Source organism: Dactylosporangium darangshiense (assembly GCF_039537565.1).
Classification (GTDB): domain Bacteria; phylum Actinomycetota; class Actinomycetes; order Mycobacteriales; family Micromonosporaceae; genus Dactylosporangium; species Dactylosporangium darangshiense.
Genome location: NZ_BAABAT010000043.1, coordinates 55,417 through 96,912 on the forward strand (window position 1 = coordinate 55,417; position 41,496 = coordinate 96,912).

At 71.8% G+C, this 41,496-nt stretch carries 36 protein-coding genes and 1 pseudogene (1 of these 37 only partly in view); 26 read left to right on the forward strand and 11 right to left on the reverse strand.

Annotation, left to right across the window (positions count from 1 at the left end):
• Positions 1-216: the beginning of a zinc-binding dehydrogenase gene (locus tag ABD901_RS45775; protein WP_345137897.1), read on the reverse strand. 765 nt of this gene lie to the left of the window's left edge; the window shows 216 of its 981 coding nt (coding positions 1-216); it begins with the start codon at positions 214-216; its stop codon lies beyond the left edge, outside the window.
• Between the two features lie 101 nt (positions 217-317).
• On the opposite strand from ABD901_RS45775, the gene ABD901_RS45780 reads away from it, so the two are divergent.
• A complete protein-coding gene (locus tag ABD901_RS45780) occupies positions 318-956 on the forward strand; it encodes a TetR/AcrR family transcriptional regulator (RefSeq protein WP_345137899.1) in 639 nt (212 codons plus the stop codon).
• Positions 957-1,072: 116 nt separating this feature from the next.
• Here ABD901_RS45780 and ABD901_RS45785 read toward each other — a convergent pair whose 3' ends face one another.
• The 3 genes from ABD901_RS45785 to ABD901_RS45795 are packed head-to-tail and all read right to left on the reverse strand — an operon-like array spanning position 1,073 to position 2,142.
• Positions 1,073-1,495, reverse strand: coding sequence for an SHOCT-like domain-containing protein (locus tag ABD901_RS45785; RefSeq protein WP_345137902.1), 423 nt, complete (start codon positions 1,493-1,495; stop codon positions 1,073-1,075).
• A gap of 12 nt (positions 1,496-1,507) precedes the next feature.
• On the reverse strand, positions 1,508-1,765 hold the full coding sequence (locus ABD901_RS45790) for a hypothetical protein (RefSeq protein ID WP_345137969.1): 258 nt from the start codon (positions 1,763-1,765) through the stop codon (positions 1,508-1,510).
• The gene (locus ABD901_RS45795) at positions 1,765-2,142 is read right to left on the reverse strand and encodes a DUF2089 domain-containing protein (RefSeq protein ID WP_345137903.1); all 378 of its coding nucleotides are present in this window, start codon (positions 2,140-2,142) and stop codon (positions 1,765-1,767) included. The genes ABD901_RS45790 and ABD901_RS45795 overlap by 1 nt, the downstream gene beginning before the upstream one ends.
• 170 nt (positions 2,143-2,312) lie before the next feature.
• On the opposite strand from ABD901_RS45795, the gene ABD901_RS45800 reads away from it, so the two are divergent.
• The 9 genes from ABD901_RS45800 (at position 2,313) to ABD901_RS45840 (ending at position 17,410) form a co-directional block, all read left to right on the forward strand.
• Entirely contained in the window at positions 2,313-4,844 is a 2,532-nt protein-coding gene (locus ABD901_RS45800; RefSeq protein ID WP_345137905.1) for an AAA family ATPase, read from the forward strand.
• 4 nt (positions 4,845-4,848) lie between these two features.
• On the forward strand, positions 4,849-7,602 hold the full coding sequence (locus ABD901_RS45805; RefSeq protein WP_345137907.1) for a helix-turn-helix transcriptional regulator: 2,754 nt from the start codon (positions 4,849-4,851) through the stop codon (positions 7,600-7,602).
• Positions 7,603-7,694: 92 nt separating this feature from the next.
• A complete protein-coding gene (locus ABD901_RS45810; protein WP_345137908.1) occupies positions 7,695-7,829 on the forward strand; it encodes a hypothetical protein in 135 nt (44 codons plus the stop codon).
• A gap of 27 nt (positions 7,830-7,856) precedes the next feature.
• Positions 7,857-8,879, forward strand: coding sequence for a DUF4331 family protein (locus tag ABD901_RS45815; protein ID WP_345137910.1), 1,023 nt, complete (start codon positions 7,857-7,859; stop codon positions 8,877-8,879).
• Between the two features lie 36 nt (positions 8,880-8,915).
• On the forward strand, positions 8,916-10,460 hold the full coding sequence (locus ABD901_RS45820) for a SulP family inorganic anion transporter (protein ID WP_345137912.1): 1,545 nt from the start codon (positions 8,916-8,918) through the stop codon (positions 10,458-10,460).
• Positions 10,461-10,507: 47 nt separating this feature from the next.
• The gene (locus tag ABD901_RS45825) at positions 10,508-13,018 is read left to right on the forward strand and encodes a cation-translocating P-type ATPase (RefSeq protein ID WP_345137914.1); all 2,511 of its coding nucleotides are present in this window, start codon (positions 10,508-10,510) and stop codon (positions 13,016-13,018) included.
• 342 nt (positions 13,019-13,360) lie between these two features.
• Complete coding sequence (locus ABD901_RS45830) at positions 13,361-13,579, forward strand: hypothetical protein (protein ID WP_345137916.1); 219 nt, start codon at positions 13,361-13,363, stop codon at positions 13,577-13,579.
• A 263-nt stretch (positions 13,580-13,842) separates the two neighbouring features.
• Complete coding sequence (locus tag ABD901_RS45835; protein ID WP_345137918.1) at positions 13,843-15,918, forward strand: family 43 glycosylhydrolase; 2,076 nt, start codon at positions 13,843-13,845, stop codon at positions 15,916-15,918.
• 16 nt (positions 15,919-15,934) lie between these two features.
• Positions 15,935-17,410, forward strand: coding sequence for a non-reducing end alpha-L-arabinofuranosidase family hydrolase (locus tag ABD901_RS45840; protein ID WP_425556808.1), 1,476 nt, complete (start codon positions 15,935-15,937; stop codon positions 17,408-17,410).
• Between the two features lie 65 nt (positions 17,411-17,475).
• Here the strand turns inward: ABD901_RS45840 and ABD901_RS45845 are convergent, their stop codons facing one another.
• A complete protein-coding gene (locus ABD901_RS45845) occupies positions 17,476-17,955 on the reverse strand; it encodes a YcxB family protein (RefSeq protein WP_345137922.1) in 480 nt (159 codons plus the stop codon).
• Between the two features lie 87 nt (positions 17,956-18,042).
• Between ABD901_RS45845 and yidD the strand changes: the two genes are divergently transcribed.
• From yidD to ABD901_RS45860, 3 genes are all read left to right on the forward strand, one after another.
• Entirely contained in the window at positions 18,043-18,438 is a 396-nt protein-coding gene (gene yidD, locus ABD901_RS45850; RefSeq protein WP_345137924.1) for a membrane protein insertion efficiency factor YidD, read from the forward strand.
• Positions 18,439-18,600: 162 nt separating this feature from the next.
• Positions 18,601-19,365, forward strand: coding sequence for a tryptophan 2,3-dioxygenase family protein (locus ABD901_RS45855; protein ID WP_345137925.1), 765 nt, complete (start codon positions 18,601-18,603; stop codon positions 19,363-19,365).
• Positions 19,358-20,389 carry a methyltransferase gene (locus ABD901_RS45860; protein ID WP_345137927.1) on the forward strand — a complete coding sequence of 344 codons (1,032 nt, stop codon included), beginning with the start codon at positions 19,358-19,360 and terminating at the stop codon, positions 20,387-20,389. The genes ABD901_RS45855 and ABD901_RS45860 overlap by 8 nt, the downstream gene beginning before the upstream one ends.
• A 4-nt stretch (positions 20,390-20,393) precedes the next feature.
• On the opposite strand, the gene ABD901_RS45865 is transcribed toward ABD901_RS45860, so the two are convergent.
• Both ABD901_RS45865 and ABD901_RS45870 read right to left on the reverse strand, forming a co-directional pair.
• Positions 20,394-21,716 carry a pyridoxal phosphate-dependent aminotransferase gene (locus ABD901_RS45865; RefSeq protein WP_345137929.1) on the reverse strand — a complete coding sequence of 441 codons (1,323 nt, stop codon included), beginning with the start codon at positions 21,714-21,716 and terminating at the stop codon, positions 20,394-20,396.
• 46 nt (positions 21,717-21,762) lie between these two features.
• Positions 21,763-22,593, reverse strand: coding sequence for an SAM-dependent methyltransferase (locus ABD901_RS45870; protein ID WP_345137931.1), 831 nt, complete (start codon positions 22,591-22,593; stop codon positions 21,763-21,765).
• 208 nt (positions 22,594-22,801) lie between these two features.
• On the opposite strand from ABD901_RS45870, the gene ABD901_RS45875 reads away from it, so the two are divergent.
• Entirely contained in the window at positions 22,802-23,377 is a 576-nt protein-coding gene (locus ABD901_RS45875) for a GNAT family N-acetyltransferase (protein ID WP_345137933.1), read from the forward strand.
• 76 nt (positions 23,378-23,453) lie between these two features.
• Here ABD901_RS45875 and ABD901_RS45880 read toward each other — a convergent pair whose 3' ends face one another.
• Together ABD901_RS45880 and ABD901_RS45885 are read right to left on the reverse strand one after the other, a co-directional pair.
• A complete protein-coding gene (locus ABD901_RS45880; RefSeq protein WP_345137935.1) occupies positions 23,454-24,860 on the reverse strand; it encodes a carbohydrate-binding protein in 1,407 nt (468 codons plus the stop codon).
• A 301-nt stretch (positions 24,861-25,161) separates the two neighbouring features.
• Positions 25,162-25,419 carry a hypothetical protein gene (locus ABD901_RS45885; protein ID WP_345137937.1) on the reverse strand — a complete coding sequence of 86 codons (258 nt, stop codon included), beginning with the start codon at positions 25,417-25,419 and terminating at the stop codon, positions 25,162-25,164.
• Between the two features lie 719 nt (positions 25,420-26,138).
• On the opposite strand from ABD901_RS45885, the gene ABD901_RS45890 reads away from it, so the two are divergent.
• From ABD901_RS45890 to ABD901_RS45900, 3 genes are all read left to right on the forward strand, one after another.
• Complete coding sequence (locus ABD901_RS45890; RefSeq protein ID WP_345137938.1) at positions 26,139-27,758, forward strand: Na+/H+ antiporter; 1,620 nt, start codon at positions 26,139-26,141, stop codon at positions 27,756-27,758.
• A 238-nt stretch (positions 27,759-27,996) separates the two neighbouring features.
• On the forward strand, positions 27,997-29,184 hold the full coding sequence (locus ABD901_RS45895) for a molybdopterin-dependent oxidoreductase (RefSeq protein WP_345137940.1): 1,188 nt from the start codon (positions 27,997-27,999) through the stop codon (positions 29,182-29,184).
• A 2-nt stretch (positions 29,185-29,186) separates the two neighbouring features.
• The gene (locus tag ABD901_RS45900) at positions 29,187-29,669 is read left to right on the forward strand and encodes a hypothetical protein (protein WP_345137942.1); all 483 of its coding nucleotides are present in this window, start codon (positions 29,187-29,189) and stop codon (positions 29,667-29,669) included.
• 33 nt (positions 29,670-29,702) lie between these two features.
• Here ABD901_RS45900 and ABD901_RS45905 read toward each other — a convergent pair whose 3' ends face one another.
• Positions 29,703-30,746, reverse strand: coding sequence for an NAD-dependent epimerase/dehydratase family protein (locus ABD901_RS45905; protein ID WP_345137944.1), 1,044 nt, complete (start codon positions 30,744-30,746; stop codon positions 29,703-29,705).
• 110 nt (positions 30,747-30,856) lie between these two features.
• Between ABD901_RS45905 and ABD901_RS45910 the strand changes: the two genes are divergently transcribed.
• From ABD901_RS45910 to polX, 9 genes and pseudogenes are all read left to right on the forward strand, one after another.
• A complete protein-coding gene (locus ABD901_RS45910) occupies positions 30,857-31,510 on the forward strand; it encodes a glycosyltransferase family 2 protein (protein ID WP_345137946.1) in 654 nt (217 codons plus the stop codon).
• Positions 31,507-32,196 (forward strand): TIGR04282 family arsenosugar biosynthesis glycosyltransferase, encoded by a 690-nt coding sequence (locus ABD901_RS45915; RefSeq protein ID WP_345137948.1) that lies wholly within the window; start codon positions 31,507-31,509, stop codon positions 32,194-32,196. The genes ABD901_RS45910 and ABD901_RS45915 overlap by 4 nt, the downstream gene beginning before the upstream one ends.
• A gap of 58 nt (positions 32,197-32,254) precedes the next feature.
• On the forward strand, positions 32,255-33,544 hold the full coding sequence (locus ABD901_RS45920) for a glycosyltransferase 87 family protein (protein ID WP_345137950.1): 1,290 nt from the start codon (positions 32,255-32,257) through the stop codon (positions 33,542-33,544).
• Positions 33,545-33,723: 179 nt separating this feature from the next.
• Positions 33,724-34,854, forward strand: a complete 1,131-nt coding sequence (locus ABD901_RS45925; RefSeq protein ID WP_345137952.1) for an MFS transporter — start codon at positions 33,724-33,726, stop codon at positions 34,852-34,854.
• 253 nt (positions 34,855-35,107) lie between these two features.
• A complete protein-coding gene (locus tag ABD901_RS45930) occupies positions 35,108-35,404 on the forward strand; it encodes a DUF1540 domain-containing protein (RefSeq protein WP_345137954.1) in 297 nt (98 codons plus the stop codon).
• Between the two features lie 139 nt (positions 35,405-35,543).
• Positions 35,544-36,041, forward strand: coding sequence for an adenosine-specific kinase (locus ABD901_RS45935; RefSeq protein ID WP_345137955.1), 498 nt, complete (start codon positions 35,544-35,546; stop codon positions 36,039-36,041).
• 57 nt (positions 36,042-36,098) lie between these two features.
• Positions 36,099-37,164: pseudogene (locus ABD901_RS45940) on the forward strand (CapA family protein).
• Between the two features lie 53 nt (positions 37,165-37,217).
• On the forward strand, positions 37,218-39,044 hold the full coding sequence (locus ABD901_RS45945; protein WP_345137956.1) for a glycoside hydrolase family 15 protein: 1,827 nt from the start codon (positions 37,218-37,220) through the stop codon (positions 39,042-39,044).
• A gap of 15 nt (positions 39,045-39,059) precedes the next feature.
• Complete coding sequence (polX, locus tag ABD901_RS45950; RefSeq protein ID WP_345137958.1) at positions 39,060-40,787, forward strand: DNA polymerase/3'-5' exonuclease PolX; 1,728 nt, start codon at positions 39,060-39,062, stop codon at positions 40,785-40,787.
• A gap of 143 nt (positions 40,788-40,930) precedes the next feature.
• Here polX and ABD901_RS45955 read toward each other — a convergent pair.
• A partial coding sequence (locus ABD901_RS45955; protein WP_345137959.1) for an RICIN domain-containing protein occupies positions 40,931-41,496 on the reverse strand: 566 nt, incomplete at its 5' end.

A 41,496-nucleotide genomic window follows, 5' to 3' on the forward strand; every position in this document is an offset into this window, starting at 1 on the left:
GGCGGTGATCTCGCCGGCGGCCTCGAAGCCGGCCAGGTACGGAGGCTGCGGGCCGCCCGGGAACTCGCCGCGGGACTGCAGGACGTCGCCGAAGTTGACGCCCGCCGCGGTGACCCGGATCAGGATCTCGCCCGCGCCCGGGCTGGGCACCGGCGCGTCGGTGATCAGGCGGAGGTCCTGTGGGCCGTTCGACGACGTCTGCTGCAGGGCACGCATGGCGGCTTCCTTCCGTCCTATTATTTATCGAACGACCAATAAAGTCCCACGCGGGGAAGGCGGCGGTCAAGGTAAACTTGATCGAACGACAAAGAAAAGCGATGGGTGACGAGATGGCTACTCGCGGCCGGCCGCGCGCGTTCGACCCGGACGTCGCCCTGCGCCACGCGCTGGACCTGTTCTGGGAGCGCGGCTACGAGGGGACCTCGCTCAACGACCTGGCCGCGGCGATGGGCATCGCCTCGGCCAGCATCTATGCGTGTTTCGGCAGCAAGGAACAGCTGTTCCGGCAGACCATGGCGCTCTACGGCGCCACCGCGGGGGAGCCGCCCCGGCGGGCGCTGCGCGAGGAGCCGACGGCCCGCGCGGCCATCCACGCCATGCTCCGCGCCACCGCCGACCAGATCACCCTGCCGGACGCGCCGCACTACTGCATGCTGATCCTCGCCGCACCGACCGGCGCCGTGGAGAACCACCCGGTGCGGGAGTTCCTCGCCGACCTGCGCCGCGACATGTTCGCCACGATCAGGGACCGGCTCGCCCGCGGCGTCGCCGACGGCGACCTCGCGGTGCCGGCGCCCGGCCTCGACGGGATCGCCCGCTACTACACGACCGTGGTGCAGGGGCTGTCCATCCAGGCCCGCGACGGCGCCGACCGGGCCGAGCTGGAGACCGTCATCGCCTGCGCGATGGCCGCCTGGGACACGCTCGCGCGCCCCGCTCGGGACGGCACGCGGTAGGTCGCGCGCCGCGCGCCGTCGCCGAGCATGAGTGGCTAGAATCCAAATTCGCAGTTCAACAGCGCTTCGCAGTAGCGGGCGCGGACCCGGGAGGGTGTTCCAGCACCCTCTCGGGTCTACTCGCAGAAGACCCGCAGCTTGGCGTCGGGCTGGTCGATGTCCACGGTCATCTCGTCGAGGTGCTCCACGAGCGCCTCGAGCTGTTCGGGCTTGAGCTGCGTCAGGTCGATCGGCACGCCGGATTCGGTCAGCTTGGTGTTGGCCGCGGTCAGTGCCTTCGGCGGGATCAGGGCCGCCAGCTGCACCCCGGCCCGCAGCAGCTGCAGCGGCACGCGGATGTTGATGTGTCCGGTCTCGTCGTTCTCGACCGTGTTCATCATGACCCGCAGGTACTTCGGCTTGCCCTTGGGCCGGACGTCGAGACTCGCCGCCGGCGCCGGCAGGTCCCGCTCGAGCGCGGCGAGGAGCCGCTCCGCCTCATCGGCGGTGATCTTGCCCTCGGCGAGCATGTCGAGGATGTCCTTGCGCTGTTCGTTCATCGGACCCTTCTCCTATCGGAAAGCTACGAGCACGCCCATGCGGTCGTACTCCATGTCGAACCGGGTGCCGGACAACGCCCAGACGATGCGCCATCCGGTGCCGAACGCCCGCGCCACGCTGACGCGGAAGATGAGACAGGCCACGACCGCCCCCAGGGCGGCCAGGACCACGAGCGGCGAGAACACGAGCAGCACGGGAAGCACCGGCACCCAGATCCGGATGGCCCGGCGCTGCGGCCGCTTGAACCGCAGAGTGACCAGCTGTGGCATCACGACCGCCCCTCCAGCTCGGACAGCGCCTCCTGCGCGGTGATCTCGCCGCGGCGCAGCCGATCGATGACGTCGGCCTGCGGCGGCGCCGGGTCGGTCTCGACGAAGTCGAGCATCTGGGCGACCCGGTTCAGCCGCGATTTGATCGTCGGGTAGCTCACCCCGAAGATCCGCTCCATCTGCTTGATGGACCCATGGCTGCGCACGAACGCCGTGACGAAGATCTGATCCTCGACGCTGAGCTGCGCCAGCTGCGGCAGCTCGAACTCGCCTTCGATCGCAACGCCGTTGCTCGCAAGCCGCACCCGCTCGACGACGAACGGCTGCCCCCGCGTCAGGTTCGTGAGCTCCTGCCAGTCCATCGTTTGTTCCGTCATATCTCAGTTGTACTCGTATCAGAGTTCAATTTTCAAGATGTTGATCTTAATTTTCTTAATCTCGGGACGCGGGGATGGCATGCGGTGGCGCGGCGGCTGCAGTCGGTTGACGCTAGGCGGGTTCCGCGGCGCGTCGCTACGGTCCGCAGGACGCGCGAAGGGAGTGGCGGATGGGTGGCGGGGCGCCGGTAGCGGCCGGTTTGTTCGGTCGGGACCGGGAGCTGGCAGAGCTCGCCGCGCGCGTGGCGGCCGCCGCCGGAGGCCATGGCGACGCCGTGGTGGTGCTCGGCGAGCCGGGGATCGGCAAGACCGCCCTGCTGGCGGCGGTGCGCCGCGATGCCCGCGACCGGGGGCTGCTGGTCCTGAGCGCCACCGGCGTCGAGTCGGAGGCGGCGCTGCCCTTCGCCGCGCTGCACCAGCTGCTGCGGCCGGTCCTGGCCGACGCGCCGCTGCTGCCCGCGGTGCAGCGTGAGGCGCTGTTGTCGGCGTTCGGGCTGCTGGAGGCCCGGCGGCCGGAGCCGGTCCTGATCTCGCTGGCCGCGGTCAACCTCGTCGCGCGGCTGGCGCAGCGCCGCGCGGTGGTCGTGCTGGCCGACGACGCGCAGTGGCTGGACCCGCAGTCCCACGACGTGCTCGCCGTCCTGGCCCGCCGCGCAGGCGAGGCGGCCGTCGCCGTCGTCGCCGCGATGCGCACCGGCTACGACCGTCCGCTGCTGGCCGCCGGGCTGCCCGCCCTGAGGGTGGAACGGGTCGACGACGAGGCCGCGTCGGCCATCCTCGACCGGCACGGCGGCGGGCTCAGCGCCGCCGATCGGCGGCGGGTGCAGGAGGAGGCGCTCGGCAACCCGCTGGCGCTGCTGGAGCTGCCGGCCGCGATCCGCGCCGAGGCCGAAGCGCACCGGCCGGCCGGCGGGGATCGCCCGGTCGGGCTCACCGTCCGGCTGGAGCGGGCCTTCGCCGGCCGGCTCGCCGACCTGCCGTCGCCGACCCGCGACGCGGTGCTGGTCGCCGCCTGCGACTCCGGCGACACCGTCGAGGAGGTCGTGGCGGCCGCGGCCGTGCTGGCCCGATTGCCACTGGACCGGCAGGTCCTCGCACCGGCCGTCGACGCCGGCCTGATCGTCGCCGACGCCGTGCGGGTCGAGTTCCGCCACCCGCTCGTACGGTCGGGCGTGCTGCAGGCCGAGCCCGTCCAGCGGCGGCTGGCCGCGCATGCCGCGCTGGCCGACGTGGTCGCCGACGCGTTCCGCCGGATCTGGCACCGGGCGCAGTCGATCGCCGGCCGGGACGACGCCGTCGCCGACGCGCTGGAGGCCGCCGCCGCAGCCGCCGTGGATCGCGGCGCGCGGGCCTCGGCGGTGCAGTGGCTGGAGCGGGCCGCGCAGCTGACCGTCGGCGCGGGCCGGCGGGGGCACCGGCTGCTGGTGGCGGCCGAGCACGCCTTCGGCCTGGGCCGCACCGACGATGTGGGGCGGCTGGTCCGGGCGGCGTCGCAGCTGGAGCTCGGTGCCCTGGACGTGGCCCGGCTGGAGTGGCTGCGCGAGATCTTCAGCGACGGCACGCCCGGCGATGCCGCCAGGGTGGTGCAGCTGTGCGAGCTGGCGCAGGGGCCGGCGGCCGGGGAGGACGCCGACCTCGCGCTGAACCTGCTGCTGGGGGCCGCGTTGCGCTGCTGGTGGGCGGACACCGGCCCGGCGGCCCGGGCGACGGTCGTCGCCGCCGCCGAGGCCCTCCCGCAGCTGCGCGCCGACCCGCGGCACCTCGCCGCCGTGGCCGTCGCCGAGCCCGTGCTGCAGTGCCGGGAGGTCTTGCGGCGGCTGGACCGGGTGGCGGCCGACCACGCCGGCGCGGAGGCCCTGCGACTGTACGGGATGGCCGCGCACGCCGTCGGCGACGAGACCCGCGCCGCCGACTTCCTCGCAGCGGCCGAGACCGAGCTGCGCGAGCAGGGCCGTCTCGGCCTGCTGCCGCAGGTGCTGAGCATGACGGTGCAGGTGTGCCTCGAGCTCGGCGACTGGCCCCGGGCCAGGGCCGCCGCCGCGGAGGGCCGCCGGCTGGCCGAGCAGACCGGGCAGCCGGTGTGGTCGACCGGCACCATCGCCTGCGACGCCCGGGCGGACGCGCTGCGCGGCGACGTCGACGCCGCGCTGCGGCTGGCCACTCGGGCCGAGCTGGCCGCCTCGCCCGGCCGGCTCAACGACATCCTCGCCGTAGTGCAGCTGGCCCGAGGGGCGATGTGGTTCAGCGAGGACCGTTTCGACGACGCCTTCGCCGAGCTGCGCCGCCTGTTCGACCCGCTCGACCCGGCGTTCCACCGCCGCGAACGCTTCGCCGGGGTGATGTTCCTGGCCGAGGCGGCCGTGCACGCGGGGCGCGCGGAGGAGGCGCTCGCCGTCGTCGAGGAGCTCGAGCAGGTCGCGGCCGCGCAGACGCCGTCGCCGCTGCTGGCCGTGCACCTGCTCTACGCTCGGGCGGTGCTGGCCGCGGACGCGCAGGCAGAGGCGCTGTACCTCGTCGGCCTGGGCGCGGACCTGACCCGGTGGCCGTGGGTGCGGGCCCGGCTGCAGCTGGAGTACGGCCGCTGGCTGTGCGGGCACGGCCGGGCGAGGGCGGCCGCGCCGCTGCTGGCCGCGGCGCTGGCCACGTTCGAGAAGATGGAGGCGGCCGCGTGGGTACGCCAGACCCGTGCGCTGATGGAATGACCTCATGACGGGGGCGCACCTGTTCGGCCGGGACGACGAGTTGCGGGTCCTCACCGGCCTCATCGAGGCGGCATCCGACGGCGGCGGTGCCGTCCTCGTGCGCGGCGAGGCGGGCATCGGCAAGTCGTCGCTGCTGCGCGCCGCCTGCACCTACGGCCGCTCGACCGGCGCCGAGGTGCTGCACACCACCGGCGTCGAGGCGGAGGCCCAGTTGCCCTTCGCCTGCCTGCACCAGCTGCTGCGCCCGTTGCTCGGCCGGGCCGGCACGCTGCCCGCGCGGCAGCGTGCGGCCCTGCTCGCCGCGTTCGGCATGGACGACGGCGCCGCACCGGAGCCGTTCATGATCGCGCTGGCCACCCTGAGCCTGCTCGCCGACGCCGCCGCGAACCGGCCCGTGGTGGTCGCCGTCGACGACGTGCAGTGGCTGGACCGGCCCACCCACGAGGCGCTGGCGTTCGTCGCCCGCCGTGTCGGCGCCGACCCGGTCGTCGTCATCGGCACCGTGCGCGCCCGTCATGACGGCCCGCTGCTCGGCTGCGGCCTGCCGGTGCTCGAGCTGGCCGGCCTCGACGACACGGCAGCCCGCCAGCTCATCGCCGTGTCCGCCGCCGGCCTGCCGGCGGCCAGCCAGGAACGGATCCTGTTCGAGTCGCTGGGCAACCCGCTCGCCCTGGTGGAGCTGCCGGCCGCCTGGCGGCAGACCGCGGAGTTCAGCGCCGAGCATGTGACGGGGTCCCTGCCGCTCACCGCGCGTCTGGAGCAGGCGTTCGCCGGCCGGCTGGCCGGCCTGCCGCCCGACACCCGCGACGCGCTGCTCGTCGCCGCCGTCGACAACGCCGAAGACCTGGCGGAGATTCTGGCCGGGGCCGCGGCGCTCACCGGCGGTCCCGTCAGCACCCACGTGTGGACGCCGGCGGTCGACGCCGGGCTGGTCCGCGTCGACGAGACCCGGGTGGTGTTCCGCCACCCGCTCGTGCGCTCCGGCATCCTGCAGGTCGAGCCGCTGCCGCGCCGGCAGGCGGCCAACGCCGCGCTGGCCGGCGTGCTCGCCGACGAGCCGTACCGGCGCGTCTGGCACCGCTCGCAGTCGATCGTCGGCCCCGACGACGCCGTCGCCGACGACCTCGAGGCGACCCACACGATCCCGCTGCGCCGCGGCGCGATCCTTGCCGCCATCACGTCGCTGCACCGCTCGGCCCAGCTGACCGGCGACCCGGCCCGCCGCGGCCATCGCCTGCTGCTCGCGGCCGAGCACGCCTTCGGCCTCGGCCGGGCCGACCTCGTCGACCGGCTCACCGCCGCCGCCGACCGGTGTCCGTTGTCCACATTGGATCGAGCCCGGCTGGCGTGGCTGCGAGAGATCTTCAACGACGGCGTACCGGGCGCCTCCGCGCCCATCCTGCGGCTGTGCGACGCCGCGCAGGCCGCCGCGGCCGCCGGCGACCGGGCCCTCGCCCTCAACCTGGTGCACGGCGCGTCGCTGCGGACCTGGTGGGCGGCGGCCGGCCGCGAGGCACAGGACCACATCGTGGCGACGGTCGACGCCCTGGGCGGCGATGGCGCCGAACCCAGGGCGGTGGCCACCGTCGCCGTCGCCCACCCGTGCACCGAGGCCGAGCGGGTCCTCGCCGCGCTCACCGCGATCGTCCCGGAACAGGTCGGCGACCCGGCCGCTCTGCACCTGTACGGCATGGCCGCGCACGCCGTCGGCGACCCCGAGTCGGCCGTCGACTGCTTCCAGCGGGCCGAGCGCCACCTGCGCGAGCAGGGCCGCCTCGGGCTGCTGTCACAGGTGCTCACCATGCAGGTCCTCGACCGGCTCGAGCTCGGCGAGTGGGACCGGGCCGTCGCCGCCGTGGAGGAGGCCCGTCGCCTCGCCGCCGACACCGGCCAGCCGATCTGGGACACCGGCTCGCTGTCGCTCAACGCCATCGTGGAGAGCCTGCTCGGCGACGCCGACGTCGCACACGACATGGCCGGCCGGGCCGAGCGGGCCGCCGGCACGCAGCGGCTCAACAACCTGCTCGCCTGCGTCCAGCTGGCCCGCGGGTTCGGCCTGATCCGCGCCGGCCGGCACACCGACGCCTACCACGCGATGCGCCGGCTGTTCGACCCCAGCGACGCCGCCTTCCACGAGTCCGAGCGCTACCACGCGCTGGCACCGCTCGCCGAGGCGGCCCGCCACGCCGGCCTCGAACACGACGCCCGCCCCGTCGTCGCGCGCATGGCCGAGCTGGCCGCGACGGCGCCGGCCCCGACCCTGCTGGTCCACCTCGACTACGCCCGGGCCGTGCTGGCCGCCGACGAGGACGCCGAACCGCTCTACCGTGCGGCGCTGGCCCGCAACCTCACCCGCTGGCCCTGGCACCGGGCGCGGCTGGAGCTCGCCTACGGCTCCTGGCTACGCCGCCGGCGCCGCATGACCGAGTCGCGGATCCCGTTGCGCGCCGCGCACACCACGCTGGAGCTCATCGGCGCCGCCACATGGGCGGCGCAGGCCGCCCTCGAGCTGCGCGCGGCCGGCGAACGTCCCGCCGCCGCGGCACCGGCGCTGCACGAGGTGCTCACCTCGCAGGAGCTGCAGGTCGCCCGGCTGGCCGCGCAGGGCCTGTCCAACCGCGAGATCGGCGAGCGGCTCTACCTGTCGCCCCGCACGATCAGCTCCATCCTGTACCGCATGTTCCCGAAGCTGAACGTCACCTCCCGCGGCCAGCTCGCCGCCCGGCTGGGACGCGACGGAGCCGCAGTCACCGATTGACGCTGCAGTCGCCGACTGCCCCGCAAGGGCGCCGGCGACTGCAGTCGAACGACGGCAGCGACCGCCCGGCCGCACCGGCGACGCTCTTGGCCATGGACGACATTGCCAACACCGCGAACCCGGCCGGTGACCCGGTACCGCAACAGCTCCGGTTCCTGTTCAACCGCCCCGACGACGTGCGGGTGCGGCACCTGCCGTGCGCGCTGCCCGACGACCTCTGCGCCTGACCGCGCCGTCCAGGAAGGAGACCACACATGTCACACCACCTCGACTCGCCGCAGGCCCGCCAGGACCCGCGCCTGAACATCACCGACCAGTACCTCTTCGACGCCGACGGCGCGACCGTCCTCGTGATGAACGTGCGCACGTCGCTGGCCGGCGACACCTTCACCGACCCGTTCCACCCCGAGGCCCGCTACGAGTTCAAGATCCACCTCGACGGCCGGGACCGGGAGGACCTCACCTACCGCTTCGCCTTCGGCGCCGAGGCCGACGGCGCGCAGCCCTACACCGTCGAGCTGCTCACCGGCGCGGCCGCGACCGACGACGCGGCTACCGGCATCGTCATCGCGCAGGGCCGCACCGGCGAGCCGACCACCACGGCGCACGGCGGCGCGGTCTGGGCCGGCCACGCCGTCGAGCCGTTCTACCTCGACCTGACCCTGCTCGACGCCGTGGACCGCACGGTGCTGCACGGCGGCGACGAGGACCTCACGCACTGGGTGGCCGGCGTCGCACAGGACACCTTCGCCGGCTCGACGGTGCGCTCCATCGTGCTGACGCTGCCCGTCGGCGGCAGCACGCTGTACCGAGGACGCCACATCGCCACCTGGAGCACGACCAAGCTGGCGACCGACGCCGGCGGCTGGCGCCAGGTCGGGCGCGCCGGGCTGCCGATGATCTGGCCCATCTTCCGCGACGCCGACGGCGACGCCGCCAGTCACGCCAACGAGACCCACCCGGCCGACGACGCCGCCAACTACGCCACCGCGATCGGCGACCTGGTCGCCTCCGTCGTACGCCGGCGCGGCACCGCCGACCGGCCCGAGGTCCACGCCGCCGGCCTCGTCGAGCGGATCGTGCCCGACCTGCTCGGCTACGTCGTCGGCAGTCCGGCCCAGTTCGGGTTCGTCGCGTTCAACGGCCGGCGGCTGGCCGACAACGCCCCCGAGATCATGTTCTCGCTCGCCACCAACTCGGCCATCCCGGGCGGCCTGCGCGCCGGGGACCGCAAGCGCAGCCAGGATGCCTTCCCGTACGTCGTCCCGGCCGCCTGACCGAGCCGCCGACCCGACCCGAGGGGTGCGAGCGACATGTCCACCGCCGCCATCCGGACCGAGCTCATCGCCGCGTTGACCGCGGTGGCCCTGCTCGCACCCGAAACCGTCGCGTTCGCCCAGATTGCTGGGGTACCACCCGCTCAGGGACTGGCCGCGGCACCGCTGTGCGTCCTCGCCTACGCGGTGCTCGGCCGGTCCCCGCGGCTCATCGTCGGCGCCACCGCCGCCACCGCGGTCATCACCTCGGCCGCGGTGGCGGGCCTGGCCGCCGACCCCGACCGGCGGGCCCGCCTCGCGGTCGCACTCACGCTGCTCACCGGCGCGATCCTGCTCGTCACCGGCCTGCTGCGGTGCGGCTTCGTCGCCCGGTTCCTCGCACCCGAGGCGCTGCGCGGGTTCCTGTTCGGCCTTGCCGTCGTCATCGTCGTGCGGCAGGCCGCCGTCATGGTCGACGTGCCCACCCGCACGTCCAATGCGTTCGTCCGCGGCTGGGACACCATGAGCGCCCTGCCGCACTGGCACCCGGCGTCCCTCGCGACCGGCCTGGCGGCGCTGGCCGTCCTGCTCGTCCTGGAGACCCGGCTGCCCCGCATCCCCGCCACGCTGCTGGTGCTCGTCGCCGCCGCGGCCGCCTCCGCCGCGCTGCACCTGCGCGAGCACGGCGTCGCACACGTGCCGCGCGTCCCCGCCGGCGTCCCGCTCCCGCGCCTGCCCGAGCTCGACGCGGTCGCCTGGCTGGGGCTCGCGCCGACCGCCGCCGGCCTGGCGCTCATCGTCTTCGTCCTGGGCCACGGCATCGCCGACCGCCTGCGCGACCCCGGCGAGCCGCCCCTCGACGCGGACCGCGAGATGACCGGCCTCGGCGCGGCCAACCTCCTCGCCGGTGCCGTCGGCGGGCTCGCGGTCAGCGGCAGCCCGTCGGTGAGCGTCGCCGCGCACGCGGCGGGCGGCCGCACGCGCTGGCTGCCGGCGATGACCGCCGGGCTGATGCTGCTCGTCGGCCTGGCACTCACGCCCGCCTTCACACTCCTGCCCGAGCCGGTGCTCGCCGCCGTGGTCATCATGGCGGTCCGCCCGTTTTTGGCCATCGCGCCGCTGCGCGCCTACCTCGCCCGGGACCGGCGCGCCCTGGCCGTCGCCGCCACCGCCATCCTCGGGGTCACCACGCTGACCCTGATCCCCGGGCTGCTCATCGCCGTCGCCCTGTCGCTGCTCATCTACATCGCCGACGCAGGCCGCCTGCGCGTGTCCGAGCTCGGGAGCGCCGGCGTCACCGTCCTGCGCCCCGACGGCCAGCTCTTCTTCGCCAACATCGACCGACTGGCCGCCGCCGTCGACGCCGCGCTGGCACGTCCGGGCACCGCGATCGTCCTGGACCTGACTGCCAGCTTCGACCTGCGCCTCGGCGTTGTCGAGGCGCTCGAGGCGATCAGGCGTCGCGTTGCGCGTCACGGCCGCACGCTCGCGTTCGCCCATCTCTACCTCGGGGCCCGGGACGCCGTCGCCGCCAGCGCCCTGGCCGACGTCCCGGCATACCGGAGCGTCGACGAGGCCGTTGCCGGCCTGCCCGTCCATTGACGAAGCCGACGCATAGGTACGCAACCGGCGATTGTTACGCTCGCAACGTGGCGCAGTCGCTGCTCAGTGAGCCGCCCGTACACGCCCTGCCGGCGGAGGCGGTGCTGCAGGGGCTGGGCTCCGGCCCCACCGGCCTGGACCCGGCGGCCAGAGCGGATCGGCGGGCACGGCACGGGCCGAACGTCCCCGGCGGCGCCCGGCGGCCGAAGCGGTGGCTGCCCGAGCTCGCTGAGTCGTTCACCGAGCCGCTGCAGTTGCTGCTCATCGCCGTCGCGGTGCTCTCGGCGGTGTTCGGCGAGCTGTCCGACGCCGCGGCGATCGCCGCCGTCATCGCCGTCGTGGCGGTCCTGGAGACCAGCACCGAGATGCGTGCCGCCCGATCGATCGAGGCGCTGCGGGCGATGACCGCGCCGACCGCCCGACTGGTCACCCCGGCCGGCGTGGACGAAGTACCGTCCGCCGACCTGGTGCCCGGCGACGTGATCGCCGTCGAGGCCGGCGACCTCGTCCCCGCCGACGCCCGTGTCCTCGAAGCGCACGGGCTGCGGGTCGACGAGTCGACCCTGACCGGCGAGGCCGCGGCGGTCGGCAAGAGCGCGCTGCCGGTCGGTGAGGACACGCCGCTCGGCGGCCGGTCGAGCATGCTGCACGCCGGCACCGCGGTCGTGACCGGCGACGGCCGCGCGGTGCTCACCGCCACCGGCGCCGACAGCGAGCTCGGCCGGCTCGGCCGGCTCGTCGCCGACACCAGGGAACCGCCCACCCCGCTGCAGCGCGCCCTGTCCCAGCTCGCCAGGACCGTCCTGGTCATCGCCGTCGCCGCCAGCGTCGCCGTCCCGCTCGTCGGCGTGCTCGCCGGCCAGCCGGTGCGCGACATGCTGCTGTCCGGGCTCACGGTCGCCTTCGCCACCGTCCCGGAGGAACTGCCCATCCTCGTCGTCGTCCTGCTCGCCGTCGGCGGCCGGCAGCTCGCCCGCCGCGGCGCGCTGCTGCGCCGCCTGCGGGCCGGGGAGACGATCGGCGCCGTCGACGTCGTGGTCACCGACAAGACCGGCACCCTGACCGAGAACCACCTCCGGCTCACCGAGCTCGTCGGCGAGCGCCGATCGATCCTCAGCGCCGCCGTCGCCGCCTACCCGCCGGGCGGCCGCGAACCCATGGAGCAGCAGCTGCTCGCCGCGGCCGCCGACGACGGCATCGCCGCGCCCGGTCCGGCCGTCGCCGGGCATCCGTTCGACCCGCACCGCAAGCTGCTGAGCCGCCTGCACCGCGCCGGCGGTGACGGGCTGCGGCTGGCCGTGGCCGGCGCGCCCGAAGCCGTCCTGGACCGCTGCGCCCTCGACCCCGCCGAGCGGGACCGCCTCGACGCCCTCGTCGACGAGCGGGCTCGCCGGGGCCTGCGCGTCATCGCCTTCGCCGACCGGACCCTCGCCGAGGCGCCCCGCGACCGCGACGACGCCGAGGCCGCGCTGCGGTACGTCGGGCTCGCCTGCTTCACCGACCCGCTGCGCCCCGACGTCGCCGACGCCGTCGCCACCCTGCACGGTGCAGGCGTCGCCACGATCGTCGTCACCGGCGATCACCCCGGCACCGCTGCCGACGTCGCCGCCCGGGCCGGTCTGCCCGCCGGCCACCTGGTCGCCCGCGGTGACCGCCTCGCCGACGCCACCGACGCCGACCTCGCCCCGCTGCTCACGCACGGCGCCGTGATCGCCCGCGCCACGCCCGCCGTGAAGCACCGCCTCGTGCAGGCCCTGCAGGCCCGCGGGCACACGGTCGCAGTCACCGGCGACGGCGCGAACGACGCGCCCGCCCTCGCCGCCGCCGACGTCGGCATCGCCATGGGCCGCCGTGGCGCCGACCTCGCCCGCGCCGCCGCCGACATCGTCCTGACCGACGACGCGTACCCCACCGTCGTGGCCGCCGTCGCCACCGGCCGCAACATCAGCGCACAGCTGCGCCGCGCCGTCGCCTTCTACCTCGGCGCGAAGGTCGCCCTCGTCGTCGTCCTGCTCGCCGCCCTCGCCGCCGGCCGGCCGGCGCCGTTCGCGCCGGTCCACATCGTCCTGCTCGAGATCTTCATGGACCTCGGAGCCTCCGTCGCCTTCGTCGCCGAACCCGCCGCACCCGACGCCATGCGCCGCCCGCCGCGGCGGGCCGGCACGCGGTTCCTCGACCGTGCGGGGCTCGCGGCCATCGCCACCGTCGCGGTCACCCTCACCGCGGCGACCCTGCCCGCCTACCTGCTGCTCGCCGGCACCGGCACGGGCACGGCCCGTTCCGCCGCCGTACTCGGGTGGCTCGCCGGGCACGCCCTCATCGCGTGGACGTTGCGCACCCGACCGGCGCTGTCCTGGCGTACCAACCCTGCATTCCCGGCCTGGGTAGCCTCCGCCGCCATCGTCGGCCTGATCGCCGCACTCACCCCCGCCGGCCGGGTGCTGCACCTCACGCCGCTGACCGCCGGGGCCGTCGCGGGCGTCGCCGGCGCCGTCGTGGTCGCCGTCGCGCTCGCCACCGCCGCCGGTCGCGCCCTACGGCTGCGGGGCCGGCTCTGACCAGGAGGCCGCCTTGAGGCAGTCGCGGATCGCGTGTAGGAACAGCGCCGCGTCCCGGCCGTTGACGAGCCGGCGGCCGCGTCGGGCACCACCGGGATGTGCAGCCCACTGCCCAGGTCGAAGTTGACGCCGACGTTCGGCCGGTCGGCGAGCTCGGCGGTGCGCTCGTCCACCAGCCGCGCGAAGCACAGCGGGAACGCGGCGTGCTGCCGCGCGACCGCCGCGACCAGCAGGTCGGGCAGGCCGACCGGCCGGCGCAGCTGCCAACTGAGCCCGCGCGCCGCCGCGATGGCCGCGTCCGACCTCGACCTTCACCACGCTGTATGCGGCCGGGATGGTGGCGTGCGACAGCGTGCCGCGGCCGGCCTGCCGCCCCACTTGGTGCCGAGCCTGTTCGTCGCGATCGATCGGCTGCCGCTCACCGTGACCGGCAAGGTCGACGGGGAAGCGCTGGGCAGGGCCGTTCGGCGCATCGACCATGCGGGCGGCCTCGGCGTAACACAAATTCGTCAGGAAAGTGCCGTGAGAATCAGCGGCGAAAAGTGTTATGGGCATGCCTGAATAGAGGTCGCACATCCATGGAAATGAAATTTTCCGGAAGTTCTCGGTCGGTGATGCAACGGCTCTGAGCTGGCGTTTGCCCGGCATCGGGCGTGCCGGAATGACTGCTTGGGCCGGTGCCTGGTCTTGCGGGTTCCGAAACATTCTGGCAATCTCGCGGTCCTGCATGTGAGCGTTCCCGCCACCAGTCATTTGCCGCTGGCCCACCGGATGCGGATCGACTTGTGAACGCTCACAAATGCGCGTCCGGAAGGAATGTCCTCATGCAGATCCGAACACGCCGCCGATCGGCCGTGCTCGCCGCCGTCGTCACCGCGATCGCTGCCGGCGTCGTTGTTGCGATCAACGCGACGGCCGCGTCGGCGGCGACCGTCGACACCAGCGCCTGGTACGAACTCGTCAACCGCAACTCCGGCAAGGCCCTCGACGTGTGCGGGGTGTCCACTGCGGACGGTGCCTGCATTCAGCAGTACACGCGGTCTGGTGGGCAGAACCAGCAGTGGCAGTTCGTCGACTCGGGCGGCGGCTACTACCGGCTGAAGGCCCGCCACTCCGGCAAGGTCCTGGACGTCTACAACCTGTCGACCGCGGACGGCGCCAAGCTCGTGCAGTGGACGGACGGCAACGGCACCAACCAGCAGTTCCGCCTCGCCGACTCCGACAGCGGCTACGTGCGGCTGATCAACCGAAACTCCAGCAAGGCCGTCGAGGTCCAGAACGCCTCCACCGCCGACGGCGGGGCCGTCGTGCAGTACGCCGACTGGGGCGGCACCAACCAGCAATGGCAACTCGTCCGCGTCGGCAGCACGCCCACCTCGACACCGCCGGCCACCACGCCGCCCGGGCAGTTCACGAACCCGATCGTGTGGCAGGACTTCGCCGACGGCGACATCATCCGGGTCGGCGATGCGTACTACTACTCGGCGTCGACCATGCACTACTCGCCCGGCGCGCCGATCCTGCGCTCCTACGACCTCGTGCACTGGGAGTACGCCGGGCACTCGGTGCCGAGCCTCGACTTCGACTCGAGCGCCTACAACCTCAGCGGCGGCCGCGCCTACGTCAAGGGCATCTGGGCTTCGGCGTTCAACTACCGCGCCAGCACCAGCACGTACTACTGGCTCGGCTGTGTGGAGTTCAACCGCACCTACGTGTACACCGCCGCATCCGTCGACGGCACCTGGCAGAAGCGGTCGCGGATCAACAACTGCTACTACGACGCCGGGCTGCTCGTCGACGACAACGACACCATGTACGTCGCCTACGGCAACACCACGCTCAGCGTCGCGCAGCTGTCCGCCGACGGGCTCAGCGAGGTTCGCCACCAGCAGGTGTTCAGCACCCCGTCGAGCGTCGGGACGCTGGAGGGCTCCCGCTTCTACAAGCGCGGCGGCTACTACTACATCTGGGTCACCAAGCCCGCCAACGGCCAGTACGTGCTGCGCTCGACGAGCCCCTGGGGGCCGTACGAGATGCGGCAGGTGCTGCTGAACATGCCCACGCCCGTCTCCGGCGCCGGCATCCCGCACCAGGGCGGCCTCGTGCAGACCCAGAACGGCGACTGGTACTACGCGGCCTTCGTCGACGCCTACCCCGGCGGCCGGATCCCCGTGCTGGCCCCGATCAGCTGGAGCGGCGACGGCTGGCCGAGCATCCAGACCGTGGGCGGCGGCTGGGGCGCCACCTACCCGGCCCCGAACATCCAGACCGCCAAGACCGTCAAGCCGATGACCGGCTCGGACTCCTTCACCGCGACCACGCTCGGCCCGCAGTGGGAGTGGAACCACAACCCCGACAACACGAAATGGTCGTCCGGCAACGGCCTGCGGCTGCAGACCGCGACCGTCACGAACGACCTCTACAACGCCCGCAACACCTTGACCCGTCGCATCCAAGGCCCGACGTCCACCGCCACCGTCGAGCTCGACGCGTCCGCGATGGCCGACGGCGACCGCACCGGCCTGGCCCTGCTGCGGGACTCCTCGGCCTGGATCGGCCTGCAACGCGACGGCAGCAGTACCCGCATCACGATGGTCAACGGCCTGACGATGGACTCGAACTGGAACACCACCGGCACCGGCACCGAAGCGGCCGGCGCCACCGTCTCGGGCAGCCACGTCTGGCTGCGGGCCACCGCCGACATCCGGCCCGGCTCCGGGCGCCAGGCCCGGTTCTCGTACAGCACCGACGGCACGAACTTCACCACGCTGGGCCCCGCGTTCACGCTCGGCAACGCCTGGCAGTTCTTCATGGGGTACCGCTTCGCCGTCTTCAACTACGCCACCAGGTCGCTCGGCGGCGCCGTCACCGTCCGCCGCTTCGACCTGACCACACCCTGAGGTTCACAAGGAGAGTATGAACATGAAGGCCATCGGCGCCGCGCTCGCGGCGACGGTCGTGGCCGCCGGACTGGTGGTCGCCATCAACGCGACCACCGCCTCGGCGGCGACCGTCGACACGTCGGCGTGGTACACCCTCGTCAATCGCAACTCCGGCAAGGCCCTCGACGTGTGCGGGGTGTCCACTGCGGACGGTGCCTGTATCCAGCAGTACACGCGGTCTGGTGGGCAGAACCAGCAGTGGCAGTTCGTCGACTCGGGCGGCGGCTACTACCGGCTGAAGGCCCGCCACTCCGGCAAGGTCCTGGACGTCTACAACCTGTCGACCGCGGACGGCGCCAAGCTCGTGCAGTGGACGGACGGCAACGGCACCAACCAGCAGTTCCGCCTCGCCGACTCCGACAGCGGCTACGTCCGGCTGATCAACCGCAACTCCAGCAAGGCCGTCGAGGTCCAGAACGCCTCCACCGCCGACGGCGGCGCCGTCGTGCAGTACACCGACTGGGGCGGCACCAACCAGCAATGGCAACTCGTCCGCGTCGACGGCACCACCCCTTCGCCCAGCTCCACCGGCTCTGCTCCGACGTGCACGCTGCCGTCGACGTATCGCTGGACGTCGACGGGCGCGCTGGCGAACCCGAAGTCGGGGTGGGTCTCGCTCAAGGACTTCACCAACGTCGTGTACAACGGCAAGCACCTCGTCTACGCCACGACGCACGACACCGGTTCGACGTGGGGCTCGATGAACTTCGGCCTCTTCACCAACTGGTCCGACATGGCCTCGGCCGGCCAGAACACGATGTCGTTCGGCGCGGTGGCGCCCACGCTGTTCTACTTCGCCCCAAAGAACGTCTGGGTGCTGGCCTACCAGTGGGGCGGCACCGCGTTCTCGTACCGGACGTCGAGTGACCCTTCGAACGCGAATGGTTGGTCGTCGGTGCAGACGCTGTTCACGGGCAGCATCTCCGGCTCCGGAACCGGCCCGATCGACCAGACGCTCATCGGTGACAGCTCGAACATGTACCTGTTCTTCGCCGGCGACAACGGCAAGATCTACCGGGCCAGCATGCCCATCGGGAACTTCCCCGGCAGCTTCGGCTCGGCGTCGACCGTGGTCATGAGCGACTCGACGAACAACCTGTTCGAGGGGGTGCAGGTCTACAAGGTCATGGGCCAGAACCAGTACCTCATGCTCGTCGAGGCGATCGGCGCCAACGGCCGGTACTTCCGCTCGTTCACGGCCACCAGCCTGGGCGGTTCGTGGACACCGCAGGCCGCCAGTGAGAGCAACCCGTTCGCCGGCAAGGCCAACAGCGGCGCCACCTGGACCAACGACATCAGCCACGGCGATCTGGTGCGCAGCAACCCGGACCAGACCATGACCGTGGACCCGTGCAACCTGCAGCTGCTGTACCAGGGCCGCGCCACCAACTCGGGCGGCGACTACGGTCTGCTGCCCTACCGGCCGGCCGTGCTGACCCTGCAGCGCTAGCCGACTGATTTCCGTGCTGATCGGTGGTCGTAGGCGGTCAAAGATCGCCTACGACCACCGCTCGGTCACTTCCAGGCGGGTCGCAGCCCGTCGACGAACGCTGCGAACTCGGCCCGCTGCTCATCGGTCATCGGGTCCTTCGGGATCGTCAACGCCTGCATCTTGCCGAACATGGCGTACCAGACCTCCGGGGTTTCGATGATGCGGTCGAGGCCGGCCCACCGGAACCGCGACTCGGCGAGCGGGTAGCTCATGGTCGCCCACTCGTCGTCCAGCGTCATGTGGAACCCGTCCCTGATGACGTTGGACTGCATCCGTACCGACCGAGCCACCGTGATAGGCCCGATCGCGAAGACGAACAGCAGCCCGAGGACCACGATCCCGTAGGCCACCGCCGTTGACGGATCCAGCGCCAGCACACCGAGGCCGAGGACGATCAGCACCCCGCCCATGATGCGGATGCGTTTCATCTGCGGACGAAGGATGAACTGCAGTGTGCGACGCAGCCGTCGCTCATCGTAGGGCACCCAAACGGAGATTCGCATCGCCGTATCCTAGATCTTCGCGGACTCATCGACGGACTGTTGACAACGGTCTTGATCATTCGGCGACGCGCCAACACAATGCCGCACGTGGACTCGGAGGAGATGCGGCCCGGCCGGCGGCGCTGGTGGAACGACGTACCGAACTGCGACTGCGACGGTTGCGATGGCCTCGACGGCTGCGATTGCAACCCGTTCATGCTGGCTTCGTTGCTGCTCGGTGCGCTGGCGATCACGACGCCGACGAGGAAACCACGGCGGGACGCCAGCCTGCCGGGCCGCGCCGGCATGGCGGCCATCCGCGGCTACCAGCGCTGGCTGTCGGCCCACCTGCCGACGCGCTGCCGACAGGTTCCGACGTGCAGCAACTACGGGATGGAAGCGGTACGACGGTACGGGCTGGTCGTCGGCTCCCGCCTCACCGCCGCCCGCATCCGCCGCTGCAACTCGTCAACACCGCGGGGCACCCACGACCCGGTCCCGTAGCTGGTCGCTCGTCGTCATCGCAGCATTTTGCAGCGATAAACGGCTATTTAAATCTAAGATACTTCATAGATGTACGGCAATTAAAAAACGAGGCTTTTTGTCCCTGTGCTGCGACTCAGATATCGTTGGATGTCAACGGAGACGGGAAGGGCCTGCTGAATCGTGTATTCGCACCTGCATCCGACCACGGGGCGCCCAAGCTACGCCGGCTATCTCCGAATTCCGGATCTCATGTCCCTGCAGCACCCCCTGACCCCACCGGACGACCTCAGGACGTTCCGCGCGGAACACTTCTTCATCGTTATTCATCAATGCAGCGAGTTACTGCTGCGCCAGACGATCCTGGAGCTCGACGCCGCGGTCGAGTGCCTGGCCACGCCGGACGGCGACGTCGAGGACTGGCTGGAGAGCGTGAGCCGGGCGACAGACTGCATGGTTACGCTGCGTCAGCACGTCGAGCTGCTCGGGCGGCTGCAGGTCGAGTGCTTCGCCGCGTTCCGTCAGCGGCTCGGCACGGCGAGCGGCGCACAGTCCGCGCACTTCCGCCGGCTGCGGACGATCCTCGGCATGAATGGCGACGGGCCCGGCCCGCTCTTCGAGGGCTACCTGCGGCTGCTCGACCGCTCCGGTCGCGTCCTGGCCGAGCTGGTCGCCGGCGGGCTGCGCGGCGACCCGATGTTCCGGATGTCCCAGGCCCTCGCAGAGCTGGCACAGGGGGTCTGGAGCTGGCAGACGACCCACGTCCACGTCGTCACCCGGATGATCGGTGACCGCCCGGGCACCGGCGGCACCACCGGCCTGGAATACCTGACGAGCCGGCTGCACACTCCGTTCCCGCAGCTGTGGGCGGCCCGCGCCGAGGCGCATGCCCGCCACGAGCAGACCCGCAGCAGCCACGCCGAGACCCACGGGGTACCCGTTGCCTAGCCGCACCGACTTCGCCGGTACGACCGCCGTCCTGTCCCTGCTGTCCGGCGCCATCACGACGCAGGTCGTTTCGGCCGGCGTCGGCCTCGGGCTGCCCGAGCACCTGAGCGACCGCCCCCGCAGTGCCGAGGACCTCGCGCGGGACACCGGCGTCGATCTGCCCAACCTGCTGCGTATCGTGCGGGCCTGGGCGGCGTTCGGCCTGCTCGCCATCGACGACGCCGGCGAGCTGCGGCAGACGCCGCTGACGCCGCTCCTGCGCCGGGACACACCCGGCTCGCTGCACCACCGGTCGCTGCAGCTCGGCCACCCCGACCTGTTCCGGGTGTTCGAAGGGCTCGGCACCGCGCTGCTCGACGGCGGTTGCGCGTTCGAGGCGGCACACCAGCGCACGATGTACGAGTTCTTCGGCGACCGTCCGCCGCTCGGGGAGCTGTTCGTGCGGGACCTGTCCGCCAACTCCGTCGGCATCGGCGACGAGCTCGCCCGTGCGTATGGCTTCTCGGACGTGTCCACCGTCGTCGACATCGGCGGCGGCGACGGCCGGATGCTGACCCGGCTGCTGCACGCCTGGCCGCACCTGCGCGGCACCGTCTTCGAGCGGGCCGAGGTGCGGCCGGCGGCGCAGCGGCTCCTCGACGCGGAAGGCATGGCGGACCGGTGCGCGGTCGTCACCGGCGACTTCTTCGCGGGCGTGCCGGCCGGGCACGACGTCTACCTGCTGAAGTACGTCCTGCAGGACTGGGGCGACGCGGAGGCGACCGCGCTGCTGCGGTCATGCCGGGCGGCGATGGGGGACGGGGGCCGCCTGCTGATCCTCGAGCAGATCGTCCCCGACCGGCCCACGGCAACGCCCCGTGCACAGTCGGCGGTCCTCGACGACCTGCTGGTGTTCTCGTTCACCGGCGGCGGCAACCGCACCATGAGCGAGCTGGCGGCGCTCGTCCACAGCGCGGGCCTGGCGATCCGCGAGCCCGCGACCCGGCTGCCGCAGGTCGACGTCGTCGAGTGCGTTCCCGCATAAGACTTCAGTGGTAGCGGATCCCGGCGTCCTCGAGCCGTCGGATCGCCTCGACGACGACGTCCTCGCCTCCGCCCAGGTACGCCCGCAGGAACGGCACGCCGGCGTCGGTGCCGTCGATCGTGATCGACGCGTGCGAGAACAGCAGTCCGGTGCGCTCCAGCAGGTCGCGGCGCCAGGCGTCGACGCCGTCCGGCCGGGTGCGGAACGCGGGTGGCACCGCGACCAGGAAGTATGGCGTCGTGGTCCCGGCGGCGGTGAGCTCCCGGGGCCAGCCCAGCCCGACCAGCGACTTGGCCCACAGGGAGCGATGGTGGCCGAGGGCGGCGCGCAGTCCGGCGAGGTAGCGTGCGCACGCGGGGTCGGCCAGCCAGCGCGCCATCGCCCACTGCCGGCGCGCCCCGCGCGGGAAGGCCCACTGGATGGTGTGTCGCGCGATGGCGCGCAACGTCTTGGGGTGGGCCATGACGGTACCGATGCCCCAGTCGTCGCAGGTGAACACCTTGCCGAACGACTCCACGCGGCACCACCGGCGCCGTGCCCGCTCCGGCGCGTCGGCGCGCGCGAAGTAGCCGAGCAGGGCCGCTGGCGCGCAGACCTCGTCGGCGTCGTCGGTCACCACCCGGCGGTAGGCGTCGTCAAGCAGGATTCCCGCAGCACGGGCGGTGGCCGCCTCGAACAGCGTCGCCAGCACGCTCTCCGGCCAGATCGCGCCCGTCGGGTTGTGCTGCGTGTTCACCACGACCAGCGCGAGCCGTCGGCTGGGGTCGGCGTCCAGCGTGGCCAGCGCGCGCTCGATGTCGGCCGGGTCGGGGATCCAGGCGTGTTCGGCGCGCAGCGGCCAGTACGCCATCTCGTAGCCAAGCGGCTCGAACACGCCGGCGTAGTCCCACGTCGGGTAGGCGCACAACACCGCCGGGGTCCGGCCGTCGCCGTCGGCGTCGAGCAGGTGCCTGGCGAAGTCGCCCATGATGCCGCGGGTACCGGTGCCGGAGGTGAGATGCAGATCGAAGTCCTCGCCGGGGCTCGCGTGCCGGTCCAGCCGCTCGGACCGTACGGTGTCCGCCGCGATCGACCGGCGCGCCTCGGGCAGGCCGGCCGGCGTCCGGCTGTAGCCTGCGAGGTACTGCGGTGCCTGCTGTTCGTATGCCGCCAGTCCAGCTGGCAACGCCCCACCGAGCAGGTAAGGGTCCCCGATCGACATCGGCAGTGGTGGCAGGGTGTGCCCAGCCCGCCGATATCGGTCGAGCATCCGCGCATCGTCGGTGGTACCGACGTCGGGATCGTCCATCAGGCCGGCGAGAGGCGGCAACCGTAACACCTGCACCATGATGGCAGGTGCATTTAACGATGTCGATGGATGACGCGCTTCGGGATCAGGGGATCTGTGCGACGGCGGCGTAACCAGAGATGTCAACGAAGCTCGGACGCGGCTGCGACTCGTTGTCGGCGCGCCACTCAGCAACCGAGACGATTCCCGGCGGCAGGATGTCGAGTCCCTCGAAGAACCGGGCGAACTCCGCTCGGCTGCGGGGCCGGGACTTCGGGTTGCCTCGGGCATTGGCGGCCTCGAGGGCGGCGACGGTGTCGGGGGGCAGCGGGTCGTAGGTGGCTTGTGCCACCACCAGGTAGCTGCCGCGCGGCAGCGCTTCGACCAGCCGGCGGACGATCCCGTAGGGATCATCCTCGTCCAGGATGAAGTGCATGACCGCGACCAGCATCAACGCCACGGGCTGGGAGAAGTCCAGCGTGCGGTGCAGTTCCGGATCGTTGAGGATCTTCGCCGGTTCGCGCAGGTCGGCGTCGATGTAGGCGGTGGCCCCCTCTGCGGCACTGGTCAGCAGCGCCCGCGCGTGCACCAGCACCAGTGGGTCGTTGTCGACGTACACGATCCGCGACTGCGGCGCGATGGCCTGCGCGACCTGGTGGGTGTTGTTCGCGGTGGGCAAGCCGGTGCCGATGTCGAGGAACTGGCGGATGCCCGCCTCCTCGGCCAGGACGGCCACCGCCCGTCGCAGGAAGGCTCGGTTCTCCCGCACCGCGAGCCGGATGGTCGGAAACGCCGCGGCGATCGCATCTCCGGACTCCCGGTCGGCGGCGAAGTTGTCCTTGCCGCCGAGCCAGTAGTCGTATCGGCGGGCAGAGTGCGCTACCGATGTGTCCAGCCGCGACGACAGCGACGAGGACTCCTGCGTTGAGCCGGTCACTGCAGACCTCCATCCAGCGCTGTCCGCACCACCTGCACGCCGTGGCGGTCGGATCGGCGACGATTGCGACGATCGTACTGCCACACGATGCGGTTGGTGCCCGGGCGGTCGCGGGCGGCCGCGAACAGCCGGTTCGAGACGACGTTGTGGACCGCGTCGCGTCGTCAATTGCGTCGCGGGCCGCTTGCTGCGCGGTTAGCGTGGCGGCGTGACTTCACAGGACGTGGTGGTCCGGCCGGAACGGGCCGAGGATCAAGAGGCCGTGCGGGACGTGCACGCGCAGGCGTTCGGCGACGGCGAACGCGTGCCGACGCTGGTCGACACGCTGCGCGCCGCGAAGGCAGCGCTTGCGCCGTCGTCGCTCGTCGCCACTGTCGATGAGCGGGTGGTCGGCCACGTGATGCTCAGTGCCTGCCGGCTGGACGCCCTGCCCCGGCTCGTGGACGTGGTGTCGCTGTCGCCGCTGGGGGTGCTGCCGGAGTTCCAGGGCCAAGGGATCGGTACCCGACTGGTGGCCGCCGCCCTCGCGGAAGCCGACCGCCGCGGCATACCGCTGGTGTTCCTGGAGGGCTCACCGCACTACTACGGCAAGCGCGGCTTCGCCGACGCCACGGCATCGGCCTTCCGCCCGCCGACACTGCGCTGCCCGCCCGGCGCCTTTCAGGTCGCCAAGCTTTCCTCGTACGAGGAGTGGATGACGGGCACCTTCGTGTACTCCGACACCTTCTGGGCCCTGGACTGCGTGGGCCTGCGGGGCGAGCGCCTCGAGGCGGCCATGTCCTGACGCCACACGCGTCACTGTCGGCCCGCGGGTGAAGGAGTCTCCACCCGCGGGCCGATTCGTGTTTCGGCCAGTGTGACTAGATCGCTTGCCAGAGGCTCGGCGCGGCCGGCGGGTTCCAGTCCGGCTGCGACGTGTGGGCCTGCAGGCACCGGTAGCTGTGCCCGTTGTAGGACACGACGTCACCGACGTGGTACGCGTGGCCGGTCACCCACGGTGCGGCCGTGCTGGTGCCGCCGCCACCCGGGGGCGTGGTCGTGCCGCCGCCACCCGGTGGTGTGGTCGTGCCGCCGCCGCCACCGGTGCACGGACCATTGTCGGTCCACGGCTTGCCGTCGCCGAGGTTGAGGTTCGGCTGCTCGCCCTGGGTCCACCACTTCGCCGTGTACTTGTGGCCGTTGTAGGACACGACCGAGCCGCCGACGTAGGCGGTCGATGCGTTCCACGCGGGCGCGCTGCAGGAGCCGCCACCGCCCGGGGTGGTCGGCGGCGGGTTCGTGGTGGGCGGGAGACCGGTGCCGCCGCCGAAGAAGATCTTCGTGAAGTCGAGCGTCGCGCCGCCGAGGCCGGAGCAGTTCGGGGAGACCCCGCCGCCCGCGCACGGCTGGTCACGGCCGACCGACCAGAAGGCGAGCCGCCCGGCGCCGTTGGACTTCGCCCAGGACACGATGCTCTGCGCGTTGGCCTGGCTGACGACCTCGCCGCCGCTGTCGTTGTTGCCGATCATCGGGGTGATCCCGATGTTGGCGTAGGTGGCGCTGGTGAACCCGGCGGTGCGCGCCGCGCTCAGCGTGCCCGCCGCCGCCGTCGTCGCCGCGGCGGCCATGTCGCTCACCGGGTGGCCGTAGTCCATCGTCATCGCGTTGATGACGTCGACGTTCACGCCGTTGCTCTTGGCGGCCCGCAGGAAGTTCAGGCCGTTGCCGTCCGGGCCGTTCTCCAGCACCGGGATCGTGAGGGAGACGCTCAGGCCGGCGTTGGCGTTCTGCAGGTTCTTGATGGCCTGGAAGCGGCGGTTGATCGACGTCGTGTCGGCGATGGCGGCGCCTTCGATGTCGAAGTCGAGGTGGTCGACGTGGTAGAAGTTGATCACACTCTGGTACGCAGCGGTGAGCGAGGTGACGTTCGTGCAGGACTGGCCCAGCTCGACCCCGCCGGCGCCGCCGAACGAGATGATCACCTTGACCCCGCGCGACTGGGCCCGCTGGATGTACGGGTTGGCGGTGGAGCTGCCGATGGGCAGCGTGTCACCCCAGATCGGGGTGCAGCCGCTGCCGATGATGAAGGCGGCGGTGAAGGCGGTCAGACCGCCGGAGTTCGTCGCCGTGTCCAGCATGCCGGCACTGCCGGCGGACAGATCGACGTAGGGCGCTACCGCGTAGCCCGTGGCGGCGGAAGCGGTGCCGGTGTTCAGGGTGACGGCGACGGTCGCGCCGGCGATGACCGCCGCCGTCGCCACACCGGTCAGGAGTTTTGGTCGTCGCATGGCATCGACCTTTCGATGTACCCGGTGTACCTTAAATCTGTTAAGAAACCTGCCTTATTCGTGTGTGGCGATGAGTGTAGCCGACGGTTCGCCGATTGGTAAGACGGCGGGAGCGGAGCTTTCCTCAGGCCGGCACGACGACGCTGTGGGTGCCGATAACATCGTCCGCGCTGGTCAGGCGGCATTTCCATATTCGAGCAGGAGCCCGCCGAGCCGTTCGTGTCGGCGGACCCGCAGCTGGCTGATGAGCTGGATCGACCGCCCGCTCACCGGGACCGCCGGAACGCCATGACGGTCGTCGTCAGGCCTTCGGTACCAGCGCGGTGACCGCCTTCGTCTGCGGACCCGCCCGCTTCAGCATGGCGTCCTTCGAGACCACCGCCGACGTGTCGAAGCTCTTGATCTCGATGGACACCAGGACGACCAGCGTGCCGGTACGCATCTGGACCATGTACCAGCTGTCGGCGTGCGCGGAGGGCGAGGTGACCACGGCCGAGTGGTAGTACCCGCGGGCCTCGTCGCCGTATCCGCTGAGGGGCTTGTCGACGTAGTTCGTCACGGTGAAGCGCGTGACACCATCCGGCGTCTCGGTGACCCCGGCGTACCCGGACTGCGGCGTTGACCGACGGGTAGACCCGGAAGCTCACGTCGACCTCGACGAGCCGAGTTCCGCCGGTGACGTTGAAGTAGCAGCCCACCTCGGTTGAGCTCGCGTCCCGGTGCGTCTCCGGATGCCCGTACGTCAGGCTGGGCCGGTGCGGAGCCCAGTCGCCGAGCGAACCGAACGCAATCTTGCCGCATAGGTCAGCGTCCACGCGGTACGTCGGCCCGGCCGGCGGGGTCGGGCTCGGCGAGCTGGTGGGCCCGGGGTCCGGGCTGAGCGTGCGACCGGTGGTGGGCGACACGTCGGTCCCGCTCGGGCTCGCCGCGGCGGCCGGCAGCGAGCTGCTGGCGCCGGTAAGGGCGATCGCGCCCGCGGTCCCGCCGCCAACCAGTAGTACCGCCAGCGCCGCGATGACGTACCAGCGCCGTGGCCGGGCGCTGCGAGATTCGGCCGGGGCGCCGCCAACGGGGCCGGTGGGGGAATACGTCACGCTAACCAATGAACTGAGTACCGCCAGCGGTCCGCCAGGCTGTACTCCACCACGCCGCCTGACCGGTCGCTGTCGTGCCACATCGCCGCTACGGCGATGTGGCAACGGTGACCGCAGTCAGGTGGAGGTCACGCCCAGTAGTCCTCGCGGTGGAGCAGCGAGCCCGGGTACCGTTCGCAAGACCATGAACGGTGCCGCGTTTTCCCTGCTGGCTCTGCTTCTGGCGGCGATCGGCCTGTATGCGCTGTCGCTGCGCATCGCCGTGCCGTACCCGATCCTGCTGGTCCTCGGCGGGATGGCGATCGGGTTCGTGCCGGGCATGACCCAGGTGCGCCTGTCGCCGGAGGTGGTGCTGCAGGTATTCCTCCCGCCCCTGCTGTACCACGCCGGCTACTACAGCACCCCGCGCGAGCTGCGCAGGCATTTCCGGCCGATCGCATTGCTGTGCTTCGGCCTGGTGCTGGTGACGGCCGCCGCCGTCGCCGCCGCGGGCCATTATGTCGCCGGGCTGTCCTGGCCGGTCGCACTCGCCCTCGGCGCGATCTTGTCGCCGACCGACTCGCTCGCCGCGACCGCGATCGCGTCGCGGCTGGGGGTACCCCGGCGGGTCATCACGCTGCTCGAGGGTGAGGGCCTGTTCAACGACGCCACCGCCCTGGTGCTGTTCCGGGTCACGGTCGCGGCGGTGGTGGCCGGCACCGGGTCGTTCGACGCCGGCCGCGCCCTCGAGCAGTTCACCGTCGGCACCGCCGGCGGCGTCCTCGTGGGGCTCGGCGCCGGCTGGCTCGTCGGCGAGCTGCGCGCCCGCACCAGCGACCCGGTGGTCGGGGTGACGCTGACGATCTTCGGCGCCTACGCGGCGTACCACGCGGCCGAGCACTTCGGTTTCTCGGGCGTCCTGGGCTCCCTCGTCTGCGGCCTGTATCTCGGCTGGCGCATCCCGGCCGTCGCCACCCCGGCCAGCCGGCTGCTCGGCAAGCCCGTCTGGCAGATGATCGTGTACCTGCTCAGCGCCGCCCTGTTCCTGCTGCTCGGCCTGCAGCTGCGTCCGATGCTCGCCGCGCTCACCGACTTCCGCGCGGTCGACATCGTCGTCGTCGCGGCGCTGCTTGCCGCGGTTGTCGTGCTCACCCGCGTCGCGTGGATGCTGCTGGTACCGCACATGCTGCCCCGTGCCGAACGGCTCGTGGTCGGGTGGAGCGGCATGCGCGGCGCGGTGTCCCTCGCGGTCGCCCTCGCGCTGCCGGTGCACACCGCGTCCGGCGCCCCGTTTCCAGACCGGGAGGCGGTCATCCTCCTCGCCTTCGGCGTCGTCCTCGCCACCCTTGTCGTCCCCGGGATCACGCTGCCGATACTCATCCGGGCCACCCGGGTCGCCCGCACCGACGGCGGGGATGGCGACGCCGAGGCACGGGCCAGGCTGACCGCGACCGAGGCCGCCATGGTGCACCTCGAGCAGCTGGTCCTACGCGACGGCCTCGACCAGCGCACGGTCGGGCGGCTCGAGGACGTGTACCGGTACCGCCGCGACGAGCTGGCCAACCGGGCGGGCGTACTGCAGGACGCCGCCCACCGGCAGCGGGCCGAGCGTGCCGCGTCGCTCGAGCTCGTCGACGTACAGCGGCACACCCTCCTGCGGCTGCACCGCGAGGGCGCGATCAGCACCGACGTGCTGCACCGCATCCAACGCGAGTTCGACCTGCAACACGCGCTGCTGTTGGCGAACCCCGACGGAGGACGGCGGGAACCCCCCGGTTTCCATGGAGATCGGGCGTCGTGGCGCGGCTGGGTCAGCCGAAGGTGAACCGGCATCGGTACGTGCTGGAGCGTGCAGAGCGCGAGACCAGGTTTGCCAGCAGGCCGAGCGGGCAGTCCCTGCCGGCAACATGCCTCCGAGCAGAGGAGCGGGATTGGCCGGGGATCAGCGTAGTCCCGGTGCGGCGGGGCGCCCCGGACGCCACCTTGTCGGTGGTACTACGCCACCAGGTCCGTTCCGTCGCGGGTTCTGGCGCAGTCCGATTCGTGGTCCTTGGCTGACCTCGGTGTTCGGCCTGGTGCTGCTGGTCGGTGTCGCGGTGGTGTTCGTGACAGGTCTGCTGTCCTACGCCGCCTACAACCCGGATCTGGGCAACGACACCACGCCGGACAAGGGGTTGCTGGGGTTCTACCTGTTCGACTGGCCGACGCATCCGGCGTGGCTGTATCGGCTCACCCAGGGAGTCCACGTCACCCTCGGCGTGGCGCTCATTCCGGTGCTGCTGGCCAAGCTGTGGTCGGTCATCCCGAAGCTGTTCGACTGGCCACCCGTGCGCAGTCCCGCGCAGGCGCTGGAAAGGCTGTCGCTACTGCTGCTGGTGGGTGGCGCGATCTTCGAGTTCGTCACGGGGCTGCTCAACATCCAGGTGTTCTACGTCTTTCCCGGCTCCTTCTACAGCCTGCACTTCTACGGCGCGTGGGTGTTCATCGCCGCGTTCGTCGCCCACGTGGTCCTGCGACTCGGTCGGATGACCAGCGCCCTACGCTCCCGCGGACTCCGCGACGAACTGCGCACCGACCTGGCGCACACCCGGCCGGAGCCTCCGGACCCCGACGGCCTGGTGCCGGCCGAACCGGCCGCACCGACGATGACGCGGCGGGGTGCGGTGGCGCTGGTCGGCGCCGGGTCTCTGGCGTTGCTCGCGGTCACGGCCGGACAGAGCCTCGGCGGCTGGGCGCGGTACACGGCGTTACTGGCTCCCCGCAACCGCAACCCCGGCACCGGCCCCAACGGCTTCCAGATCAACAAGACGGCGGCTGCCGTCGGCGTCACCGCTGCGGACGTCGGCGCAGCGTGGCGGCTGGTCGTGCGGGGTGGCGACCGCGAACTGCGGCTGACCCGGGAGCAGGTGCTGGAGTTGCCGCGGCACACCGCCGCACTGCCGATCGCCTGCGTCGAAGGATGGTCCACCGAGGATCAGCACTGGAGCGGCGTCCGGCTTGCCGACCTGGCCGCCCTCGTCGGCCTGCCGGACGCGGCGAATGTCCTGGTGGAATCCGTACAGAAGACCGGGTCCTTCCGGTCCGTGGTCCTGCGCGACAACCAGATCCGCGACCCGCGGTCGCTGCTCGCCCTCCACGTGAACGGCGCCGAGCTCTCGCTCGACCACGGCTACCCCGCCCGGATCATCGTCCCGGCCAACCCCGGTGTGCACAACACCAAGTGGGTGGCCGGACTGACCTTTCGGGCCTGACCGTGGCGCGTTTCATCCGTTGGTACGGCGCGAATCCGCTGCACCTGCTCGCGCTGCTCTGCTCCGTCGCGCTGGCCGGCTACGCAGCCGTGCGACTGTTCGCCGTCCAACCCGTTGGCGTTGCCGTGTGGTTCGTCGGTGCAGCAATCGCGCACGACCTCATCCTGTTCCCGCTGTACGCCCTCGCTGACCGGTCGGCCCAATTGGTGCTGGGCCATCGCGCCGCCGACCTGCCGGCAGTTCCGTGGATCAACTACGTGCGCGTCCCGACGTTCCTGTCCGGACTGCTCCTGCTCGCCTGGTTCCCGCTGATCTTCGGGATCGTGCCCGCATTTGAGGTCACCACCGGGCTGTCACCCGGCGGCTACCTCGGTCGCTGGCTGGCGATCACCGGTCTGCTGTACGGCGCGGCAGCGTTCGCCTTCGCTCTGTCGCTGCGCCGTGCCCGCCGGGCCACCGGCTCGGCAAGCGGCGATGACGAGTGACCGCGGTCGCAAACGGGTCGCACCGGGCAGGCGTCAGGATCGCAACGGCGCGACGGCGAAGTCGCGCATCCCGTCGCTGAGCTCGGTCCGGGCGACGTAACCCAGGTCGCGCCGGGCGCGCAGCGTGGACCCGACGACGTGCCGCACGTCGCCGGCCCGGTATTCGCCGGTGACGACGGGTGCGGGGCCATGCATCGCGTCGGCCAAGGTCGCCGCCATGGTGCCCACCGTCGTCGGTGTGCCGGAGGCGATGTTGTACGGGCGGAAGCCCTCGCCGGATCCCGTCGCCGCGATGGCGAGCAGGTTGGCCTCGGCGACGTCGGCGACGTGGACGAAGTCCCGCCGCTGCGCGCCGTCCTCGAAGACCCTGGGCGGTCGGCCCGCTTCGAGGGCCGACCGGAAGATCGCTGCGACACCGCTGTACGGGGTGTCGCGCGGCATGCCGGGGCCGTACACGTTGTGGTACCGCAGGGCCACGACGCTTCCGCCGCAGGCGGCGGCCCAGGCCGATGCGAGGTGCTCCTGCGCGACCTTGGTCGCCGCGTAGACGCTGCGCGGCTGCAGCGGTGCGTCCTCATCGACCTCGCCGGGGTACATGGCGGCGGCGCAGTGCGGGCAGCACGCCTCGAACCGACCGGCGGCGAGCGCGGCGGCTGCGCGGGTGGCCGGGCGGGCGGAGCCGTGCTGGGGGCAGGTGTAGGCGCCCTCGCCGTAGACGACCATCGAGCTGGCCAGCACGAGCCGGGCGACGCCGGCGCGGGCCATGGCGGCCAGCAGGACGGCGGTGCCGAGGTCGTTGCAGCCGACGTACTCGGGCAGGTCGGCGAGGTCGGCGCCCATGCCAACCATCGCGGCCTGGTGCACTACGACGTCGACGCGGGCGAGCGCGGTAGCGACGGCGGCGGCGTCCCGTACGTCGGTGCGGACGACGGACCCGTCGACGTCATCGATGGCGGAGCGGCGGTGCGCGGCCGGGTGCAGCAGGTCGAGCACCACAGTGTCCTGCCCGGCGTCGCGGAGCTTGTCCACGACGTGCCGGCCGATGAACCCGGCGCCGCCGGTGATCAGGATCCGCACGCCTTTACGCTATGTGCCGGTCGGGGTAGGCACCGGGCGATTTCGTGGTTGGTACGTACTCATTCGTCGCTTGTACGATCTTGCGCCGCAGCCGTGGGTAGCGTCGGGACGTGCCTGATGTCGTGTTGCCGTGCCTCAACGAGGCCGCGGCGCTGCCCTGGGTCCTGTCCCGGCTGCCCGACGGCTACCGTCCGATCGTGGCCGACAACGGATCGACCGACGGCTCGACGTCGATCGCCGCGGCGCACGGTGCGACGGTCGTCCACGCGACGCCGCAAGGCTTCGGCGCGGCCGCGCACGCCGGGCTGACCGCCGCGACGGGCGACGTCGTCTGCTTCATGGACGCCGACGGTTCGTTCGACCCGGCGCAGCTGCCGCGGGTGGCGGAGCCGGTCGCGGCTGGAGCGCAGGACCTGCTGCTCGGCCGGCGCCGCCCGACGACCCGGCGCGCATGGCCGGTGCACGGGCGGCTCGGCAACGCCGTCGTGGCCTGGCGGCTCCGGCGGGCCGCCGGCGTCCGGGTCCATGACCTGGGCCCGATGCGCGCCGCCCGGCGGGAGGCACTGCTGGCGCTCGACCTGACCGACCGACGGTTCGGGTACCCGCTGGAGATGGTGGTCCGGGCGGCCGCGGCCGGCTGGCGCATCGGCGAGGTCGACGTCGACTACGCGCCGCGGACCGCGGGTGGGCGGTCGAAGGTGACCGGCACGGTGCGTGGCACCGCCCGGGCGGTCCGCGACATGCGCAGGGTGCTCGCCGGATGACCGCGTACCCGGTGCAGCTGCTGCTGTTCGCCAAGGCGCCGGTCCCCGGCTGTGTCAAGACCCGACTCTGTCCACCGTGGACACCCGAGCAGGCGGCGGCGATCGCGGCCGCCGCGATCGCCGACACCGTCGACGTCCTGTCCGCGGCGCCGGCGATCGCCCGGACCCTGGTGGCCGACGGCCCGCTACCGGCGCCGCCGGGCTGGCGTCGCCGCCACCAGCGCGGCGACGGTCTCGGTGAACGGTTGGCGGCCGCCTATGCGGACACGGCGCTGCCCGGCGTCGCCGCCCTGCTCGTCGGCATGGACACGCCGCAGTTGTACCGCGGCCACCTCGTCGCCGCCGCGCACGCTCTCGCCGACGCGGAGGCGGTACTCGGCCCGGCGGACGACGGCGGCTGGTGGGCACTCGGCCTGCGCGACCCCGCGGCGGCCCATGTCCTCGCCGGCATCCCGATGTCGACCCGGGAGACCGGCGAGTGCACGCGCGCAGCGTTCGTGGGGCTGGGCCTACGGGTGGCGGCCCTCCCCGTGCTGCGGGACGTCGATACCGCGGCCGACGCGGCCGAGGTTGCCGCCGCATGCCCGAACGGCCGGTTCGCCCGGGCGGTGACCACGATGGTGCCGGCCGGCACGCGGGCCGAACGGACGGAGGCCGACCGATGGTCCGCTCGCCTGACACTCTGACCACCCTCGCGTTCGGGGCATCTCGCGCCCGGCATGACGATCCCGGCCGGGGCGGACCGTGACCCGGCTGCTCACGGCGTCGGCCTGCCTCGTCGCCATGCCGGCCCTGCTGTTGCTGCCGGGCCGATGGTATTTGCTGATGTGGTTGCCGTTCGCGGTCGGCGCCCGCCTGGTGCTCGGCCTTCACCGCCGGACCGCGCTCACACTGGTCCTGCTCGGTGGTGCCGCGCTGCCACTCAGCGCCGCGCTGCACCCGCCGAACAGCAGTGACGACATGTACCGCTACATCTGGGACGGCCGCGTCCAGCTCACCGGCACCGACCCGTACCGGTATCCGCCCGCCGCACCGCAGCTTGCGCAGCTCCGCGACGACTTCCTCTGGCCGGCCGCCTCGAACTGGTGCGTTCCCGGCGGCTGCACGCTGATCAACCGGCCCGAGGTGCCGACGATCTACCCGCCCGTCGCCGAGGCCGTCTTCGCCGGCGTGACGGCCGTGACACCCGCCGGCAGCCGGGAACGGCCGATGCAGCTGACGATGGCCGGGTTCGCGTTCGGGCTCGGTGCCTTTCTTTGGTACGGGCTGCGTCTGCTCGGCCGCGACCCCCGCCGGGCGGTGCTGTGGGCCTGGTGCCCGCTGGTCGCGTTGGAGGCCGGAAACAACGCGCACGTGGAGGTGGTCGCGGTCGCCTTCACGGCGGTCGCGGTACTGGTGCTGACCCGGGCCCGGACCGGGGGAGCGGCGGCGCTCGGCGGTGCCGCCCTTGGGCTGGCGGTCGCCACCAAACTGACCCCCGCGCTGCTCGCACCGGTATTGGCGCGGCGCCGGCCCGTCGCCGTCGGGCTCGGCGTGGCCGGGGCACTCTGCGCCGTCTACCTGCCGCACGTGCTGGCCGTCGGCCCCGGCGTCCTGGGCTACCTGCCGGGCTACCTGCACGAGGAGGGGTACGCCGACGGCTCTCGCTTCGCCCTGCTCGACCTGGTGCTGCCCGACCACCTCGTGCGCCCGGTCGCGGTCGTGGTCCTGGCCACCGTGGCGGTGGTCGTCCTGCGGACCGTCGAGGAAGACGAGCCGTGGCGGGCCGGCGCCGCGATGGTGGGCGCGGCGCTGCTGGTCACCGCGCCGACCTACCCGTGGTACGCGATGGTGCTGGTCATGCTCGTTGCGTACGGCGCGTCGACGGCCTGGTTCGCCCTCGCCGTCGCGGCATACCTGGCGCAGTTCGCCCCGCAGGTCGGCCTCGCCACCCACGACGGCCAGCGGATCGGCTACGCCGTGGCGCTCGTCGCGGTCGTGGTGGGCCTGTTGCGCGGCCGCCCGGTGATGCGACCACGCCGAGGTCAGGTCTAGGGTCGGGCCCTCGCAGCCGCCCCAGCCAGGCTCCCGGATGACGGAGGACCGCCGGGTGGAGTGCGCACCTTGGGCCCGCGAGGAAGGATGGCGACGACATGCCGACGATCACGGCCCGGGCCGACCAGCCTGCGAACGGTCGCATATGGCCCTTACTGGCGGCGGCGGCAGTCTTCGCGGTGACCATGGTGGGGACCACGCTTCCCACGCCCCTGTATCGGCTGTACCAGCACCGGTTCGGGTTCGGCAGCGTCACGACGACCGTCGTCTTCGCGACGTACGCCGTCGGGGTGATCGCCGCGCTGCTGGTCTGCGGCCGGTGGTCGGACCAGGTGGGCCGGCGCCCGATGTTGCTGGCAGCCGTCCTGCTGTCCGCGCTGAGCGCGGTCGCGTTCCTGCTCGCCGGGGGACTCCCACTGCTGTTCGTAGGGCGGGTGCTCTCGGGTCTCTCCGCGGGCGTCATCACCGGAACGGCGACCGCCGCGATCGTCGAACTGGCCCCGCCCAGGCACAGCAGCGCCGCGCCGCTCGTCGCCACCGTCGCCAACATGGGCGGGCTCGGCTGCGGCCCGCTGCTGGCCGGGATTCTCGCCCAGTACGCCCAGCGACCGCTGTGGACGCCCTTCGCCGTCGACCTCGGTCTGCTGGCGGTCGTCGGCGTGCTGGTGCGGCTGCTGCCGGAAACTGTGCGGGTGTCGAGTCCGGTGCGGCTGCGCCCGCAGACCGTCCGCGTTCCCCGGTCGGCGCGCGGCGCCTTCGTGCCCGCGGCCATCGCCGGCTTCGCCGGGTTCGCGACCCTGGGCCTGTTCACGGCCGTCTCCCCGACCTTCATGGCACAACTGCTCGGCGAGAACAACATCGCGCTGTCCGGGCTGGTGGTCTTCGTGCTGTTCGCCGCCTCGGCAGCCGGCCAGATCACCACGGTGCGGGTCCGCGGCCGCCGGGCGCTGGCGGCCGGCTGCGTCGTCCTCACCGGCGGCATGATCCTGGTCGCGGCGGCCATGCTCGCAGGCTCGCTGCTCCTGCTGGTCGTGGGGGCCGTTGTCACCGGCATCGGCCAGGGAATGGGATTCCGTGCGGCCGTCACCATGGTGAGCGAGCAAAGCGAGCCGCAACGGCGCGGAGAGATCACCTCGGCGTTGTTCGTCGTGCTGTACGTCGCGATCTCCGTGCCGGTCGTCGGCGTCGGCGTGCTCGCGCAGGCCGCGGGGCTGCAGACCGCGGGCGTTGTCTTCGCCGTGTGCGTGGGCGTGGTCGCACTCATCGCCGCGGTGCTGGTAACGCGAGAGCCCGCACAGCGGCGACGGTGACCAGGTGGTACGGCCGTTTGTTACGTTTCCGACCGCACAAAAACAAAGCATAGCCTTACCTTCGGGCCCGAGACGCTACAGCGATTTCCTCGAGAATTTCGCAGCATCCGGTCACCAAAGGTGAAACAGGTGAGATGCCACCCTCAGCCATCTTGCGTAACCCAGGAACTACCGAACGCCGGGCCATTTCCTAACTATTCTTGAACTCGATCGCGCCTCGGTCGATCCGAGGTGAGAACAATGAGGGGGAACCATGAAGACGCTTTTGCAGATGCCCGCCGTGCGAGAATGCGCCGCCGTCACGTGCAGTTTCAACGACGGTGGTTGTCACGCCCCGGCCGTGACGGTCGCGGCGGCCGGCACGGCGGCGTCCTGCGCGACCTTCGTCGAGTCGTCGGAGCGCGGCGGGATCGCGGAGATCACCGGCAGCATCGGCGCGTGCGCCCGCACTGACTGTGTCCACAACACCAACCTGGCCTGCGCGGCGCCCTCCGTCCAGGTCGGCCCGGGCGCCACGGCCAGCGACTGCCTGACCTACGAGCGGGCCTGACCCAGGCATCGCAGGCCCCTGCGGGTTCCGTTGTCCAGCGGTCGCCGCGTCACACTTGAAGCAGTTGGTGTGGTGGGGGTTCCGGTGACGCGGGGCCGGTTGCGATCCACGTGGTCGCCGAGCCCGTGAGGAGGACGCGATGGTCGAGATGACCGTGCCGGTCGAGGTCGTCAGCGTCGAGATCCCCGACGGTACCAACATCGTCATCGGTCAGGCGCACTTCATCAAGACCGTGGACGACCTGCACGAGGCGTTGGTGGGGGTCGGCCCGCATCTCCGTTTCGGCGTGGCCTTCTGCGAGGCGTCGGGCGCTCGCCTGATCCGCCGCTCCGGCAACGATGACGATCTCGTGGCCCGCGCCACCGGCATCGCCAGTGCGATCGGAGCGGGCCACGCGTTCGTGGCGCTGCTGCGTGAGGGCTTCCCGATCAATGTCCTCAACCCGCTCAAGGCCGTGCCGGAGGTCTGCAACGTCGTCTGCGCGACAGCGAACCCGGTCGAGGTGCTCGTGGCGGTGACCCGGCGCGGCCGCGGGATCATCGGCGTCGTCGACGGCGAACCGCCGGTCGGCGTGGAGACCGAGGCCGACGTCGCCGAACGCCGCAGCCTGCTCCGCCACATCGGCTACAAGCTCTGACCCGTGCCCTGTGAGGCGATCGTGGACACATTGAAGGTGTTCCTGTGCGGCGACGTGATGCTGGGTCGCGGCATCGACCAAATCCTGCCGCACCCCGGCGACCCGGCGCTGCGGGAGGGGTACGTCACCGACGCACGCGACTACGTGGCCCTCGCAGAGGCGGCGAACGGCCCGATTCCCCGCCCGGTGGACTTCGCCTGGCCCTGGGGCGAGGCACTGGACGTCCTCGCCGACGCCGCGCCCGACGCCCGTATCGTGAACCTGGAGACCAGCGTCACCCGCAGCGACGATTTCGAACCGGGCAAGGGCATCCACTACCGGATGAGCCCTGCGAATCTGCCTTGCCTCGGCGCGGCCCGGCCCGACGCGTGCGCGCTGGCGAACAACCACGTGCTGGATTTCGGGTGCCGCGGCCTTCGGGAGACGGTCGGCTCGCTGGGCGCGGCGGGGCTGCAGGTGGCCGGCGCCGGCCTGGACGCGGACCAGGCGCGGCGGCCCGCTGTCGTCGCCGTCGACCACCGCCGGGTCCTTGTCTTCTCCTTTCGGGATGGCGTCCAGCGGCATTCCGTCGCACTGGGCCGCGACTGGCAGCCGACCGGGCGTCGACCTCGTACCCGAGTTACCCGTGAAGGGTGCCGCGCGGGTCGTCAGCGGGATACGGCAGGTGAAGCGACCGGGTGACGTCGTGGTCGCCTCCGTCCATTGGGGGTCCAACTGGGGCTACCAGATCCCGCAGCAGCAACGGCGCTTCGCCCGTGCGTTGATCGACGGGGGCGCCGACATCGTGCACGGGCACTCCTCGCACCATCCACGGCCGATCGAGATATACCGCAACCGGCTCGTCCTCTACGGCTGCGGCGACCTCGTCAACGACTACGAAGGCATCAAGGGCTACGCCGGGTACCGCGACGACCTACGGCTGATGTACCTGGCCAGCGTCGACGCCACCGGCGCGCTGATCGACCTGCGGATGGCACCGATGCAGGCCGGCCGCATGCGGCTGCATCGCGCTTCGCCCGAGGACACCGCGTGGCTGCGCGCCGTCCTCGACTCGGTCAGCACCCGGTACGGCGCCCGGGTCGACGCCACCGCGGACGGCATGCTGACGTCGCGCCCCGGCTGATCACGGCGTCCCACCGTCGTTAGCCAGGCCCCCGAACGGGCAAGTAAACACGTATGAGCGGCGGGCGACAGCTGGGTGCGGCTTCTGGCTACCTGCCGATCGCCGAGCACGGTCTGATCGGCAACCTGCAAACCGTGGCCCTGGTGGGCACCGACGGTACCATCGACTGGTACTGCTGTCCCTGCTTCGACGCCCCGAGCGTGTTCGCCTCGATCCTCGACGCCGACCGAGGCGGGTCGTTCGAGCTGGCCGCCGACGCGCCGGCGACGACCAAGCAGTTCTACTTCCCCGACACCAACGTGCTCATCACCCGGTTCTTCACCGAGGACGGCGTGGGTGAGGTCCAGGACTTCATGCCGATCACCGGCGACTCCGGCGAGGTCGGCCGCCACCGGCTCATCCGGCGCGTCTTGTGCGTGCGCGGCGTGATCCCGTTCCGGGCAAGGGTGGCACCTCGGTTCGACTACGCCAGGCAGCCGCACACCGTCCGATGGCAAGCCGGCCAGACCCGCTTCGAGTCCGCCGACCTTGCACTCGCCCTGACCGCCACCGTGCCGGTCGAACACGACGCCCTGGACGCGACGGCGACGTTCAAACTCCTGGAAGGCGAATCCGCGGTGTTCGCGCTCGACCGGGTCGGCGACGACGTCGCGCCGCGCGGATGCCCGAGGGCGGAGGCCGAGCAGGAGTTCGCCACCACGGTGGCGTTCTGGCGGCGATGGCTGTCCGCCTCCCGCTACCGCGGCCGGTGGCGCGAGACCGTCCACCGCTCCGCGCTGACCCTCAAGTTGCTCACCTACGCCCCGACCGGCGCGATCGTGGCCGCGCCGACGACCAGCCTGCCGGAGCGGATCGGCGGCGAGCGTAACTGGGACTACCGGTATGTGTGGATCCGCGACGCTGCCTTCTGCGCGTACGCCTTGCTGCGACTGGGCTTCAGCGGCGAGGCCGAAGCCTTCATGACCTTCCTGGCCGATCGCACCACCCGGCATGACGACAGTCCGTCCGGGCCGCTGCAGATCATGTACGGCATTGACGGCCGCACCGACCTGCCCGAACGCGAGCTGAACCACCTGGACGGATACCAGGGCTCCTCCCCGGTACGCATCGGCAACGCAGCCGCCGACCAACTGCAACTCGACATCTACGGAGCGCTCATCGACTCCGTCTACCTCTACGACAAGTGGGGACAGCCCATTTCCAGCGACCACTGGGATGCGATCTCCCGCCTGGTGGACTGGGTCTGCGAGCACTGGAACCAGCCTGACGAAGGCATCTGGGAAACCCGCGGCGGGCGCAAGAACTTCCTGTACTCGAGGCTGATGTGCTGGGTGGCGATCGAACGGGCCATGCGAATGGCCAGCCACCGCGGCCTGCCCGCGAACACCCTGCACTGGCAGCGGACCCGCGACACGATCTACCGGCACATCATGCGCCACGGCTGGTCGCCCACCCGGCAGGCGTTCGTCCAGCAGGAGGACAACGACGTCCTCGACGCCGCGGTCCTGATGATGCCCCTGACCAAGTTCATCGCCCCCACCGACCCTAGATGGCTCGCCACCCTCGACGCGCTCGCCGCGGAGCTGGTGTCCGACTCGCTGGTGTACCGCTACGACCCCACCACCAGCCCGGATGGCCTCCGCGGGGAGGAGGGCACCTTCTCGATCTGCTCGTTCTGGTACGTCGAAGCGCTCACCCGGGCCGGGCGACTCGAGGAGGCCCGGCTGGCCTTCGAGAAGATGCTCACCTACGCCAACCACCTTGGCCTGTACGCGGAGCAGATCGGCCGCACCGGTGAACAACAGGGGAACTTCCCGCAGGCCTTCACGCACTTCGCGCTCATCAGCGCCGCGTTCAACCTCGACCGCGCCCTCGGCTGACCTACCCTGGGGTGTATGGCTCGGCCCAACGAGGAGGTCGCGGCGCACCTGCAGGAGTACGCCGACCTCATCTCGATCACGGGTGATGAACAGTTCAAGGCGCGCGTCTACGAGAAGGCGGCGCGCTCCGTCGCCGGCTACCCGGAGGACATCTCCAAAGCCGACGTGAAGACGCTGCGGGGCATCCCGAACGTGGGCGCGTCGATCGCGGACAAGATCGTCGAGTACTTCCACGACGGCGGGACGTTCGCCGCGCTCGAGGAGCTGCGCGCCAAGATCCCGGCCGGTGTCCGGCGCATGATCGAGATCCCCACCCTTGGGCCGAAGCGCGCGATGACCCTGTACGAGCAGCTGCACGTCTCCTCGGTCGAGGAGCTGTCCGCGGCGATCGACGAGGGCCGGCTCCAGGGGCTCAAGGGATTCGGCGCCCGCACCGAGGACAACCTGCGCCACGGCATCGAGCTGCTGCACCACGCCGGGGACCGGCTGCTGGTGAACGCGGCGATGGAGGTTGCCGAGAACGTCGTCGACGCGCTGTCCACGGTGGACGGTTGCGTCCGCTGCACGTACGCGGGCTCCCTGCGCCGGATGCGCGAGACGATCGGCGACGTCGACGTCCTCGCCGCCGCGGAACGGTCCGACGCGCTGATGGCCGCGTTCGTCGGGCTGCCGCTGGTCGCCGAGGTCATCGCCCATGGCGCGGCGAAGACGTCGATCCGCACCGCGACGGGCCTGCAGGTCGACCTGCGGGTGGTGCCGCCGAGCGCGTGGGGCGCCGCATTGCAGTACTTCACCGGCGCGAAGGCGCACAACATCCGCACCCGCGAGATTGCCGTGCGACACAAGCTCAAGCTTTCCGAGTACGGGCTGTTCGACGCGCCGACGAACACCCTGATCGTGTCGGAGACCGAGGAAGAGGTGTACGAACGGCTCGGCCTGCCCTGGATCCCGCCTCCGCTGCGCGAGGACCGCGGCGAGATCGAGGCCGCCCTGAGCGGTGAGCTGCCGGACCTGATCCAGACGAAGGACCTCCGCGGCGACCTGCACACGCACACGAACCTCACCGACGGCGTGGCCTCACTCGCCGAGATGGTCGGCGCGGCAGCGCGGCTCGGCTACGCCTACCTCGCGATCACCGACCACGCGCCCAACCTGTTCATGCAGCGCATGTCCGACGAGAAGATGCTCGCCCAGCGCGAGGAACTGCGGGCGCTCGCGGCCGAGCACCCGAAGCTGCAACTGCTGCACGGCACCGAGCTGAACATCGACCCGGACGGCGAGGTGGACTGGCCGGCCGGGTTTCTCGCCGGGTTCGACCTGTGCGTGGCGTCGGTGCACTCGCACTTCAACCAGTCGCGCAAGGAAATGACCCGGCGGTTCGTGCGGGCCTGCGAGAACCCGCACGTCAACATCATCGGTCACCCGACCGGCCGGCTCATCGGCCGCCGGCAGCCATACGACGTCGACCTCGAGGTGGTGTACGAGGCGGCCGCGCGCACCGGCACCGCGCTGGAGCTCAACGCCTCGCCCGAACGGCTCGACCTGTCGGCGGAGCACCTCATCCAGGCCCGCCGGCACGGCGTGCGGTTCGCCATCAACAGCGACGCGCACGCGACGACGCACCTGCCCAACCTGCGCTACGGCGTCGGCACCGCCCAGCGCGGCTGGCTCACCGCAGACGAGGTCATCAACACGTGGCCGCTGCGCAAGCTGCGCACCTTCCTGAACAAGTCGGCTTCTTGAACGACGCGGTACCGTCAAGATCGGGTCCAGGAGAAGCGCGGTAGCGCGCGCAGCGGCTCGTTGTCATTTGACTCGCGCCCGGCGCGAGGGTGCCGTCGACGGCGGCGCGGTCCGATGCCCGGGCAGGCACCGGACCGCCCCCGTCAGCTCAGGCTGAACCGCTGGTTGGCGCCGCCCCAGCAGTCGTAGAGCTGGACCTGCTGCCCGTTGCCGGTGCCCCAGACGTCGAGGCAGCGCCCGGACTGCACGCCGGAGATGCTCCCGTTGGAGTTGACGTTCCACTGCTGGTTCGTCTGGCCGTTGCAGCTGTAGATCTGGATCGCCGCGCCGTTGCCGGAGCCTGCGGCGTCGAGGCACATGTTGCCGTACACCTGCAGCTGGCGGCTCGAGGTGTACGTCCACGCCTGGTTCGTTTGGCCGTTGCAGTCGTAGAGCTGGACCCGCGTGCCGTTGTTGTGCGACGCGTTCGGCACGTCGATGCACCGGCCCGACTGCGAACCGACGATCCGCTGCCCGCCGTTCTGCGGCGGCGGGGACGACGTGCCGCCGCCGGTCGGCGAGGTCGTGACCGTGGGCGACGTCGTCGGGTTGGCGGCGTTGAGGGCGTTGAGGACCGAGGTGTAGGCGGCCTTCTTGTTGCCGCCGCCGTCGAAGAGCAGCGGGCTCTCGCTCGAGCGCCAGGAGTCGCTGTCGCGTACGCCCCACACGG

Bases quoted from the DNA above. Each gene is read 5' to 3' on its own strand.
- ABD901_RS45780 (WP_345137899.1), top strand. From the start codon at position 318: ATGGGTGACGAGATGGCTACTCGCGGCCGGCCGCGCGCGTTCGACCCG.
- ABD901_RS45785 (WP_345137902.1), bottom strand. From the start codon at position 1,495: ATGAACGAACAGCGCAAGGACATCCTCGACATGCTCGCCGAGGGCAAG.
- ABD901_RS45790 (WP_345137969.1), bottom strand. From the start codon at position 1,765: ATGCCACAGCTGGTCACTCTGCGGTTCAAGCGGCCGCAGCGCCGGGCC.
- ABD901_RS45795 (WP_345137903.1), bottom strand. From the start codon at position 2,142: ATGACGGAACAAACGATGGACTGGCAGGAGCTCACGAACCTGACGCGG.
- ABD901_RS45800 (WP_345137905.1), top strand. From the start codon at position 2,313: ATGGGTGGCGGGGCGCCGGTAGCGGCCGGTTTGTTCGGTCGGGACCGG.
- ABD901_RS45805 (WP_345137907.1), top strand. From the start codon at position 4,849: ATGACGGGGGCGCACCTGTTCGGCCGGGACGACGAGTTGCGGGTCCTC.
- ABD901_RS45810 (WP_345137908.1), top strand. From the start codon at position 7,695: ATGGACGACATTGCCAACACCGCGAACCCGGCCGGTGACCCGGTACCG.
- ABD901_RS45815 (WP_345137910.1), top strand. From the start codon at position 7,857: ATGTCACACCACCTCGACTCGCCGCAGGCCCGCCAGGACCCGCGCCTG.
- ABD901_RS45820 (WP_345137912.1), top strand. From the start codon at position 8,916: ATGTCCACCGCCGCCATCCGGACCGAGCTCATCGCCGCGTTGACCGCG.
- ABD901_RS45835 (WP_345137918.1), top strand. From the start codon at position 13,843: ATGCAGATCCGAACACGCCGCCGATCGGCCGTGCTCGCCGCCGTCGTC.
- ABD901_RS45840 (WP_425556808.1), top strand. From the start codon at position 15,935: ATGAACATGAAGGCCATCGGCGCCGCGCTCGCGGCGACGGTCGTGGCC.
- ABD901_RS45845 (WP_345137922.1), bottom strand. From the start codon at position 17,955: ATGCGAATCTCCGTTTGGGTGCCCTACGATGAGCGACGGCTGCGTCGC.
- ABD901_RS45865 (WP_345137929.1), bottom strand. From the start codon at position 21,716: ATGGTGCAGGTGTTACGGTTGCCGCCTCTCGCCGGCCTGATGGACGAT.
- ABD901_RS45880 (WP_345137935.1), bottom strand. From the start codon at position 24,860: ATGCGACGACCAAAACTCCTGACCGGTGTGGCGACGGCGGCGGTCATC.
- ABD901_RS45890 (WP_345137938.1), top strand. From the start codon at position 26,139: ATGAACGGTGCCGCGTTTTCCCTGCTGGCTCTGCTTCTGGCGGCGATC.
- ABD901_RS45915 (WP_345137948.1), top strand. From the start codon at position 31,507: ATGACCGCGTACCCGGTGCAGCTGCTGCTGTTCGCCAAGGCGCCGGTC.
- ABD901_RS45930 (WP_345137954.1), top strand. From the start codon at position 35,108: ATGAAGACGCTTTTGCAGATGCCCGCCGTGCGAGAATGCGCCGCCGTC.
- ABD901_RS45935 (WP_345137955.1), top strand. From the start codon at position 35,544: ATGGTCGAGATGACCGTGCCGGTCGAGGTCGTCAGCGTCGAGATCCCC.
- ABD901_RS45945 (WP_345137956.1), top strand. From the start codon at position 37,218: ATGAGCGGCGGGCGACAGCTGGGTGCGGCTTCTGGCTACCTGCCGATC.
- polX (WP_345137958.1), top strand. From the start codon at position 39,060: ATGGCTCGGCCCAACGAGGAGGTCGCGGCGCACCTGCAGGAGTACGCC.